Raw genomic sequence first — 41,747 nt, forward strand, 5'->3', positions numbered from 1 at the left:
GTGACTGAAAGGCCGCCCCCACAATGGGCCGGGCAATACCTGCGAATGCCCCCGACAATGCCCCCCTGCATAAAACCATTTGCCCCTGCGCAAACCTGCGTCCGGCAAGCCCTTCTTGTACACTCCTCGCATTAGCCCCCACCTGCACATTTTTTTTGGTGAACGCATGATCGAGGTAACCGAGGTTTCCATTGCCGAGCTGCGCGACGCGCTCGAGTCGGGCCGCACGACGGCGGTCGAGCTGGTCAAGGCCTACCTGGCACGTATCGACGCCTACGATGGCGCCGACACCGCCACTGCCCTTAACGCCGTAGTGGTACGCAACCCGGAGGCGCTGAAAGAAGCCGAGGCCTCCGACGCCCGTCGTGCCAAGGGCCAGGTGCTTAGCCCGCTGGACGGCATCCCCTACACCGCCAAGGACAGCTACCTGGTCAAAGGCTTGACTGCCGCCTCCGGCAGCCCTGCCTTCAAGGACCTGGTCGCCCAGCGCGACGCCTTCACCATCGAGCGCCTGCGCGCCGCCGGTGCCGTGTGCCTGGGCAAGACCAACATGCCGCCCATGGCTAACGGTGGCATGCAGCGCGGCGTCTATGGGCGCGCCGAAAGCCCGTACAACGCCAACTACCTGACCGCGCCCTTCGCCTCGGGCTCGTCCAACGGTGCCGGTACCGCCACCGCCGCCAGCTTCAGCGCCTTTGGCCTGGCCGAAGAAACCTGGTCCAGCGGCCGTGGCCCGGCGTCCAACAACGGCCTGTGCGCCTACACCCCGTCGCGCGGGGTGATTTCGGTGCGTGGCAACTGGCCGCTGACGCCGACCATGGACGTGGTGGTGCCCTATGCCCGCACCATGGCCGACCTGCTTGAAATCCTCGACGTGGTGGTAGCCGATGACGCCGAAAAGCGCGGCGACCTATGGCGCCTGCAGCCGTGGGTGCCGATCCCGGCTGCCTCGACGGTACGCCCGGCGTCCTACCTTGAACTGGCGGTGGATGCCAGCGCGCTCAAGGGCAAGCGCTTTGGCGTACCACGCATGTATATAAATGCCGATCCCGAAGCGGGCACCGCCGAGAAGCCAGGCATCGGCGGGCCGACCGGCCAACGCATCAATACCCGCGCCACGGTGATCGACCTGTGGCAACAAGCACGCCAGGCCCTGGAAGCGGCGGGTGCCGAGGTACTGGAAGTGGACTTCCCGTTGGTGTCCAACTGCGAAGGCGACCGCCCAGGCGCGCCGACCGTGTACAACCGAGGCATCGTCAGCAAGGCATTCCTGCATGACGAACTGTGGGAACTGTCGGGCTGGGCCTTTGACGACTTCCTGCGCGCCAACGATGACCCCAAGCTTAACCGCCTGGCCGACGTCGACGGGCTGAAGATCTTCCCCCACGACCCGGGCACCCTGCCCAACCGTGAAGATGACCTGGCTGCCGGCATGGACGAGTACGTCAACATGGCCAAACGTGGCCTGAAGACCTGGGACCAGATCGAGACCCTGCCCGACGGCCTGCGCGGGCTGGAGCAGACCCGTAAGCTCGACCTGGAAGACTGGATGGACAAGCTGGGCCTGGACGCGGTGCTGTTCCCCACCGTAGCCGACGTTGGCCCGGCCGATGCCGATATCAACCCGGTATCGGCCGACATCGCCTGGAGCAACGGTATCTGGGTAGCCAACGGCAACCTGGCAATCCGTCACCTGGGCGTGCCGACCGTGACCGTGCCGATGGGCGTGATGGCCGATATCGGTATGCCGGTGGGGCTGACCTTTGCCGGGAAGGCCTATAGCGACAACGCGCTGCTGAGTTTTGCTGCCGCGTTCGAGGCCACCGGCTCGCGCCGGATGGTTCCGCCGCGCACGCCGGCGCTCGGCTGAGTCTTACAGGGGCCGCAAAAGCAGATCGCGAATTTCAACCATATGTGTAAAAATGCACAAACAGTTGATTTTGCGGTCTGCCATGCCTATCACCCCCAGCGAAGAACGCCAACTCACCCTCACCGTGCTCAAGGCCGCGATCCAGGCCCTGGGCAGCGTTGCCGCGCGCAACATGGAAATACTCCTGCACGACCTTGACCACCCCGAACACTCGGTGGTGGCGATCGTCAATGGTCATCTTTCCGGCCGCAGCGTGGGCAGCCCGATCCTCGCCGCACCGGAGCATGACCAGGGTTTCAAGGCACTGATGCAGGCCTCGGCCGACCAGCACGGCTGTGAGCCGGTGGTGCTGCCCGATTACCCCACTACGCTCAAAGGCCGCACGCTACGGAGTGCCACGGCAATCTTCCGTGACAGCAGCGGCCACCCGTTCGCCAGCCTGTGCGTCAACACCGACGTCACTGGCCTGGATGCTGCCATGAGCTTTCTCCAGCAGTTACAGCCGCTGGGGGCCATACCGGCGGTCAACGAACCGGCCGACATGGAGCTGCTGATGAGCGAGATCATCCAGGCTGCCCTGCAGCGCAGCGGCCAGGGGCGGATGAACAAACAGGCCAAGGTCGAGGCCGTGCGCGTCATGCAGGAGCGCGGCCTGTTCATCGTCAAGGGCGGCGTCGAGAAGGCTGCCAGCGCCCTCGGCGTGACGCGCTACACCATTTACAACTACCTCGAGCAACTACGCGGAGCCAGCCAATGACCTTGCACATTCATACCCCCCTGATCGAATCGCGCCCGCTGTCGTTGGCGGCCGGTCGTAATATCTGGCTCAAGCTCGACGCCCTGCAACCCTGCGGTTCGTTCAAACTGCGCGGTGTAGGCCACGCCTGCGAGGTACACCACGCGCGTGGCGCCCGGCACTTTGTGTCCTCGTCAGGTGGCAATGCCGGTTTGGCAGTCGCCTACGCCGGACGCAAGCTGGGGGTGCCGGTGACCGTGGTGGTACCCGAAACCACCACCGAACGGGCCAAGCAGTTGCTGCACCTGGAAGACGCCAGGGTGGTGGTGCACGGCAGTTCCTGGCAAGAGGCCAACGCCCTGGCACAGACACTGGTAGGCCCGAACGATGCCTTCATCCACCCATTCGACGACCCACTGCTGTGGGCCGGGCATGCCAGCCTGGTGGATGAAGTGGCCGAAGCCGGCCTGAAGCCGGACGCGGTGGTGTTGTCAGTCGGCGGGGGCGGCTTGCTCAGTGGCGTGGTAGAGGGGCTCAAGCGCAATGGCTGGGGCGATGTGCCGGTGCTGGCAGTAGAAACCGAGGGCGCGGCGTCGCTGTATGCGGCCATGCAGGCTGGGCATTCGGTGGAGCTGGAGCGCATCGCCTCGGTGGCCACGTCGCTGGGGGCCAAGCGTGTGGCTGATCAGGCGCTGACGTGCGTGCAGCAGCATCCGGTGCACAGCCATCTGGTCAGCGATCGCGCAGCGCTGGAGGCCTGTGAGCGATTCTTGCTGGACCACCGTGTGCTGGTCGAGCCCGCGTGCGGGGCGGCGTTGGCAGTGGCCTATGATGCCAAGGCACTGGGCGCCTTGCGCAATGTCCTGGTGGTGGTCTGCGGCGGCGCTACCGCAACACTGGAGCAGATCCAGGCCTGGCTGCAGCAGGCAGACTGAAGCTGCCATCTGTCGGGGGTGATTACGACAGTCACATGCACCTGATCTACTAGGCTCGCCGCAACCGAAAAAGCCCTCGAAATAGCGTCAACCCTGACGAAATGCGTATCCCGCCCTTTCGGTCTGCGGCAAGTGAAGGCACAATGCGTGTCCTTTTTTTGGCCGGCCTGGCCGGGGGCCTTTAAATGATCAAGACGCCGTATTACCTCATCGATAAAACCAAGCTGCTCAGCAACATGGAGAAGATCGCCTACGTGCGCGAACACTCCGGTGCCAAGGCGCTGCTCGCCCTCAAGTGCTTCGCCACCTGGTCGGTGTTCGACCTGATGCAGCAGTACATGGACGGTACCACCTCGTCCTCCCTGTTCGAGCTCAAGCTCGGCCGCCAGAAGTTCGCCGGCGAAACCCATGCCTATAGCGTGGCCTGGGCCGACGACGAGGTCGAGGAGATGCTTGAGAACTGCGACAAGATCATCTTCAACTCGATCGGCCAGCTGCAACGCTTTGCCGAACAGTCCGAAGGCAAGGTGCGTGGTCTGCGCGTCAACCCGCAGGTCAGCAGCTCCGACTACCTGCTGGCCGACCCGGCCCGCCCGTTCAGCCGCCTGGGCGAATGGGACCCGGCCAAGATCGAACAGGTAATCGAACAGATCTCCGGTTTCATGTTCCACAACAACTGCGAGAACGGTGACTTCGGCCTGTTCGACAAGATGCTCACGCACATCGAAGAGCGATTCGGCCACCTGCTGCACAAGGTCGAGTGGGTCAGCCTGGGTGGCGGCATTCACTTCACCGGTGAAGACTATGCAGTAGACGCCTTCTGCGCGCGCCTGAAGGCGTTCTCGGAAAAATACGGCGTGCAGGTTTACCTGGAGCCGGGCGAAGCCGCCATCACCAACAGCGCCTCGCTGGAAGTGACCGTGCTCGATACCCTGTACAACGGCAAGCACCTGGCCGTGGTCGACAGCTCGATCGAAGCGCACCTGCTCGACCTGCTGATCTACCGCCTCAACGCCAAGATGGCCCCCAATGACGGCGAGCATACCTACATGGTCTGCGGCAAGTCATGCCTGGCCGGTGACATCTTCGGCGAGTACCAATTCGACCGTCCGCTGGCCATTGGCGATCGCCTGTCGTTCATCGACACGGCGGGTTACACCATGGTCAAGAAAAACTGGTTCAACGGGCTGAAGATGCCTTCCATCGTGGTCAAGCAGCTCGACGGCAGCGTGGAAGTCGTCCGCGAGTTCGGTTTCGAAGACTACGTTTCCAGCCTGTCGTAAGACCGGCTTTCAAGTAAGGAGCAAAGGGTAAATTGAAGAAGAACGTTCTTATCATTGGTGCAGGAGGTGTCGCCAAGGTGGTGGCCCACAAGTGCGCGCAGCATAACGACGAACTGGGTCGTATCGCCATCGCGTCACGGAACATCTCCAAATGCCAGGCCATCATCGACAGCGTCAAGGCCAAGGGTAGCCTCAAGGTACCCGCCGACATCCAGGCCTTCTCGCTCAATGCCCTCGATGTCGAGGCAACCAAGGCGCTGATCCGCGAAACCGAATCGCAGATCGTGATCAATGTGGGTTCCGCCTTCCTCAACATGTCGGTGCTGCGTGCTTGCATCGATACGGGTGTCGCCTATCTGGACACCGCCATCCACGAAGAGCCGGGCAAGATCTGCGAGACCCCACCGTGGTACGGCAACTACGAGTGGAAACACCTCGAAGAGTGCCAGGCAAAGAACATTACCGCCATTCTCGGCGTCGGTTTCGACCCGGGTGTGGTGAACAGCTACGCCAAGCTGGCGCAGCAGCAGTATTTCGACAGCATTGATTCGATCGATATTCTCGACGTCAATGCCGGTTCGCATGGCAAGTACTTTGCCACCAACTTCGACCCGGAAATCAACTTCCGCGAGTTCACCGGACAAGTGTGGAGCTGGCAGAACAGCCAGTGGACCAGCAACACCATGTTCGAGGTCAAGCGTACCGACGACCTGCCAGTGGTAGGCTCGCAAAACCTGTACCTGACCGGCCACGATGAAGTTCACTCGATTTCGAAGAACCTCAACGTCCCGAACGTGCGCTTCTGGATGAGCTTCGGCGAGCACTACATCAACGTGTTCACGGTTTTGAAAAACCTGGGCCTGCTCAGCGAGCAACCGGTGAAAACCGCCGAAGGCCTGGAAGTGGTACCGCTGAAAGTGGTCAAGGCTGTACTGCCAGACCCGGCCTCGCTGGCCCCTGGCTACACCGGCAAGACCTGCATCGGCGACCTGGTCAAAGGCACCAAGGATGGCCAGCCGCGCGAAGTGTTCATCTACAACGTGGCCGACCACGAAGAAGCCTACGCCGAGACCGACAGCCAGGGCATTTCCTACACCGCCGGCGTACCGCCAGTGGCTGCCGCCCTGCTGGTAGCCCGTGGCGAGTGGGATGCCAAGCGCATGGTCAACGTCGAGGAGCTGCCAGCCGAGCCGTTCCTCAAGGCGCTGGACGTGATGGGCCTGCCGACCCGCGTCAAAGATGAAAAAGGCGATCGTCCTTGGGACGCTGAAGCCTAAGCAACAAACAGAAGGGGTGCCATGCAGCCCCCCTTCTGCTTTCCAGGTCCAGGATCGCCACAGGCCTGAAAACAAGCACGTAACCTGTGGGAGCGGGCAAGCCCGCGAAGAGGCCGGCGCAAGATCACCCTCTACTTGCGGGCCTCCAGAATCAGGTTGAACGGCGTCTGCGTCGCCCGCCGGAACCTGCTGAACCCTGCCTCCTCGAAGACCGCCCGCAATCGCGCCTCCCCGGCCTGCGCACCCAACCCCAGCCCCACTTCCTGCGACAACGAATTGGGCGTGCAGATAAACGTCGACGCCGCATAGAACAAGCGCCCGACCGGTGTCAGGTTACCCTCCAGCGAGTCCTCGGCATAAGGCTCCACCAGCATGACCGTGCCATCCGCTTTCAAAGCATGGTAGGCATGCCTGGCTGCCCCGACCGGGTCACCCATGTCGTGCAGGCAATCGAAGAAGCACACCAGGTCATGGTCATGCCCCGGGTACTCCTTGGCGCTGGCCTGCTGGAAGCTCACCCGCGACTCCAACCCCGCTTCACGCGCACGCGCGTTGGCGGTGACGATCGAAGGCTGATGATAGTCGTACCCCACGAAGGTCGACGCCGGAAACGCCTGCGCCATCACCAGCGTCGAGGCACCATGACCGCAGCCCACATCCGCCACCTTGGCGCCCGCCTGCAGCTTGGCCACCACACCCTCCAGTGCCGGCAGCCAATCCGCTACCAGGAAGGTGCGATACCCCGGCCGGAAAAACCGCTCGGTACCGCTGAACATGCACGGGTGGTGATCGCCCCAGGCCAACCCGCCATCGCCGCGCATGGCGGCTACCAGCTTGTCCTTGTCATGGAACAGCGCCGCCACCACTGACGCGCCGCCGGCCATGTAGGCCGGGGAGTCCTCCAGCGCCAGGGCCATGGCCTGTTCTTCAGGCAGCACAAAACTACCCTTGTCATGGACCATGTAGCCCGATGCCGCCTGGGCATTCAACCATTCGCGCACCAGCCGCGGGTGGCAGCCGGTCTTTTCCGCCAGTTGCTCAGGGGTGACCGCCTGGCTGTCGGCCATGGCCCGGTACAGCCCCAGTTCATCGCCGAGAATGACATTGGCCAGCGTCGCCGCTGCGCCCATGTCGCCCACCAGCTTGCCCATGAAATCGTGAAGCCTTGCCTCGTCCATGACCTGCCCTCCTCTGCAAGAAGGCCATCGCCAACGAGGGACATCCGCTCCGGGAAGGCGGTGGTCGGTTCAAGGGTTTTCGTTCGCGGTACAACGCGCTAACGCGAGCTGTCAGTAAGTTTAGATGCTCTGCCTGGGCGACGTGGAATAACGGCCATATGGTCCACGCGCACATCCTTCAGGTCACAATTCCTAAACAACGATGTGACATTTTTTTTCAGCTTTCCTATCAAGGAGCTGTCAAATGAAGGTCACGGTTTTCGGAACCGGTTATGTCGGCCTGACCCAGGCGGTGTGCCTGGCCCAGGTAGGCCATTCGGTGTTGTGCATGGATGTCGATGCCGATCGGGTGGCCAGCCTGAGTGAAGGCCATTGCCCGATCTTCGAGCCCGGCCTTGCGCCGCTGCTGGAAAAGAACCTCGCCTGCGGTCGGCTGCGCTTCACCACGGATGCCGCAGTGGCTGCCAACCATGCCCGGTTGCAGTTCATTGCCGTCGGTACTCCGCCGCAAGCCGATGGCAGTGCCGACCTGAAGCACGTTTTCGCCGTGGTCGACAGCATCCTCGAGCATGCTGACGGGCCCAAAGTAATCGTCAACAAGTCCACCGTGCCGGTGGGTACCGTACACCGCATCAAGGCACGCATCGCCCAGGCCGTGGCCGATACCAGCCGCTTCCAGGTGATCAGCAACCCGGAGTTTCTCAAGGAAGGGTCTGCGGTGAATGACTGCATGCGCCCCCAGCGCATCATCATCGGCGGCGCAGAAGCGGCCGAAGTGGAGTTGCTACGCGAGCTTTACCTGCCGTTCAACCGCAACCGCGAAAAGTTCATGGTCATGGACGCGCGCAGTGCCGAGCTGACCAAGTACGCAGCCAATTGCATGCTGGCCACCAAGATTTCCTTTATCAACGAAATCGCCAACCTGGCCGAGCACCTGGGGGCCGACATCGAAATGGTGCGCCGTGGCATCGGCTCGGACCCGCGCATCGGTTATGACTTCATCTACGCCGGCTGCGGTTTTGGCGGCTCGTGCTTCCCCAAAGACCTGCAAGCCCTGCGCCACAGTGCCGAGGCAGAGGGCTTCGAGACGCAGTTGCTGCGCGCAGTAGAGTCGGTCAACGAGCAGCAGAAGGGCCGGCTGTTCAGCAAGATCCAGCGCCACTACCCTGGCGGCCTGCGGGGCAAGGTGTTTGCCCTGTGGGGGTTGTCGTTCAAGCCTAATACCAATGATATCCGCGAAGCCTCCAGCCGGGTCCTGCTGGAAGCGTTGTGGTCCGCGGGCGCACGAGTGCAGGCCCACGACCCTCAGGCCATGGAAGAAATCCGGCGCCACTACGGCCCGCGTGCCGACCTGCAACTGGTGCCCTGCAAGGACGATGCGTTGCGGGGCGCCGATGCCCTGGTGATTGTCACCGAATGGCAGGACTACCGTGTGCTCAACCTGGACGAGGTGCCGCAGCAGTTGGCCGACCGGGTGGTGTTCGATGGCCGCAACCTGTACGAACCCGAGCACATGGCCTCGGCAGGGCTGACTTACTACGGCATCGGACGTGGCAAGATTGCGCCAGCTTGACTGCAATGATTACCGGCTGGCCACTCCCTGGCTGTCAGCCGGTCTTATCGACTCAGGGCGCTGTGGACTGACAGGCGGCTCAAGCTGCAGCACCTCGTTGGTATATGCCCACTCCTTCTCTAGCTGATCCGGGTGGTCGTTCAGGCGGATGCCATAGGACGGGATGATCTGTTTGATCTTGGCCTGCCACTCGGGCGACGCCACCTTGTTCTTGAACACCTTGTTCAACACGTCGAGCATGATAGGCGCAGCGGTCGACGCACCGGGTGAGGCCCCCAGCAAGCCGGCGATACTGCCGTCCCTGGACGTCACCACCTCGGTACCGAGCTTGAGCACACCGCCCAACGCTTCGTCTTTCTTGATGATTTGCACCCGCTGGCCCGCCTGCCACAGCCGCCAGTCTTCTTTCTTCGCCTCGGGGAAGTAGGTGCGCAGCGCTTCGAAGCGGTCATCGTCCGATTGCAGCACCTGCCCGATCAGGTACTGCACCAGGTCGAACTCGCGTACCCCTACCCGCACCATCGGCCAGGCATTGTGCACGCTGGTACTGGCGAGCAGGTCGAGCAATGAGCCCTGCTTGAGGAACTTGGTCGAGAAGGTGGCGAACGGCCCAAACAGGATCAGGCGCTTGCCATCAAGTACCCGGGTGTCCAGGTGCGGCACCGACATGGGCGGCGCACCGGTTGCGGCAATGCCATAGGCCTTGGCCATGTGACGCTGGGCGATAGCCGGGTTGTCAGTGACCAGGAACGAGCCACCGACCGGGAAGCCGCCATAGTCCTTGGCCTCGTCGATACCCGACTTCTGCAGCAGCCGCAGTGCCGCCCCGCCAGCGCCGATGAACAGGAACCGGGCATCGGTGGCTGCCTTGCTGCCATTCTTCAGGTTCTTGTACTCGACGTGCCAGGAACCGTCGTCGTTACGGGTGATGTCCTGCACTTCGCTCGACAGCTTGAGATCGAAGTTCGGCCGCGTCTGCAGGTAACCCACATACTGCCGGGTGATCTCGCCAAAGTTGACGTCGGTGCCGATCGGCGTCCAGGTCACGGCCAGCTTCTGATTGGGGTCACGCCCTTCCATCATCAAGGGTACCCACTTGCGGATCTGCTCGTGGTCTTCGGAATACTGCATGGGTTTGAACAGGGGGCTGGCCTGCAGCGCCTCGTAGCGCTTCTTCAGGAAGCGGATATTGTCATCGCCCCAGACAAAGCTCATGTGCGGGGTGGTGTTGATGAACGAATGCGGGTTTTTCAGCACGCCCTGTTTCACTTGCCAGGCAAGGAACTGCCGGGTCACCTGGAAAGATTCGTTGATTTCCACCGCTTTGCTGATGTCGATCTTGCCGTCTTTTTCCGGCGTGTAGTTCAGCTCAGCCAGGGCCGAGTGGCCGGTACCCGCATTGTTCCAGCCGTTGGAGCTTTCTTCGGCCACCTTGTCCAGGCGCTCGACCATTTCCATCGACCAGCCGGGTTCCAGTTCGTTGAGCCACACAGCCAAGGTGGAACTCATGATGCCGCCGCCTACCAGCAGCACATCGACCTTTCGGGTTTCTGCAGCCTGGGCATTGAGCATAGCGATTGCCCACGCCAGACCGGCCAGCGCCAATGTTGGCTTGATGGTGATCGTCATAACCTCTCCCATGCCTCGTTGCCTGCAAGACTCAGCCAAAGCTTAGCTGACGGTTAGGGTCGGGCATGGCTGGCGCAAACTGCTTGCAATCCATCAAATCTCAAAATACTGTATGAATATTCAGTATTGCGAGACAGCGCCATGCAACTCATCGCCAAACTCGGCATCCTGGCCGATGCCGCCAAGTACGACGCATCTTGCGCCAGCAGCGGCGCGCCCAAGCGTAACTCGCGCGGCGCTGACGGCCTGGGCGCTACCAATGGCATGGGTATCTGTCACAGCTACACCCCCGACGGCCGCTGCGTATCACTGCTCAAGGTACTGCTGACCAACTTCTGCCTGTATGACTGCCAGTACTGCGTCAACCGCCGCTCCAGCAACGTGCCACGCGCGCGCTTCAGCCCCGAGGAAGTGGTACGCCTGACCCTGGACTTCTACCGGCGCAACTGCATCAGCGGCCTGTTCCTCAGCTCCGGCATCATCCGCTCGGCGGACTACACCATGGAGCAGCTGATCCGTGTGGCCCGGCTGCTGCGCGAAGAGCACAGCTTCCGCGGCTACATCCACCTAAAGGCCATCCCCGATGCCGACCCGCTGCTGATCGAAGAGGCCGGGCGCCTGGCCGACCGCCTCAGCGTCAACATCGAACTGCCCACCGACGCCAGCCTCAAGCGCCTGGCGCCGGAAAAGCAAGGGCGCACCATTCGCCAGGCCATGGGCGTGATTCATCAGGGCCAGCAGGCCGTGGCCAACGAGCCCAGGGCGCCGCGCTTTACCCCGGCCGGGCAAAGCACCCAAGTCATCGTCGGCGCCGACAGCACCGACGACAGTACGTTGCTGCGCAATGCCGAGTCGCTGTACCAGGGCTACGGCCTCAAGCGCGTGTACTACTCCGCCTTCAGCCCGATCCCCGACAGCCCCGGCAGCGTGCCCCTCGCCGCACCACCGCTGCTGCGCGAACACCGCCTCTATCAAGCCGACTTCCTGCTGCGTGGCTATGGCTACAAGGCTGGCGAGCTTCTGGGCCACAGCGGCAACCTGGCACTGGACATCGACCCCAAGCTGGCCTGGGCGCTGGCCAATCGCGAAGTCTTCCCGCTGGACGTGAACCGCGCGGAACCTGCGCTACTGGCGCGTATCCCCGGCATCGGCCTGCGCAGCGTACAGCGCCTGGTCGCCCTGCGGCGGGAGCGGCGCATCCGTTATGACGACCTGATCCAGCTGCGCTGCGTGCTGGACAAGGCACGGCCGTTCATCGTCACCAGTGACTACCGCCCCGCCCAGGCCGAGCTGCGCAGCGGCTTGCTGCGCGCGCGCTTGAGTGAGCCGCCAGCGCCCGTGCAGATGGGGTTATGGGGGTGATCGCACTCGACTGCGACGACCTGTTCGCCACCTGGCGCGACCAGGCCCGGGTGTTGTTGAGCCATGGCATCGACCCGTCGGAAGTCACCTGGTCGCAAGGCCCGATGGCGGACCTGCTGGCCGTGCCGGCAGCGCCGCCTGAAGGGCCTGGCCCTTTCCGGGCCAAAGTCCCGGCCGCACTGCTGAGCCAGTTGGAGCAGGCCTCTCGCTACCGTGGCGAACAGCGCTGGAACCTGCTGTATGAAGTGCTGTGGCGCGTCGCCCATGGCGACCGCACGGCAATGCTGGCCGGTGACCGGCTGGGCAGTGAGCTGCAACGGCGCATCAAGCAGGTAACCCGCGAGGCGCATCACTTGCACGCGTTTGTACGCTTCGTGCCGTTGCCTGATGAACTGGCTGAGCATTTGCAACTGGAACTGGTGGCCTATCACGAGCCGGCACACGACATTCTGCACAGTGCCAGCGCGCATTTTGCCGACCGCCTGGGGCGTTTGCGCTGGTTGATTGCCACGCCACAGGATGGCATTCGCTTCGACGGCCAGTCGTTCGACTACCAGCGACAGTGCCCCGAGCCCTGGCGCCAGTGGGCCCGCAACGCCGAAGACCCCGGCGCCGAACTCTGGCGCACCTACTACCGCCACACCTTCAACCCGGCCCGCCTCAACCCGGACGCCTTGCGCCTGCACATGCCTGGGCGGTTCTGGCGGCATTTGCCGGAAGGCATGCTGATACCGCAACTTGAAGGCCTGGCGCGCCAAGGCAAACAGCGGGATGGCCAAGCCCTTGAGGTGGCCTCGCAAACCGGCAAGACCATCAGCAAACCTGCGCGCTCGGCGTAGCCGCGCAACCCGTTGCGGCCCCGTCGGGCACAAGGCCGCTGCTACAGCGAAAACATCATGCTCAACTGAAGAGCCTGGCCAGGCAGGCCAGCTTCTTCTTGTACGAGCGCCGCGCCTCCAGCGCCTGCTCCAGGCTCACCGGCAGGAACCGCGCCTGCTGGTTGGGCTGCATCTGCCCGATCAGGTCGAGGTCGGCACTGATCACCGTGCCGATCATGGCGTAGCCGCCCCCCGACACTGCATCGCGATGCAGGATGATCGGTTCCAACCCTGCCGGCACCTGGATCGATCCGATCGGGTAGCAGCTGTCGACGATATTGGACGGGTCCGACCCCGCACCGAACGGCTGCTCGCGCGGTTGGAAACTCAAGGCGCTGCCGCCTTTGTAGCGATAACCGATGCGGTCCGCTTCGGAGCCAACGGTCCAGGCATCGGTGAAGAAACGTTGCGCTGCAGCTTCGGTCAGGCGGTGGAAGTACAGCCCAGGCACCACCCGCAACACCACCTCGCCCCCCAACGCCTGACGCAGGGCCATGGGCAAGCTTGCACCGGCACGGGTCTTGCCGCTGGGCACGCCGACCGGCAGCAGGTCGCCCACCATCAGTTTGCGCCCATGAAAGCCACCCAACGCGCCCAGCGCGTAGGTGGACCGGCTACCCAGTACCTCGGGCACATCGATGCCTCCGGCCACTGCCAGGTAGGCCCGGGCGCCCGCTGTTGGAAAGCCGAAACGCAACACTTGCCCGGCCCGCACGGCAAACGCCGTGTCCGGGCGCTGCTCGCGGCCATCGAGCAACGCTGGCATCTGCGCGCCGCACACAGCGACCAGTGCGTCCTGCTGGAACTCCAGCTCCGGCCCCACCAGCGCGCACTCCAGGCCCGCAGCGCCGGCCGGGTTGCCCACTAGGTGGTTGGCTGCGCTCAAGGCGTACTGGTCGAGTGCGCCGGACGGTGGAATGCCCAGGTGGTAGTAACCTTCGCGGCCCAGGTCCTGTACAGACGTGGCCAAGCCCGGTTTGAGTACCTTGATCATGCCAGTACCTCCTGCAACGATTTGGGGTAGCCGACCGGGTCGGCGAGGAAGGCGTCCAGGGAAAACGCCACCGGGCGAATGCGCAGGTCGAAGCAGCCATCCTCCACCTCCGCCACCGCCTGGTCGTAGGTGCGGCGGTCGATAGGCTTGAACTGCACGATGTCACCCGGGCGGAAGAACACCATGTGCTCTTTCAGGTAATTCAAGGTCTGATGCGGGTCGTAGATCGGTGCCGGGGTGACGCCGAACATCTGGTAGCCCCCGGCCCCGCGCACCGAGTAGATGCAACCAAAGCAGCCGCCATGGCCCAGGGTGAGCTTGGGCGTATCGGTACGGGGGCGCAGGTACTTGGGCACCTGCAGCTGCCGCTGGCGCTCGACCATCTGGAACATGAACGGCAGGCCGGCAACAAAACCGACCATCGACACGAACCATGGCGCGCCACTGTGGGCGGCGATGAAGGCCTCGACATCGGCCAGGCCGTTGATGCGCGCGGCGTACTCCAGGTCAGTGCTGGTGGGGTCCTGGTGGCGATCCCGAAAGCGCATCAGGGTTTCATGGGTCCAGGGGTCGTTGTACAGCACCGGGATCTCGATGATCCGCGTCTGCAACGAACGCTCGGCCACCGCCTGCGCTTCGGCGCCGCGCACGGCTTCGAGCAGTGCCTCGGGGGCGATACGGTCCGGGTCGAAGCGGACCTGGAACGACGCGTTGGCCAGGCACACATCAAGCACGCCATCCAGGGCCATGCGCTCCACCGCACGGGTGACGGCCATACCCTTGAAAAAGGCCTCCAGCGACATGCTTTCGCTGACTTCGGCAAACAGGTGCTCGTCGGCGCCGAAGCTGTAACGGATCGGGGTTGTAGCAAGCGGTTCGGCCATGACAGTTCCTTTTCTTGGAATCTTTATAGAAAGGCAGGCGAAAACAAGATGCACGGGCTCCGGTTTGTCGGTTTGCCGGATGCCTGACGGGTTCAGCGCGGTGCCCGCACCACGATGCCGGCTGCATCCAGTTCCCTGCGCGTGGCCTCGACCAGGTCCAGCGCGCCCGGGGTGTCACTGTGCAGGCAAATGGAATCGAATTCGATCGCCAGGTCCTGGCCTTCGACCGTGCGCACCACGCCTTGGCGACAAGCACGCAGCACCCGCTCGGCGACGGCCTGGGGCTCGTAGCCACGCACATTGCGGGTAAACACGATCGACCCGCTCAGGTCGTACTCGCGGTCGGCATAGAACTCGCGAATCACCGGCTGCCCCAGTTCCTGGGCAATGCGGCAGATCACCGAACCTGGCATGCAGAACAGCAGCAGTTCCGGCTCGATCACCCGCAGGTTTTCCACCAGCAAGCGCGCGGCTTCTTCGTCACGCGCCAGGTGCATGTACAACGCCCCGTGCGGTTTGATGTGCTGCAGACGCACGCCCTGGGCACGAGCGATTTCACGCAGCGCGCCCAATTGATAGAGCATGTCGTCCACCAGTTCCTGCGCCGAGGCATTGATGTGCCGGCGGCCAAAGCCGACCAGGTCGCGGAAACCCGGGTGTGCTCCCACCGCAACCCCAAGGGCCTTGGCGCGCTCGACGGTGCGGCGCATGGTGCCGGGGTCGCCAGCATGGAAACCGGTGGCGATGTTGGCGCTGCTGATGTAGCCCATCAGTTCGTGATCGACGCCGTCGCCAATTGTCCACGGGCCAAAGCCCTCACCCATGTCCGAGTTGAAATCCACTGCTTGCATGACCGCGTCTCCTGGCACTTGTGACTGCATGCAAGCCACGTTAGATTCTCTACTCCCCCTTGGGAAGATCTATAAACAGATGGGGTGTCTTCTGAAAATCAGATACCTCGGGAGCCTACCGTGTCACTCACCTTGCGCCAGGTCCGCTACTTCGTTGCCACCGCTGAAATCGGCCAGATCTCCCAAGCGGCAATCCACCTGAACATCTCCCAGTCGGCAGTGACCACGGCCATCAAGGAGTTGGAAGCGATGCTCGGCGTGCTGTTGTTCCAGCGCTCGGCCCAAGGCATGAGCCTGACCGAAGCCGGCCGGCACTTCTTGAACCGTGCCTACGTCATCCTGCGCAGTGTCGACGATGCGTTGAACAGCCCGCTTCCGGACGTGCGTGCCAGTGGCCTGTTGCGCCTGGCGGCGAGTTACACGGTGATCGGCTACTTCCTGCCGCACCACTTGCAGCGCCTGGAGCACTGGCATCCGGACGTAACCCTGGAGCTGTACGAGCAGGAGCGCAGCGCCATCGAGCAAGGCCTGCTGGAGGGGCGTTTCGACATGGCGGTGGTGCTCACCGCCAACCTCACCCACCCCGACATCGTCTCGGAAACCCTGTTCAACTCCGAGCGCCGGCTGTGGCTGCCCGGGCATCACCCACTGTGCGAGCGCTCGGCCGTGAGCCTGGCCGATGTGGCCTGTGAGCCGTTCATTCTGTTGACCGTGGATGAGGCCGAGCACAGTGCCATGCGCTACTGGGAGCAGGCCGGCCAACGGCCAAGCGTAAGGGTGCGGACCAGCTCGGTGGAGGCCGTGCGCAGCATGGTCGCCAATGGCAGCGGAGTGGCGATCCTGTCGGACCTGGTGCACCGGCCGTGGTCGCTGGAGGGCAAGCGCATCGAGACGGTGACCATCAGCGACCCGGTCACACCGATGAGCGTGGGGTTGGCCTGGCATCGGGAACGGGCATTCAGCCCGGCGATGCAGGCGGTGCGCAATTACTTCCATGATGCGTTTCTGGCACCGCAGCAGTTGTCGGCCCGGCGCTGAGCCTGCCGGGCCTGTCATCAGCGTTTCAGGCAGGTTTCGATGTTCCAGCCATACAACCACTGCACGGCATCGTAGAACTGCTCCTGCGAACGGCCTTCCCACAGCTGGTTGCGCACCAGCCGCTCGATGCCCTTGGCATGGTAAAGCCGCCCCATTTCCCGCGCCGACCACAGCACCCGTGCGGTACGGGGTATGCGGATTGATTCGTACAGGCGCAACGCCGCCTGCAAGTCATGCTCACACGCCTTCACCGCCTCCCCTAGCACCACGGCGTCCTCCAGCGCCATGCACGCGCCTTGGGCCAGGTACTGGGTCATCGGGTGAGCAGCATCGCCCAGCAGGGTCGCCCGCCCTTCTCCCCACTGCTCCACCGGGTCGCGGTCGGCGGTGGCCCAGCGGCGCCAGGAGGTAGGCCGGTCGAGCATCTGCCGGGGCCGCGGGTGAATGCCCTCGAAATACGACAGTACCTCTTCCTTGCTGCCGTCGGTCACGCCCCACTGTTCCTCGTTACGGCTATGGAAAGTCACCACCAGGTTGTACTGCTGGCCGCCGCGCAGCGGGTAGTGCACCAGGTGGCAGCGCGGGCCGGCCCACAGCATCGGCGCGTTGACGCGCAGATCTTCGGGCATGTTCTGCACATCCACCACAGCGCGATACACCACGTGCCCGGTGACCCTTGCCGGGTCGCCAACCATACGCTCGCGGATCACCGACTTCACCCCGTCGCAGCCAATCACCGCGTCGGCCTGGTAGCGGTTGCCCTTGCTGTCGGTCAGGGTCACGCCATGGTCGTCCATCTCCATGCCGGCGATAAGCGTCGAGGTTTGGAAACGGATCAGCGGATTCTGCTGCACGGCTTCAAGGATCGACAGGTGAATGTCGGCACGATGAATCACACCATACGGGTTGCCGAAACGCTGGCGAAAACGCTCGCCGACTTCAACACGCCCCACTTCGTGGGCATCGATGGCGTCCATCATGATCAGGTGGTCGGTAAACACCGAGCGATTGCGCGCAGCATCGCCGACACCCAGCGCATCCAGCGCGGCATAGGCGTTAGGGCCAAGCTGGATACCGGCGCCGATTTCACCGATATGCTCGGCCTGTTCCAGCAGCAGCACCTGGATACCTTGGGCGGTCAGGGCCTGGGCGGCAGCAAGGCCACCGATGCCCCCGCCGACGATGATGATTTTTTGTTGTTGGGCAGTCATGGTTGGGGTCTCCGTACAGGCTGCGGTTTTTATTGGATGAAATCGGCTTGGCGGCCGGGCGCAGCACGCTGGAAGGCGGGTTGCGCCTGGCAGTGGTCGTACACCGCCATCACTCGTGGGTAAGCGTGCAGGTCACAGCCCATGCGTTCGGCGTTCGCCACTTGCGGCACCAGGCAGCAGTCGGCCAGGGTCGGCTGTGCACCAAAGCAGTAGGGGCCTTCGCCATGGCGTTGCAGCAGGGCTTCGAGGGCGGCAAGCCCCTCGGCGACCCAGTGCGCGTACCAACGGTCCTTTTCCTCAGGCCCTACGTTCAGCACACCTTGCAGGTAACCAAGCACGCGCAGGTTGTTGAGCGGGTGGATGTCGGATGCGATCAGTTGCGCCACCTCCAGCACCCGGGCACGCAGCAAGGGGTCGCCGGGCAGCAACGGCGCCTGCGGATAGCGCGCGTCGAGGTAGTCGATGATCGCCAGTGACTGGGTCAGGCTGACAGAATCGTTGTCCACCAGTACCGGCACGCCCCCGATGGGGCTGAGCGCACGGTGCGGCGCCTGGCGTTGTTCACCGGCGCGCAGGTTGACGCCGTGGTACTCCACCTCCAGGCCTTTCAGGGCCAGGGCAATGCGCACACGGTACGAGGTGGAACTGTTGAAAAAGCTGTAGAGCTGCATGGCAGTATTCCTGCGGGTTCAGGGCATGATGTGGGTGGTGGCGGGCAACGCAGTGACAGGTCGCACGCCCTTCAGGAAGATCGCCGCAGCGGCCAGCACCGCAGGCAGCATGAGCACGCTGAACAGCAGCTCGAAGGACAGCCCGGCATCCATCAGCAACGCACCACCAAAGGTGCCGCACACCGAGCCGATTCGCCCTACCCCGTGTGCCCAGCTCACACCCGTGGCGCGGCTGCTGGTGGGGTAGAAGGCTGCAGCCAGGGCATTGGCACCGACCTGCGAACCGCTGATGCAAAAACCCATGCCGGCCACGCTCAGCCCCAGCAGTAGGTAGTCGCCATGGCACTGACCAATGGCGAACAGGCACGCCGCGCCGCCGAGCAAGGCCAGCATCAGCACGTTATGTGGCTCGAAGCGGTCCATGGCCGCCCCCAGGCACAATGCGCCAAGGGTGCCACCGATCTGGAACAGCGCGCTGATCAGCGCCGCCTGGCTCAGGCTCAGGCCGGTGTCACGCACCAGCAACGGCAGCCAGTTGGTCATGCCATAGATGATCAGCAGGCTCATGAAAAACGCCAGCCAAAGCGCCAGGGTGCCGCGGCGTAACGGCGCGGCAAGAATCTGCCGCACCGGCGAATGGCCTTCTACCGCGTCATCGATGCGCAGGCCCTGACAGCCTACGGGCAACACACCAATACGTCGCACAATGGCAAGCGCCTTGCTATCGGCCGGATTGCGGCGCGCCAGAAAACGCACGGACTCGGGCAGCGCAAACCACAATACCGGCAGCAATGCCAGCGGCAGCACCCCTCCCAGGGCCAGCACACTGCGCCAGCCGAAGACTGGCAACAACTGCGCAGCGACCACCCCGCCCAGGGCTGAGCCGAGGGTGAAGCCGCAGAACATGCCGGTTACCATCAAAGAGCGTCGGCGTTGCGGGCAGTATTCGGAGGTCAGGGTAATGGCGTTGGGCATCGCCCCGCCCAGGCCCAGCCCGGTAAGCAGGCGCAACAGTGCAAGGCTGTGCAGGTCCTGGGCGAATGCGGCAGCCAGGCTGAAGACGCCGAAGCAGGCCACCGACAGCAGCAGCACGCGCTTGCGGCCAAAGCGGTCGGCCAAAGGCCCGGCCATGAACGCTCCCAGCATCAGCCCGACCAGTGCTGCACCCAGCACCGGCCCAAGCTCGGCGGCGCCGATTTGCCAGTGCTCGCGCAGCGCCGGGGCAATGAAGCCGATGGCGGCCGTGTCCAGGCCATCGATGGCGGTGACCAGAAAACACAGCAGCAAGACGCGCCACTGAAAGCGCGTCACCGGCTGGCTATCGATGAAGGCTTGTACATCCACGGTGTTGTTTTTATCGGTGGAAGACATGAGCGAAACCTCCGGGCCGGCGCTTGGCGCCGGCCACGTGTTGAACCGGGATGAAAGGCCAGCTGCGCCGGCCCACGGCAATCAGACGACGCGAACGCAGATTTCGCCCAGGCCTTCGACGCCACCCACCATCAGCTCGCCAGCGATCACCGGACCAACGCCTTCGGGCGTACCGGTCATGATCAGGTCACCCGGCTGCAGCTCGAAGAAGCGCGACAGGTAGGCGATGGTTTCCGGCACCGACCAGATCAGCTTGTCGATGTCGCTGCGCTGGCGGTCCTGGCCTTCGACCTGCAGCCAGATGCCGGCCTGCGCCGGATGGCCAACCTGGCTGGCCGGGTAAAGCGGCGCGATGGGTGCTGAGGCGTCGAATGCCTTGCCGATTTCCCAAGGGCGGCCCATTTCGCGCATTTTCATCTGCAGGTCGCGGCGGGTCATGTCCAGGCCCACTGCATAACCGAACACGTGTTCGTTGGCCTGCTCGGGCGCGATGTTGCGCCCGCCTTTACCGATGGCTGCGACCAGTTCGATTTCGTAGTGGTAATTGCTGGTTTGCGCCGGGTATGGCAGCTCCAGGGTCTGGCCGTCGGCCGTCGGTACCACGGCATCGGCCGGCTTGCAGAAGAAGAACGGCGGCTCGCGGTCCGGGTCAAAGCCCATTTCACGAGCGTGGGCAGCGTAGTTGCGGCCCACGCAGTAAACGCGGCGTACAGGGAAGCGCTGGTCGCTGCCGGCGATCGGCAGGCTGGTGGTGGCGGCAGGTTCAAACAGGTAAGTCATGGCAGGGCTCCTTGGATCAATGATGTTCGCGGGCTTCGCGCAGCAGCCCGAGGGCCTCCTGCACCGGCCGATCGGAATAACTGAACAGCACACACTCGTCGTCCGCCTGCAGGCTCAGCCATACCCAGCTGGGCACGACGAAGGTGTCCTTGGGCTCGAAATGGAAGGTCTGCCCACCGATGATGGCGCGCCCCCGTCCCTCGACCACCGAGTACACGGTGGCATCGGTGCAGCGGGCAGTCTTGCCGGCGAATCCGCGTGGCAGCAGCTGCATGCAGGTACCGATGGTGGGCATGGCCCAGCCGCCAGTGGCCGGGTTGACATAACGCAGCTTCACGCCATCCCAGGCATCCACTTCGCCCTGCTGCTCAAGCGTGGCCAGCGCTTCGCGGGTACGCGCATACGGGTAACTGAAAATCGGTGAGGTAGCGCCCTGCACCTCATGGCGTAGCGGCAGCATGTTGGCGCCGTAGCGGGCCAGGCTGTTGCCGTCCGGGCGACTGACTGGCTGCACGGCCTGCGGGTAGTTCTCGGCGAAACCGGCGCCATAGAAGCGCACGGTGGGGATGTCCAGGCCGTCGAGCCAGATCACCGGCTCGCCGCCTTCGGTTTCGCTGGGGTTGCCGTGGTCATGCCAGGTCCAGGACGGAGTGATGATGAAGTCGCCCGGGTGCATGGTGGTGCGCTCGCCGTCCACTGCGGTGTAGGCGCCCTTGCCTTCGACCACGAAACGCAGCGCCGACTGGCTGTGGCGGTGGCTGGGGGCGATCTCGCCCGGCAGGATCAGTTGCAGCCCGGCATACAGGCTGGGGGTGATCGAGGCCTGGCCGCGAATACCCGGGTTTTCCAGCACCAGCACCCGGCGCACCGCCTCTTCGGCGCTGATCAGCTGACCGGCCTCCATCAGGTACGGGCGCACTTCACTGAAGCGCCACAGCGCCGGCACGCAGGTGGTGGTGGGCTGCGGCGGTACCAGGTTGTGCAGCTGTTCCCACAGGGGGAACAGCGCCTGGCTGTCGATGCGTTGATAGAAGTCGGCGCGGGCCATGCCGATGTTGTCGTTGTTATTCATCGCTTCACCTTCGGTGGGCTGGGAAGGGGCGATTGGCAGTGGCAGCGCCCCGTTATGCGACCGATTAAACGCCCGCCAGGCATACAAAAAAAATGATATTTTCATATGCATCCATACTAAAAAGATGATGAGAGGCACGCCATGCACTGGACCCGCCGCCTGCGCCCAAGGCACCTGCAACTGCTGGTGACGCTGGCCGAAACCGGTAACCTCAGCGACACCGCACGGCAGGCCTACACCACCCAGCCTGGGCTGTCGAAGTTCCTCAAGGAGTTGGAGGAAGATGCCGGCGCCCTGCTGTTCGAGCGCCATGCCCGGGGCCTGCGGCCGACCGCCGAAGGTACCCTGCTGGTCAACCATGCGCGGCGCATACTCAGCGAGATGGAACGCGCACAAAGCAACCTGGACGCCCTGCGCGAAGGCAGCACACCCAACGTGGCGATAGGCACCTCACCGGCTTCGGCGCCAAGCCTGGTGCCTGACGCCATCCTGTACTTCCTGGAAAAACACCCGAAAGCGCAGGTATCGCTGCAGGAAAGCACGATGAACGTGCTGCTCGAACGCCTGCAGTTGGGCCAGCTGGATGTGGTGGTCGGGCGGGTCGATAACTACCAGCCCAGCCAGGCCCTGCACAGCGAGATGCTGTTTCGCGAACCCATGCAGGTAGTCGCCCGTCCCGACCACCCGTTAGCCAAGCGCAAGGGCCTGAACTGGGACGACCTGTATCAGTACGATTGGCTGTTGTGGCCGCCTGCCACGCCGATCCGCAACCGCCTGGACACGGCCCTGAGCAACGCCGGGCGCAAGCCGTTGCCGTGCCGCATCGAATCATCGTCGCTGATGGCCAATTTGTGGTTGATGCAGAACAGCGACATGCTGTCGGTGGCGTCCGGGCGGGTGGCCGAGCATTTCCATGGGCGCGGGTTGTTGCGGCAGCTGGATTTCGAGCTGGAGGCCGAAGGCTCGATCGGTATGTGCTGGCGTGATGAACCGCATATCGAAGGGGCAGTACTGGATTTGCTGGAGAGCCTGCGCCAAGCGGCCCGCAGCCCCATTCGCAAGCCGTGACCGGTGCTGGTTTCTGCACGGGCCGAACGTTCAGGCCGCAGCGCCGTCATAACCTGAGCCGGTGCCGACACGCAAAGAGGACGCGAAATGACCCAGCCCGACCCGTCGTACGTCAAATGGCTCGAAGACCGCGCCATGCTCAAGGCCTCCCAGGCGCGCGCCAGCCTGTACTCAGGCCAGTCGCGCCTGTGGCAACAACCGTACGCCGAGGCTCAGCCCCGCCGCGCCACCGAAATCGCCTCGGTGTGGCTGACCGTCTACCCCGACGCCATCATCGCGCCCGAGGGCTGCTCTGTACTCGGTGCCCTTGCTCACGAAGCGTTGTGGAAGCGCCTGTCGGAGATCGGCGTACAGGGCCTGCACACCGGCCCGATCAAACTGTCCGGTGGCATCCGCGGCCGCGAGCTCACCCCCAGCGTGGACGGCAACTTCGACCGCATCAGCTTCGACATCGACCCGCTGTACGGCAGCGAGCAGGAACTGATCCAGATGAGCCGCATGGCCGCTGCACACAATGCCGTGACCATCGACGACCTGATCCCCTCGCACACCGGCAAGGGCGCCGACTTCCGCCTGGCCGAGATCGCCCATGGCCCCTACCCGGGGCTGTACCACATGGTCGAGATCCGCGAAGAAGACTGGACGCTGCTGCCCGAGGTGCCCGCCGGGCGCGATGCGGTCAATTTACTGCCGGCTCAGTGTGACGAGCTGAAGGCGCGCCATTACATCGTTGGCCAGCTGCAGCGGGTAATCTTCTTCGAGCCGGGCGTGAAGGAAACCGACTGGAGCGCCACGCCGCCGATCACAGGCGTGGACGGCAAGACCCGCCGCTGGGTGTACCTGCATTACTTCAAGGAAGGCCAGCCCTCGCTGAACTGGCTGGACCCTACCTTCGCCGCGCAACAAATGATCATTGGTGACGCACTGCACGCGCTGGACTGCCTGGGTGCACGCGGCCTGCGCCTGGACGCCAACGGCTTTCTCGGCGTGGAAACCCGCGCCAGCGGCACCGCCTGGTCGGAAAGCCACCCGCTGTCGCTCGTCGGCAACCAGCTGATCGGTGGCATGATCCGCAAGGCTGGCGGTTTCAGCTTCCAGGAGCTGAACCTGACCCTCGATGACATTGCGCAGATGTCCAGGGGCGGTGCCGACCTGTCCTACGATTTCATTACACGGCCGGCCTACCAGCATGCGCTGCTGACCGGCGACACCGAGTTCCTGCGCCTGATGCTCAAGGAGATGCACGCCTTCGGCATCGATCCGGCCTCGCTGATCCATGCCCTGCAAAACCATGACGAGCTGACCGTGGAGCTGGTGCACTTCTGGACACTGCACGCGCACGACATGTACCTGTACAAGGGCCAGACCCTGCCTGGCAGCATCCTGCGCGAACATATCCGCGAAGAGATCTACGAACGGCTGTCGGGGGAGCATGCGCCGTACAACCTGCGCTTCGTGACCAACGGCATTGCCTGCACCACCGCCAGCCTGATCGCCGCTGCACTGGGTATCCGCGACCTTGAACAGATTGGCGTAGCGGATATCGAGCTGATCAAGAAGGTGCACCTGCTACTGGTCATGTACAACGCCATGCAGCCGGGGGTAGTCGCCCTGTCCGGCTGGGACCTGGTCGGTGCCCTGCCCTTGCCCGCCGAAGCGGTGGCCGAACGCATGCTCGACGGCGATACCCGCTGGATTCACCGAGGCGGCTATGACCTGGCCGGGCTTGACCCACAGGCACAGGCTTCCGTGCGAGGCATGCCGCGTGCCCGAGCGCTGTACGGCAGCCTCGACAGCCAGCTGGACGAGGGTGATTCATTTGCCTGCCAGGTGAAGAAACTGCTGGCTGTGCGCCAGGCTTACGGTATTGCCACCAGTCGTCAGGTGCTGGTACCTGAGGTGAGCAGCCCAGGGCTGCTGGTGATGGTGCACGAGCTACCAGCCGGGCGCGGTATCCAGATCTCTGCGCTGAACTTCGGCCAGGAGGCAATTGCCGAGGAACTGCTGTTGACCGGCTTCACACCTGGGCCGGTGGTCGACATGATCAACGAGACGGTCGAAGGCGATTTGACCGAGGACGGGCGCCTGATGGTGAACCTGGACCCGTACGAAGCGCTGTGCCTAAGGATCGTCAACAGCAGCGGGCATGTTTGAATCTGGCGTGGCCCTGCCGTCGGCAAACCGGTTTCGCCCACAAGCACGCCGTTTGCCCCGCGCAGGCGCCAGACTCGCAAGCCGGCTTGCCAGCCAAGAAGCCGGTCTTGCATTTACGGCGCTACGGGCATAGCGTTCGGAAGTTTTCTTTTCCGTGCCCAGGAGCAACTCCATGTACACCGGCATCGTCCAGGCCGTGCGCCCTCTGCTTGATGTGACCACCTACCCGGGCCACAACCAGTTCACCATCGACCTCACCCCGGAACTGCTCGACGAGCTGAAAATCGGTGCCAGCGTCAGTGTCGAAGGTACCTGCCTGTCCGTGACCGAAATCGACGGCAGCCAGGTCAGGTTCGACGCCATGACCGCTACCCTCGAACGCACCAATCTGAGCAGCTTCAAGCCTGGCCGGAGCGTGAACATCGAACGCTCAGCGAAGATGAACGCCGAAGTCGGCGGCCACCTGATGGCCGGCCACATCGCCACCACCGCCGAGATCGTCGAGCTGTCGATCAAGGAAACCGGCGCCTTCATCAAGTTCCGCATGCCGCCGCAATGGGGCAAGTACGTGTTCCCGCGCGGTTTCATCGGGGTCAATGGCTGCAGCCTGACGGTCGCTGACGTGGAGGATAACGTGATCACCATCAACCTGATCCCGGAAACCCTGCGTCAGACTACCTTCGCCAGCTACCACACAGGTGAACTGCTCAACATCGAGGTCGACCACCAGACCATGGTGCTGGTCGATGTGGTAGAGCGCACCATCAAAGGTACCCTGGCCCGCGAAAACCTGCTGCCCTGAGGCCTGCACATGCTCCCTAACGCCCTCCCCGCGCGCACAGCCAGGCGTTTGCGCCTGCAGGTAATGCGCGGTCGCGTCGGCCTCGGCCTGGTCGCCGCCCTGTCGGTGCTGGCCGGCATGACCGATGCAATCGGCTTGCTGGCACTGGGCGATTTCGTGTCGTTCATGAGTGGCAACACCACACGCTTGGCGGTGGCCATCAGTGAAGCTGACCTAGCCCTTGTGCTACGCCTCAGTGGCGCGGTACTGGGCTTTGTTGCGGGCAATGCGCTGGGTGTGCTCCTGGCTCGCGGATTGCGCCGTCGAGCCTGGCCGGTGCTGTTGGTGGTTGCCGCACTGCTGGCTTTCGCGGCAGCGTGGCCGTTGCCGGCCACCTTCCCTGCGCTGTTGGCGGCCACGCTGGCCATGGGCATGATCAATGCGGTCGTGGAACAGGTGAATGGCCTGCCCATTGGCCTGACTTACGTGACAGGCGCCCTGTCGCGTTTCGGCCGCGGCCTGGGGCGTTGGCTGCTGGGCGAGCGGCGCAATGGCTGGCGGGTCCAGTTGATACCTTGGGCCGGGATGTTGCTGGGCGCCGCGCTCGGCGCCTGGTTGCAACAACACCTGGGCCTGCAGGCGCTGGCCGGCAGTTGTGCGCTGGCCTGCGTGCTGGCACTGGTATCGCGGTTCATACCGCGTTCCTGGCAGCGTGGCTACATGCCGCGCTGATCATTCGATACGTGGGTGCTGCTGTGCCAGCTTTTCGCGCTTGGCTTCCAACTCGGCGATCTGCGCATCGATGTCCTCGATCTTCTGCTCGATGTTGTCGTGGTGCTCCTGCAGCAGTTCACGCGCCTCTTCGATGTCTGACGCCGCAGGTGCAGCGCCGCGCAGGGGCTTGTTGGCGGTTTCCTTCATGGTCAGGCCGGTAACCAGGCCGACAGCAGCGATCACCATCAGGTAATAGGCCGGCATGTACAGGTCGTTGGTGGTCTCCACCAGCCACGCAGCGAGGGTTGGGGTAAGGCCGGCGATCAGCACCGAGATATTGAAGGCGCTGGCCAGGGCGCTGTAACGGATGTGCGTGGGGAACATGGCCGGCAGCGTCGAGGCCATGACGCCGATGAAGAAGTTCAGCAACACGGCAATGATCAGCAGGCCGGCGAAAATAAGCCCAAGCACCCCACTGTTGATCAGCATGAATGCCGGAATGGCCAAGGCCAGCAGGCCGACACTGCCGACGATGATGAACGGCCGTCGGCCAAACTTGTCGCTGAGCAGGCCGATGATCGGCTGCACGAACAGCATGCCGACCATGATCGCGATGATGATCAGCACGCCATGGTCTTCGCTGTAGTGCAGGTTGTGCGACAGGTAGCTGGGCATGTAGGTAAGCAGCATGTAGTAGGTGACGTTGGTGGCGATTACCACGCCGATGCAGGTCACCAGGCTGCGCCAGTGCTGGGTGGCCACCTCCTTGAACGACACCTTGGGCCCGGAGGCCAGGCCTTCACGATCGCCCTGTTCCAGCTTGTCGACGTGCTGCTGGAACGCAGGTGTTTCTTCCAGCGCATGGCGCAGGTAGAGGCCGATGATGCCCAACGGCAGGGCCAGGAAGAACGGCAGGCGCCAGCCCCATTCGAGGAATTTTTCTTCACCCAGCACCGTGGAAATGAGCACCACCACCCCTGCGCCCAGCACAAAGCCGGCAATCGAACCGAAATCCAGCCAGCTGCCGAGAAAGCCGCGCTTGCGGTCAGGCGCGTACTCGGCAACGAAGATCGAGGCACCGGTGTATTCGCCACCCACCGAAAAGCCCTGGGCCATCTTGGCCAGCAGCAACAGGATGGGCGCCCAGATACCAATGCTTGCATAGGACGGTATCAGGCCGATGGCGAAGGTGCTCAGGGACATGATCACGATGGTCGCCGCGAGGATTTTCTGCCGCCCGAACCTGTCGCCCAAGGCGCCGAAGAACAACCCGCCAAGGGGCCGGATCAGGAACGGCACCGAGAAGGTGGCCAAGGCCGCGATCATTTGCACGCTGGGGTCGGCGTTGGGGAAAAACACCTTGCCCAAGGCATAAGCGACGAAGCCATATACCCCAAAGTCGAACCACTCCATGGCGTTGCCCAACGCGGCGGCCGTGATCGCCTTCTTCATCTTGGCGTCGTCGACGATGGTGATGTCCTTCAGGCCGATTGGCTGGACGCTTTTCTTGCGAGGTTTCATACCCGTATCCCTGTCGATGAATGCTCTAAGGGATCAGATACAACGGGACACTAAATAATTCAGCGCTTACTGTTTTTTTGTGTGTTTGCGGCACCACCCAACGGCGCCCAAAGAAAAGCCGCTGCAATGGCAGCGGCTTTCATGCCCAAGGCCTGGCTTCAGATACCTTCGCGCGCGAGGTCCATGGCGAAGTAGGTCAGGATCAGGTCGGCACCGGCACGCTTGATTGCGCCAATGCTTTCGCGCACCACCCGGCCTTCGTCGATGGCACCGGCCAGGCCACCGAACTTGATCATCGCATACTCGCCACTCACCTGGTACGCCGCCAGTGGCAGGCGCGAAGCGGCGCGGATGTCGGCGATCACATCAAGGTAGGCACCGGCCGGCTTGACCATCAGCACGTCCGCGCCTTCCTGCTCGTCGAGCAGCGACTCGCGCACCGCTTCGCGGCGGTTCATCGGGTTCATCTGGTAGCTTTTGCGGTCACCCTTCAGTGCAGTGCCGCCGGCCTCACGGAACGGGCCATACAGCGACGAGGCGAACTTGGTCGAGTAGGCCATGATCGCAGTGTCGTGGAAGCCGGCACCGTCCAGCGCGCTGCGGATAGCCTGCACCTGGCCGTCCATCGCCGCCGAGGGGGCAATGAAGTCGGCACCGGCAGCAGCGGCGATGACGGCCTGCTTGCCGAGGTTGGCCAGGGTGGCGTCGTTGTCCACGCCATGGTCATGCAGCACGCCGCAGTGGCCGTGGCTGGTGTATTCGCAGAAGCAGGTGTCGGACATCACCACCATTTCCGGCACGGTGTCCTTGCAGATACGCGACATGCGCGCAACCAGGCCGTTTTCGTTCCAGGTGTCGCTGCCATCGGCATCCAGGTGGTGCGATACGCCAAAGGTCATCACCGACTTGATACCGGCGCGGGCATAGCGCTCGATTTCCTGGGCCAACAGCTTCTCGGGGATACGATTGACACCGGGCATGCTGGTGATCGGCACGAAATCATCGATGCCCTCTTCGACGAAGATCGGCAGGATCAGGTCTTCAAGGCGGAACTCGGTTTCCTGGAAGATCGTGCGCAGGGACTCGTTCTGGCGCAGGCGGCGGGGACGAACGGACGGGAATTGGTTGGACATGACAGCTCCAGGGAATTTGAACGGCGTATACCTTATGCCTGTCGCGCGCCAGTGAAAAGGCTAAATGACGAGATTGTGTCTTGCGTCAATGGCAACGACCGGGGTTTGCCTGTGTTGGCCTTTTCGCGGGCAAAACCGCGCCCACAAATCCCGTAGGTGCGGGTTTACCCGAGAAGAGGCCGGTACAGGAATAAATTACTGCAGCCAGGGCGGCGTCACTTCCTCTGCCTTGGCCGGCCCATGCTCAGCCTCGGCGCGTGCTGCACGGCGGCGAGCGTCGTCCATCCGGGCGGCGTCGATCTCGCGCATCACCCCGGTTACGTCAGCTTCATGTTCGTCATCCTCGAACACCCCGGTCAACGGGCTGTCGGGCAGCAACTCGCCGGCCTCGTACAACGCCCACATCTCCTGCGCATAGCGGGTGCTTTTCAGCTCCGGGGCAAAGCGCCCGAAATAATGGGCCATGTTGTCCACATCGCGCTGCAGCATGCTGAAGGCGTGATTGTTGGCGGCGGCGTCCACTGCCTGCGGCAGGTCGATGATCACCGGCCCGTCCGGGCCGAGCAGCACGTTGAACTCGGACAGGTCGCCATGCACCATTCCGGCGCACAGCATCAGCACGATCTGGCGAATGACGAAGGCGTGGAACGCGCGGGCATCCTCCGCTTCGAGGTGAACGTCGTTCAGGCGCGGGGCCGCATCACCATCGGCATCGGTGACCAGCTCCATCAGGAGCACGCCGTCCTGGAAGTCGTAAGGCTTGGGCACCCTCACACCTGCGGCGGCCAAACGGAACAGCGCTGCCACTTCGGCGTTCTGCCAGGCATCTTCGGCTTCTTTGCGGCCGTACTTGCTGCCCTTGGCCATGGCCCGGGCCTGACGGCTGTTGCGTACCTTGCGGCCCTCCTGGTATTCGGCGGCCTGGCGGAAACTGCGCTTGTTGGCTTCTTTATAGACCTTGGCGCAACGTACCTCGCTGCCACAGCGCACCACGTACACAGCGGCTTCCTTGCCACTCATCAACGGCCGTAGTACTTCGTCGACAAGGCCGTCTTCGATCAACGGTTCGATTCTTTTAGGTGTCTTCATCAGGCTGCGTTCAGGGTCCTGGCTTTGTTGGCGGACATCCTCTCACAGCCTGATGCGACTTGCTCGTCTGTCTTCAGACCGGACGAATCAGGCGCCCTGCCCTACGCCAGCCACCGCCCCGCCGCGTGCCCGGCGCCGGGTCACCAGCACCCCCGAGCACACCACCAACACCGCCAGCACCATCGTCGAGACCACTTCCAGGCGATGATCCGGGCGGAACAGCATCAGTACCAGTACGCCGCTGATAAACAGGATCACGCCCCAGGTCAGCCACGGGAACAGCCACATGCGGTAACCCAGTGTCTTGCCCTGTGCCGTCAGGCGCTGGCGCAGGCGCAGCTGGGAAATGGCGATGACCAGATACACCAGCAAGGCAATGGCACCGGAGCTGGCCATGAGGAAGCCAAACACCTGAGCCGGCACCAGGTAGTTGGCGATCACCGCCAGGAAGGCAGCCCCCGTCGACAACAAGACTGCCACCACGGGTGTACCACTGCGGCTGGTTATCTGGGCACAGGCCGGGGCATCACCACGGCGGCTAAGCGAATAGACCATGCGCGAGGCGGTGTACAGCGACGAGTTGAGGCAGCTGGTCACCGACGTCAGCACCACGAAGTCGATGATGGCCTTGGCATTTGGCACGCCGAGGGTGTCCAGCACCGTGACATAAGAGCCTTCGGTCGCCAGGCGTGGGTCGGTCCACGGTACCAATGCGATGACGATGAAGATCGACAGGATGTAGAACAGCGTTATCCGCCAGATCACTGAATTGGTGGCCTTGGAAATATGCTTGCCCGCCTCGTCGGATTCAGCCGCAGCAATGGTCACCACCTCGGCCCCGAGGAACGAGAACATGGTGATCAGCATTGCGCTCAGCACCGCACCAAAGCCGTTGGGCATGAAGCCCCCCGTATCCCACAGGCGCGAGACGCCGCTGACGCCGGACCCCGGCAACAGGCCGAAAATGGCGCAAACACCCAGGGCGATGAAGCTGACGATGGCCACCACCTTGACCAGTGCCAACCAGAACTCGAACTCACCGTAATTCTTCACGCTGAACAGGTTGGTGGCCGTCAGCAGCAACGTGATCACCAACGACAACACCCAGATCTCCATCTGCGGGACCCAGGAGTTGATGATGGTAGCGGCGATATTGGCCTCGATCGGAATGATCAGCACCCAGAACCACCAGTACAGCCAACCGATGGTGTAACCGGCCCATTTGCCGATGGCGAGGTCAGCGTAGGTTGAGAACGAGCCGGTGTCCGGGGAGGCAACCGCCATTTCGGCCAGCATGCGCATCACCAGCACCACCAGGCCGCCCGCCAGGATATAGGCCAGGATGGTGGCAGGCCCCGCTTCGGCGATGGCGCGGCCAGAGCCGACAAACAGCCCGGCGCCGATCACGCCGGCAATGGACAGCATGGTGACATGCCGTGATTTCAATCCATGACTCAAATTGTTCTTGTGGGTTTGCATGGCGCTACCTTGTTGTTTTTGTCATGCCCACGCGGGGGCCGCCGGCTGCACGTCACCGACGCAGGCGCGAAAAAGCCCGCCCTGCCCTGAATGGTGAGCAGGGCAGTACGGGTTGAGTAAAACGAAACCGCAGGAGGTGTTACCAGGGTGTCAGCTGGCAGCCCTCTGGTTGGCCGACAGGTCAGCCTTGGGGAAGCTGCCGCCCTGCAGGCCGACCTGCTCGCACACCTTCTCGACGATGTAGGCGCCGATCGGGATGGCCGAGGTGGCGGCTGGTGACGGTGCGTTGCACACGTTGACACTGCGTGCGGTGTTGACGAACAGGAAATCGTCGATCAGCTTGCCGTCGCGCGACACCGCCTGGGCACGCACGCCGGCCGGGTAAGGCGTGAGGTCGGCTTTGGTAATGCTCGGGCAGTACTTCTGCACCTGCTTGAGGTACCCGCCCTTGAACAGCGAGTTCTTCATTTCGATCAGGCCCGGGCGGAAGTTCTTCGCCAGCACCTTGAGGATGCCGGGCGTGGTCAGGGTCTGGAACAGGTCGCTGGGGCTGACATCGGTCTTACGGTAGCCCTCGCGCTTCATCGCCAGCACGGCGTTGGGGCCTACGGTGACGGTGCCGTCGATCATGCGGGTCAGGTGCACCCCCAGGAAGGGCATCGACGGGTCGGGAATCGGGTAGATCAGGTGGTTGACGATCTGATTGTGCTGCTTGGGCAGCAGGTAGTATTCGCCACGGAACGGGCAGATCACGAATTCGGTACGCAGACCGAGCATGCCCACCACGCGGTCAGCCATCAGCCCCGAGCAGGTCACCAGGAAACGGCTGTGCAGTTCATCACGCTGGGTGCGCACGATCACTTCATTTGCCTGTTCCTGCAGGCCGACCACTTCTGCGCCATAGCGGATTTCGCCGCCGGCACGCTGGAACTCTGCGCCCATCGCAGCGGTGACCTGGGCGTAGTTGACGATGCCGCTGGACGGCACGAAGATGCCCCCCATACCGACGATGTTGGGCTCACGCTCGCGCAACTCGTCAGCCGACAGCCAGTAGCGTTCCAGGCCATTGGCCGCCGTGCGCTCCCACAGCGCCTTCATGCGCTGCATTTCCAGATCGTTGGTGGCGACCAGCAGCTTGCCGCACTCATCGAAACGGATGCCGTGCCGGGTGCAGAAGGCTTTGGTCGCCTTGTTGCCTTCCAGGCAGAAACGCGCCTTGAGGCTGCCGGGGGTGTAATACACGCCGGCGTGGATCACGCCACTGTTATGGCCGGTCTGATGGCGAGCCGGGCCGGACTCTTTCTCCAGCAGGAGAATCTTCGCGTCCGGGTAGACCTTGATCAGGTGCATGGCCGTGGACATGCCCACAATCCCGCCGCCAATAATGATGAAATCGTACACAGCCTTACCTCACACGCAGGCATTGCCTGGCAGGCTCACCAAGGCCCGCACGGGGCCTGGTGGCATTGTTTTGTGCAAAAACGCGTGGGCGAGCGCCCGCCCCGCGCCCTGTCATTACTGCCCGCGCTGGTACAGCGGCTTGGGGAAGGCGACGTAACCACGCTGGCGCATCAGTTCGCGGCGCAGGCCCTCGTGCGGGGTGAAGCGATCGCGGCCATGCAGCCAGAACAGGTTGTTGATCAGCAGGAAACTGCCTACGCCTACCGGTACCGAGACCTTCTTGCCGCTGCCTTCCAGCGACTCGGACAAGGCGTTCAGCCAGATACCTTCCTCGTAGTTCTCCGGCTGCACGAACTGGTCAATGTAGCGCATGGTCGGCCGGCCTTCGGTGTCGGTGTCAAATACCGAATGGAACACATCTTCGGCAACCTTTTTGCTCGGCGGTGCGGTCCAGCGCATTTCGCGACGTGCCATCGGGTGACGGAAGAACGCCTCGCACTGCTCCCAGTCGTCCAGGTGCAGCAGCAGCGAGTTGCCGCCTTCCATGTTCTTTTCGTCGATCTTCAGCATCAGCACATAGTCGGTGATCTGGTTCACGAACGTACCGTCGTTGTGCAGCTCCATCACACGGTGCGGCTGGCGCAGGTAGCTGTCGGAGTTGTCGCTGTTGACCACCACGAAGCGCGCATAGAACTGGCCACTCATGGCGTCATAGTTGGAACGGCCGATCAGGTGTGCACAGGCGGTGGTGAACTTGACCATGTCTTCGGCCTGGCTCACGTCGTCCAGGCCGATCGGGGTAATCAGCATGCCACCTGTGGCGCGGTCGAGGATGGTGTTGAGCAGCACCGGGCGCAGCGTGCCCTGGCACAGCTCGTCAAGTATTTCGCCTACGCGAAAACGCAGGAACGACTTGTACTCCAATGCCTGCACCGGCCACTGGGCAACGGCCTGCACGAACGCTTCGACGGTTTCCCGGGCAAAGGTCAGTTCAAGCAGGCGCGGCGACTGCTTCGAGGGGGCGATGGTGTAGCCCTGCGGTTCGAGCGGCAGTGGCATGACAAGTTCGTCGATCTGCGTAAAGGCGTTCATGGCAGTGTCCTGGCTAAAAAAGTAGGTGGCGCCGTCCGGTCATGACCTGGATCAGTGCGGGCGAGGTAAAAATATCGCCACTAAGTAAAAATGTCTACATTTTTATGTTTCAACGACACTAACCGAGTTTGTCCATTGTTTTTCGTCGGCAGAGGGTTTCGGTATGATCGGCAAAACGTTTTGAGGAACAGGATCTTGGAAGCGCTCGCCCCCCGACAAAACTCAGCATTCAGCGGGTATGAGAGGCTCAAGAAGGACATCATCCGCGGGGTGTTCAAGCCCGGTGAAAAGCTATTGATGAGCGCCCTCAAGGAACGCTACGACCTCGGTGTGGGCCCGCTGCGCGAAGCACTGTCGCAACTGGTGGCCGAGCACCTGGTCAACGCGATCAGTCAGAAAGGCTACCGGGTAGCGCCCATGTCGCTGGATGAGATGAACGACATCTACGACGCCCGCGCCAACCTGGAAGCGATGATCATTGCCCTGGCCATCGAGCGCGGTGACGATGCCTGGGAGGCGTCGGTGCTGGCCCACTCGCATACCTTGGCCAAGGTGGTGGAAGTGAAAACCCGCGAGCAGCGGCTGGATGTGTGGGACGAGCGGCACAAGGCGTTCCATACTGCCATTGCCTCGGGCTGCGGCTCCAAGCACCTGCTGCAGGCACGCACCTACCTGTTCGACCAGGCCGAGCGCTACCGCCACCTGTGGCTGACGCAGACGGTGTTTTCCGAACAGGCGCTGGCGCTCAAGCGCCAGGAGCATGCGGCACTGGTCGAGGTGATCCTCGCCCGGGATGCCAAAACCGCCAGTGCCATGATGCGCTCGCACCTGATGACACCGGTACCGATCATTGCGCAGATCATGCACGCCGAAGGCATCGGTGCCCGCTAGATGAATTTTTCTTAAATCGCCGGTTGTCTATTCTTTGGCACAATCAGATCTCCATTAGATGCCCAGGAACCAGCATGCCTCGCGTACTGACCATCGAAGACGACGCCGTCACCGGCCAGGAAATCGTCGCCGAACTGACCAGCCACGGTCTGGAAGTGGATTGGGCCGACAATGGCCGCGAAGGCCTGGCCAAAGCCATTGCGGGCGGCTACGACCTGATCACCCTGGACCGCATGCTGCCCGAGGTGGACGGCCTGACCATCGTCACCACCCTGCGCAACCTCAAGATCGCTACGCCGATCCTGATGATCAGCGCCCTCTCCGACGTCGATGAGCGGGTGCGCGGCCTGCGTGCAGGCGGGGACGACTACCTGACCAAACCGTTCGCCTCCGACGAAATGGCCGCACGAGTCGAGGTATTGCTGCGCCGTAACAGCGTACCCACGACCCAGACCCGCTTGCAGGTTGCCGATCTGCAGCTGGACCTGATCAGCCACGAGGCGCGCCGCGGTGACAACACCCTCAACCTGCTGCCCACCGAGTACAAGCTGCTGGAGTACCTGATGCGCCACAGCGGCCAGGTGATCACGCGGATGATGATTTTCGAGGAGGTCTGGGGCTATCACTTCGACCCGGGCACCAACCTGATCGACGTGCACATCGGCCGCCTGCGCAAGAAGATCGACTCACCCGGCCAGTCGCCGCTGATCCGTACGGTACGGGGCTCCGGCTATGCCATTGCTGAACCCGTCTAAAGGCTGGAGCTCTTCTACCAGCCGCCTGCTGGCGCTGTACAGCTTTCTGTTCGTGGCCTGGAGCAGCATCCTCATGGGGGTGCTGTACTTCGAGGTCTCCAGCTACCTGAACAAACTCACCCGTCACTCCATGCTGCAACGCCAGCACCTGTTCGCCCACATGAGCGGCAAGCAACTGGACGACGCCCTGATTGCCAGCCAGGCCTTCGAGGAGCGCAGCTTTGACGCCTACGGCCTGTTCGATAGCCAGCTCAACCCGATTGGCGGCACCGTGCGGGCCTTGCCCCCAGAGCTCAGACTGGACGGCAAGATCCATGAATTGGAACGCTGCCTGGATGCCGACGACCCACGCATGCCCCGCGACAGCTGCGACGCGGTGGCAATCAAGGTACAGGATGGCCGGTGGCTGGTGCTGGTGCGTGACAATGGCTCGCTGTTCGTGGTTACCCGGATCATCCTGCACGCCCTGCTCTGGGGCATCTCGCTGACCCTGATCCCGGGTTTTGCCGGTTGGTACCTGCTACGGCGCAGGCCGCTCAAGCGTATACGGGCGATCCAGGCCCAGGCCGAACTGATCGTCGCCGGCGACCTGACCCACCGCCTGCCACTGTCGGCCCGCCGCGACGAGCTGGACATGCTTGCGGCGATCGTCAATGCCATGCTCGACCGTATCGAACGGCTGATGCATGAGGTCAAGGGTGTATGCGACAACATTGCCCATGACCTGCGTACACCGCTGACCCGCCTGCGCGCCCAGCTGTACCGTATTCGCCAGCAAAGCGACGTGGATTCTGCGCAAGCCGAAGCGCTGGACCAGGCCATCGGCGAAACAGACACCTTGATGGCGCGCTTTCGCGGGTTGTTACGCATCAGCGAGCTGGAAGACCGCCAGCGCCGCGCCGGCTTCGTCCAGCTTGACCCGCATGAACTGCTGGTAGAACTGCACGATTTTTACCTGCCATTGGCCGAGGATGGCGGCATTCAACTGCAATTGCACCAACCTGCGCAGCTCCCGGCACTGCACGGCGATCGCGAACTGCTGTTCGAGGCGTTGGCGAATCTGGTGGGCAACGCGATCAAGTTTACGCCCGAGGGTGGTCGGGTGCGCATAAGCGCCACGCTGGATGACAACGGCGTGCACATGGCGATTGAGGATAGCGGGCCAGGTATTCCCGAAGAAGAGCGGACGGCCGTACTGAAACGGTTCTATCGCAGCGATGAAGGCCACCGCCATGCCGGCTTCGGGCTGGGGTTGTCGATCGTGGCGGCAATCGTCGACCTGCATGGGTTCGGGCTGGAGATTGGCGAAAGCGAATTGGGTGGGGCCAGGCTGGTATTGCACTGCCCGCTTGCGGGTCTAGCGAAGTAAAAGCGGGGGCCGCCTTGCGGCCCTTCGCGGGCACGCCCGCTCCCACAGAGATAGCGCACACCTGAAATGTCGCGCCAACCTGTGGGAGCGGGCGTGCCCGCGAAGGGCTGCAGCGCAGCCCCAGTTGCTTTAGTCAGCCAGGCGCCAGGTCGTCGTGCCCTTGCTGTCTTCCAGCACTACACCCATGGCGGTCAGCTGATCGCGAATGCGGTCGGACTCAGCCCAGTTCTTGTCCGCACGCGCCTGCAGGCGCGCCTGGATCAAGCCCTCGACTTCAGCCGCATCGACCTTGCCTTCGGCACCGGCACGCAGGAAGTCATCGGCCTCCAGCTGCAGCACACCCAGCACATCCCCCAGCTCGCGCAGTCGACCGGCCAGACCGGCAGCCGCTTCCGGGTCGCTGTCGCGCAGGCGGTTGATCTCGCGCACCAGGTCGAACAGAACGGCACAGGCTTCCGGGGTGCCGAAGTCGTCGTTCATCGCCACGCTGAAGCGCTCGACAAACGCTTCGCCACCCTTGGCCGCCACCCGTGGCAGGCCGCGCAGCGCGTGGTAGAAGCGCTCCAGTGCGCCCTTGGCGTCACGCAGGCTGTCTTCCGAGTAGTTGATCGCGCTGCGGTAGTGGCTGGCCACCAGCAGGTAGCGCACCACCTCCGGGTGGTACTTCTCGAGCACGTCGCGGATGGTGAAGAAGTTGTTCAACGACTTGGACATCTTCTCGCCGTTGATACGGATCATGCCGCAATGCATCCAGGCGTTGGCGTACTGCTTGCCAGTGGCCGCCTCGCTCTGGGCAATCTCGTTCTCGTGGTGCGGGAACTCCAGGTCGCTGCCGCCGCCGTGAATGTCGAAGCTCTCGCCCAGGCAGCAGGTGGACATGACCGAGCACTCGATGTGCCAGCCCGGGCGACCCGGGCCCCATGGCGATTCCCAGCTTGGCTCGCCCGGCTTGACGCCCTTCCACAGGACGAAGTCGAGCGGGTCCTGCTTGGCTTCGTCGACCTCGATGCGTGCACCGATACGCAGGTCTTCGATCTTCTTGCGCGACAGCTTGCCGTAGCCGACGAACTTGCCGACCCGGTAGTACACGTCGCCATTGCCTGGCGCGTAGGCGTACCCTTTGTCGATCAGGGTCTGGATCATCGCGTGCATGCCAGCGATATGGTCGGTGGCACGCGGCTCCTGGTCCGGCGGCAGAATGTTCAGGCGGCGCTCATCTTCGTGCATCGCGTCGATCATGCGGGCGGTCAGGGCGTCGAAACTTTCGCCGTTCTCGTTCGCCCGGTTGATGATCTTGTCATCGATGTCGGTGATGTTGCGCACATAGGTCAACTCGTAGCCGCTCTTGCGCAGCCAGCGGGTGACCAGGTCGAACGCCACCATGCTGCGGCCATGGCCCAGGTGGCAGTAGTCGTACACGGTCATGCCGCACACGTACATGCGCACCTTGTTGCCATCCAGCGGCTTGAAGACTTCCTTGGTTTTGCTCAGGGTGTTGTAGATGGTAAGCACGGCGGTTCCTCAGCTGCCCCAGGAGTCACGCAGGGTGACAGTGCGGTTGAACACCGGGCGGCCCGGCTGGCTGTCTTTCAGGTCGGCGCAGAAGTAGCCTTCACGCTCGAACTGGAAGCGGTCCTCGGGCTGCGCCTGGGCCAGCGACGGCTCGGCACGGCACCCGCTGAGTACTTGCAGCGAAGCCGGGTTGATGTTGTCCAGGAAGCTGCCGCCCTCCTCGGTCTTTTCCGGGTTGGGCGAGCGGAACAGGCGGTCGTACAGGCGCACTTCGCATTCGACGCTGCCTTCAGCCGGAACCCAGTGGATCACACCTTTGACCTTGCGGCCTTCCGGGTTCTTGCCGAGGGTGTCCGGGTCGTACGAGCAGCGCAGTTCGACGATATTGCCGTCGGCGTCCTTGATGGCTTCGTCAGCACGAATCACGTAGCTGCCGCGCAGACGCACTTCACCGGCCGGTTCCAGGCGCTTGTAGCCCTTCGGCGGTTCTTCCATGAAGTCGTCGCGGTCGATGTACAGCTCGCGGGAGAACGGCAGCACACGCACGCCCATGTCTTCCTTCGGGTGACGTGGCAGCTCAAGCTGCTCGACCTGGCCTTCCGGGTAGTTGGTGATGACCACTTTCAGCGGGCGCAGCACGCACATCGCGCGTGGCGCGGTGCGGTCCAGGTCGTCACGGATGCTGAACTCGAGCATCGACATGTCGACCACACCGTCGGAACGGTTGGTGCCGATCATTTCGCAGAAGTTGCGGATCGAAGCCGGCGTGTAGCCACGGCGACGGAAGCCGGACAAGGTCGACATGCGTGGGTCGTCCCAGGCATCGACGTGCTTCTCGTCCACAAGCTGCTTGAGCTTGCGCTTGGAGGTAATGGTGTAGTTCAGGTTCAGGCGGCTGAACTCGTACTGGCGCGGGTGTGCCGGCACCGGCAGGTTGTCGAGGAACCAGTCGTACAGCGGACGATGCCCTTCGAACTCCAGGGTGCAGATCGAGTGGGTAATGCCCTCGATGGCGTCCGACTGGCCGTGGGTGAAGTCGTAGTTGGGGTAGATGCACCACTTGTCGCCGGTCTGGTGGTGGTGGGCATGGCGAATGCGGTACAGGATAGGGTCGCGCAGGTTCATGTTTGGCGAGGCCATGTCGATCTTGGCCCGCAGCACACGCTCGCCGTCCTGGAATTCGCCAGCCTTCATGCGAGCGAACAGGTCGAGGTTTTCTTCCACGCTGCGCTCGCGGAACGGGCTGTTCTTGCCCGGCTCCTTGAGGTTGCCGCGGTATTCCTTGGCTTGCTCAGGGGTGAGGTCGCAGACGTAGGCCTTGCCGCGCTTGATCAGCTCGACCGCCCAGTCGTGCAACTGGTCGAAATAGTCGGAGGCATAGCGCACCTCGCCGGCCCAGTCGAAGCCCAGCCACTTCACATCGCTCTGGATGGCGTCGATGTACTCCTGGTCTTCCTTGGCCGGGTTGGTATCGTCGAAGCGCAGGTGGCAGACGCCGCCGAATTCCTTGGCCAGGCCGAAGTTGACGCAGATCGACTTGGCGTGACCGATGTGCAGGTAACCATTGGGCTCCGGCGGGAAACGGGTGACGATACTGCTGTGCTTGCCCGAGTCCAGGTCGGCCTGGATGATCGGCCGCAGGAAGTTCGCAGGGACAGCGGGGGCGCCTTTGGCAGCGGCGTTGGGCGCGTTGTCGGCAGTGGGCTTGCTCATAGGATCCTTGAATGCGTGTGTCCAGCCTGGGTAGGCCGATTGAATCAAAGGGCCTATCATAGCCGAAGCAGTCAAGCTGCTGACAGCCGCGCCCGGACAAACTGATGTGATTTATCACGGCTTTTTGCCGCAGCCTGGCAAAATGGCCAGTGCGCGCCATGTGTCGCGATCGCCTGATCCTGCGTCTGGTGATAACCCGCGCCCTGCGCACCCCAATTTCTGATTGCCTTGAAAGAGCGAGTTTCAGCATGTCCAAAGTCAAACTGAGCACCAACCACGGCGACATCGTCCTGCAACTGGACGCCGAGAAAGCGCCACTGACTACCGAAAACTTCGTTCAGTACGTCAAGGACGGCCACTACAATGGCACCGTGTTCCACCGTGTGATCAAAGGCTTCATGATCCAGGGCGGCGGCTTCGAGGCCGGCATGAGCCAGAAGAAAACCCGCGCCAGCATCCAGAACGAAGCCGACAACGGCCTGAAGAACAAGAAGTACAGCATTGCCATGGCCCGTACCATGGAGCCGCACTCCGCCTCGGCGCAGTTCTTCATCAACGCCTCCGACAACGACTTCCTCAACCACAGCGGCAAGAACGTGCAAGGCTGGGGTTATGCCGTATTCGGTGAAGTGATCGAAGGCCGTGAAGTGGTCGACGCCATCGAAAAAGTGGCCACCGGTTCCAAAGCTGGCCACCAGGACGTACCGAAGGACGACGTGATCATCGAGAAAGCCGAGATCATTGAGTGATTCTGCTGATCTCTGATCTGCACCTGCAAGAAGAACGCCCGGATATATCCCGGGCGTTTCTTGATCTGCTCGATGGCCGCGCCCGCCACGCCAAGGCCCTGTACATCCTTGGTGACTTCTTCGAAGCGTGGATTGGCGACGATGCCATGACGCCCTTCCAGCAGTCGATCTGCCAGGCCATGCGCCGGCTGAGCGACAGTGGCACGGCCATCTACCTGATGCATGGCAACCGTGACTTCCTGATTGGCCAGGCCTTTTGCAAAGCTGCGGGCTGCACGCTGTTGAACGACCCCAGCGTGATCGAGCTGGGTGGTGAACAGGTGCTGCTGATGCATGGCGACACCCTATGCACTCGCGACCTGGGCTACATGAAGATGCGCCGCCTGCTACGCAATCCGCTGAGCTTGTGGATCCTGCGCCACCTGCCGCTGTCGGCCCGCTACAAGCTGGCACGCAAGCTGCGCAGCGAAAGCCGCACGCAAGTGCGGATGAAGTCCACCGAAATCGTCGACGTCACGCCAGAGGAAGTCCCCAAGGTGATGGCGGCGCATGGCGTGCGCACCTTGGTGCACGGCCATACCCATCGGCCAGCGATTCACAAGCTGGTGGTCGATGGCCAGCCGGCACGGCGTATCGTGCTGGGCGACTGGGACCGCCGCGGTTGGGCCTTGCAGGTTGACGAGCAGGGCTTTCAGTTGGCGCCGTTCGAGTTTTCCTGACCCGGCGGGTCGCC

Annotated in this window: 36 protein-coding genes; 18 read left to right on the forward strand and 18 right to left on the reverse strand. The window is 63.1% G+C overall.

The window, feature by feature from the left end; all coding sequences use genetic code 11:
* Window positions 1–166 precede the first annotated feature (166 nt).
* The 5 genes from ACF8Q6_RS20735 (at window position 167) to ACF8Q6_RS20755 (ending at window position 6,101) form a co-directional block, all read left to right on the forward strand.
* Complete coding sequence (locus ACF8Q6_RS20735; protein ID WP_392490106.1) at window positions 167–1,870, forward strand: amidase; 1,704 nt, start codon at window positions 167–169, stop codon at window positions 1,868–1,870.
* A gap of 82 nt (window positions 1,871–1,952) precedes the next feature.
* Window positions 1,953–2,627 (forward strand): transcriptional regulator, encoded by a 675-nt coding sequence (locus ACF8Q6_RS20740; RefSeq protein WP_392490105.1) that lies wholly within the window; start codon window positions 1,953–1,955, stop codon window positions 2,625–2,627.
* Window positions 2,624–3,541, forward strand: coding sequence for a pyridoxal-phosphate dependent enzyme (locus ACF8Q6_RS20745; RefSeq protein WP_392490104.1), 918 nt, complete (start codon window positions 2,624–2,626; stop codon window positions 3,539–3,541). Before ACF8Q6_RS20740 ends, ACF8Q6_RS20745 begins: the two co-directional genes overlap by 4 nt.
* A gap of 185 nt (window positions 3,542–3,726) precedes the next feature.
* Window positions 3,727–4,824, forward strand: coding sequence for a carboxynorspermidine decarboxylase (gene nspC / locus ACF8Q6_RS20750; protein ID WP_003248125.1), 1,098 nt, complete (start codon window positions 3,727–3,729; stop codon window positions 4,822–4,824).
* 32 nt (window positions 4,825–4,856) lie between these two features.
* A complete protein-coding gene (locus ACF8Q6_RS20755; protein WP_003248123.1) occupies window positions 4,857–6,101 on the forward strand; it encodes a saccharopine dehydrogenase family protein in 1,245 nt (414 codons plus the stop codon).
* A gap of 131 nt (window positions 6,102–6,232) precedes the next feature.
* Here the strand turns inward: ACF8Q6_RS20755 and ACF8Q6_RS20760 are convergent, their stop codons facing one another.
* The gene (locus ACF8Q6_RS20760) at window positions 6,233–7,279 is read right to left on the reverse strand and encodes a class I SAM-dependent methyltransferase (protein WP_392493130.1); all 1,047 of its coding nucleotides are present in this window, start codon (window positions 7,277–7,279) and stop codon (window positions 6,233–6,235) included.
* A 244-nt stretch (window positions 7,280–7,523) separates the two neighbouring features.
* On the opposite strand from ACF8Q6_RS20760, the gene ACF8Q6_RS20765 reads away from it, so the two are divergent.
* Window positions 7,524–8,852 (forward strand): UDP-glucose dehydrogenase family protein, encoded by a 1,329-nt coding sequence (locus ACF8Q6_RS20765; protein WP_392493128.1) that lies wholly within the window; start codon window positions 7,524–7,526, stop codon window positions 8,850–8,852.
* Window positions 8,853–8,861: 9 nt separating this feature from the next.
* Here the strand turns inward: ACF8Q6_RS20765 and mqo are convergent, their stop codons facing one another.
* A complete protein-coding gene (gene mqo / locus ACF8Q6_RS20770; RefSeq protein ID WP_392493127.1) occupies window positions 8,862–10,481 on the reverse strand; it encodes a malate dehydrogenase (quinone) in 1,620 nt (539 codons plus the stop codon).
* Window positions 10,482–10,622: 141 nt separating this feature from the next.
* Between mqo and ACF8Q6_RS20775 the strand changes: the two genes are divergently transcribed.
* Both ACF8Q6_RS20775 and ACF8Q6_RS20780 read left to right on the forward strand, forming a co-directional pair.
* Window positions 10,623–11,843 (forward strand): putative DNA modification/repair radical SAM protein, encoded by a 1,221-nt coding sequence (locus ACF8Q6_RS20775; RefSeq protein ID WP_003248106.1) that lies wholly within the window; start codon window positions 10,623–10,625, stop codon window positions 11,841–11,843.
* Entirely contained in the window at window positions 11,834–12,682 is an 849-nt protein-coding gene (locus ACF8Q6_RS20780; RefSeq protein ID WP_014861078.1) for a TIGR03915 family putative DNA repair protein, read from the forward strand. Before ACF8Q6_RS20775 ends, ACF8Q6_RS20780 begins: the two co-directional genes overlap by 10 nt.
* 61 nt (window positions 12,683–12,743) lie before the next feature.
* Here ACF8Q6_RS20780 and ACF8Q6_RS20785 read toward each other — a convergent pair whose 3' ends face one another.
* The 3 genes from ACF8Q6_RS20785 to ACF8Q6_RS20795 all read right to left on the reverse strand — a co-directional run bounded on the left by ACF8Q6_RS20785 (window position 12,744) and on the right by ACF8Q6_RS20795 (window position 15,450).
* The gene (locus ACF8Q6_RS20785) at window positions 12,744–13,715 is read right to left on the reverse strand and encodes a biotin-dependent carboxyltransferase family protein (protein WP_392491416.1); all 972 of its coding nucleotides are present in this window, start codon (window positions 13,713–13,715) and stop codon (window positions 12,744–12,746) included.
* Complete coding sequence (locus ACF8Q6_RS20790; protein ID WP_392491417.1) at window positions 13,712–14,599, reverse strand: allophanate hydrolase subunit 1; 888 nt, start codon at window positions 14,597–14,599, stop codon at window positions 13,712–13,714. Before ACF8Q6_RS20790 ends, ACF8Q6_RS20785 begins: the two co-directional genes overlap by 4 nt.
* Window positions 14,600–14,691: 92 nt before the next feature.
* Complete coding sequence (locus ACF8Q6_RS20795; protein ID WP_392491418.1) at window positions 14,692–15,450, reverse strand: 5-oxoprolinase subunit PxpA; 759 nt, start codon at window positions 15,448–15,450, stop codon at window positions 14,692–14,694.
* Window positions 15,451–15,570: 120 nt separating this feature from the next.
* On the opposite strand from ACF8Q6_RS20795, the gene ACF8Q6_RS20800 reads away from it, so the two are divergent.
* Complete coding sequence (locus ACF8Q6_RS20800; RefSeq protein WP_004576704.1) at window positions 15,571–16,488, forward strand: LysR family transcriptional regulator; 918 nt, start codon at window positions 15,571–15,573, stop codon at window positions 16,486–16,488.
* Between the two features lie 17 nt (window positions 16,489–16,505).
* On the opposite strand, the gene ACF8Q6_RS20805 is transcribed toward ACF8Q6_RS20800, so the two are convergent.
* The 5 genes from ACF8Q6_RS20805 to gtdA form a co-directional block, all read right to left on the reverse strand.
* Window positions 16,506–17,699, reverse strand: a complete 1,194-nt coding sequence (locus ACF8Q6_RS20805; RefSeq protein ID WP_392491420.1) for a 3-hydroxybenzoate 6-monooxygenase — start codon at window positions 17,697–17,699, stop codon at window positions 16,506–16,508.
* 29 nt (window positions 17,700–17,728) lie between these two features.
* Window positions 17,729–18,370 carry a maleylacetoacetate isomerase gene (gene maiA / locus ACF8Q6_RS20810; RefSeq protein ID WP_265978903.1) on the reverse strand — a complete coding sequence of 214 codons (642 nt, stop codon included), beginning with the start codon at window positions 18,368–18,370 and terminating at the stop codon, window positions 17,729–17,731.
* 18 nt (window positions 18,371–18,388) lie between these two features.
* A complete protein-coding gene (locus ACF8Q6_RS20815) occupies window positions 18,389–19,741 on the reverse strand; it encodes an MFS transporter (protein ID WP_392491422.1) in 1,353 nt (450 codons plus the stop codon).
* An 81-nt stretch (window positions 19,742–19,822) separates the two neighbouring features.
* Window positions 19,823–20,521 (reverse strand): fumarylacetoacetate hydrolase family protein, encoded by a 699-nt coding sequence (locus tag ACF8Q6_RS20820; protein ID WP_180689885.1) that lies wholly within the window; start codon window positions 20,519–20,521, stop codon window positions 19,823–19,825.
* 16 nt (window positions 20,522–20,537) lie between these two features.
* On the reverse strand, window positions 20,538–21,593 hold the full coding sequence (gene gtdA, locus ACF8Q6_RS20825; protein WP_392491423.1) for a gentisate 1,2-dioxygenase: 1,056 nt from the start codon (window positions 21,591–21,593) through the stop codon (window positions 20,538–20,540).
* 141 nt (window positions 21,594–21,734) lie between these two features.
* On the opposite strand from gtdA, the gene ACF8Q6_RS20830 reads away from it, so the two are divergent.
* The 4 genes from ACF8Q6_RS20830 (at window position 21,735) to ACF8Q6_RS20845 (ending at window position 26,328) form a co-directional block, all read left to right on the forward strand.
* On the forward strand, window positions 21,735–22,661 hold the full coding sequence (locus ACF8Q6_RS20830) for a LysR substrate-binding domain-containing protein (protein ID WP_180689883.1): 927 nt from the start codon (window positions 21,735–21,737) through the stop codon (window positions 22,659–22,661).
* An 87-nt stretch (window positions 22,662–22,748) separates the two neighbouring features.
* Window positions 22,749–24,815, forward strand: coding sequence for a maltose alpha-D-glucosyltransferase (gene treS / locus ACF8Q6_RS20835; RefSeq protein WP_392491424.1), 2,067 nt, complete (start codon window positions 22,749–22,751; stop codon window positions 24,813–24,815).
* Between the two features lie 172 nt (window positions 24,816–24,987).
* A complete protein-coding gene (locus ACF8Q6_RS20840) occupies window positions 24,988–25,617 on the forward strand; it encodes a riboflavin synthase subunit alpha (RefSeq protein ID WP_161774890.1) in 630 nt (209 codons plus the stop codon).
* A gap of 9 nt (window positions 25,618–25,626) precedes the next feature.
* Window positions 25,627–26,328, forward strand: coding sequence for a YoaK family protein (locus ACF8Q6_RS20845; RefSeq protein ID WP_003248091.1), 702 nt, complete (start codon window positions 25,627–25,629; stop codon window positions 26,326–26,328).
* Here the strand turns inward: ACF8Q6_RS20845 and proP are convergent, their stop codons facing one another.
* The 6 genes from proP to glaH all read right to left on the reverse strand — a co-directional run bounded on the left by proP (window position 26,329) and on the right by glaH (window position 34,025).
* Window positions 26,329–27,831 carry a glycine betaine/L-proline transporter ProP gene (gene proP, locus ACF8Q6_RS20850; RefSeq protein ID WP_003248089.1) on the reverse strand — a complete coding sequence of 501 codons (1,503 nt, stop codon included), beginning with the start codon at window positions 27,829–27,831 and terminating at the stop codon, window positions 26,329–26,331.
* A 158-nt stretch (window positions 27,832–27,989) separates the two neighbouring features.
* Window positions 27,990–28,964, reverse strand: coding sequence for a porphobilinogen synthase (gene hemB, locus ACF8Q6_RS20855; protein WP_010953815.1), 975 nt, complete (start codon window positions 28,962–28,964; stop codon window positions 27,990–27,992).
* Between the two features lie 195 nt (window positions 28,965–29,159).
* Window positions 29,160–30,053, reverse strand: coding sequence for a PA4780 family RIO1-like protein kinase (locus tag ACF8Q6_RS20860; RefSeq protein ID WP_003248085.1), 894 nt, complete (start codon window positions 30,051–30,053; stop codon window positions 29,160–29,162).
* A gap of 87 nt (window positions 30,054–30,140) precedes the next feature.
* Window positions 30,141–31,532, reverse strand: a complete 1,392-nt coding sequence (gene gabP / locus ACF8Q6_RS20865) for a GABA permease (RefSeq protein ID WP_012052530.1) — start codon at window positions 31,530–31,532, stop codon at window positions 30,141–30,143.
* A 150-nt stretch (window positions 31,533–31,682) separates the two neighbouring features.
* The gene (gene lhgO, locus ACF8Q6_RS20870) at window positions 31,683–32,933 is read right to left on the reverse strand and encodes an L-2-hydroxyglutarate oxidase (RefSeq protein ID WP_392491425.1); all 1,251 of its coding nucleotides are present in this window, start codon (window positions 32,931–32,933) and stop codon (window positions 31,683–31,685) included.
* A 114-nt stretch (window positions 32,934–33,047) separates the two neighbouring features.
* On the reverse strand, window positions 33,048–34,025 hold the full coding sequence (gene glaH / locus ACF8Q6_RS20875; protein WP_003248080.1) for a glutarate dioxygenase GlaH: 978 nt from the start codon (window positions 34,023–34,025) through the stop codon (window positions 33,048–33,050).
* A 195-nt stretch (window positions 34,026–34,220) separates the two neighbouring features.
* Here glaH and csiR point away from each other — a divergent pair, with 195 nt between their 5' ends.
* From csiR to ACF8Q6_RS20890, 3 genes are all read left to right on the forward strand, one after another.
* On the forward strand, window positions 34,221–34,916 hold the full coding sequence (gene csiR, locus ACF8Q6_RS20880; protein WP_003248079.1) for a DNA-binding transcriptional regulator CsiR: 696 nt from the start codon (window positions 34,221–34,223) through the stop codon (window positions 34,914–34,916).
* Between the two features lie 74 nt (window positions 34,917–34,990).
* Complete coding sequence (locus tag ACF8Q6_RS20885) at window positions 34,991–35,671, forward strand: response regulator transcription factor (RefSeq protein ID WP_010953809.1); 681 nt, start codon at window positions 34,991–34,993, stop codon at window positions 35,669–35,671.
* Window positions 35,649–37,040 carry a sensor histidine kinase gene (locus ACF8Q6_RS20890; protein ID WP_392491426.1) on the forward strand — a complete coding sequence of 464 codons (1,392 nt, stop codon included), beginning with the start codon at window positions 35,649–35,651 and terminating at the stop codon, window positions 37,038–37,040. The genes ACF8Q6_RS20885 and ACF8Q6_RS20890 overlap by 23 nt, the downstream gene beginning before the upstream one ends.
* A gap of 129 nt (window positions 37,041–37,169) precedes the next feature.
* On the opposite strand, the gene cysS is transcribed toward ACF8Q6_RS20890, so the two are convergent.
* Together cysS and ACF8Q6_RS20900 are read right to left on the reverse strand one after the other, a co-directional pair.
* The gene (cysS, locus tag ACF8Q6_RS20895) at window positions 37,170–38,552 is read right to left on the reverse strand and encodes a cysteine--tRNA ligase (protein ID WP_021782392.1); all 1,383 of its coding nucleotides are present in this window, start codon (window positions 38,550–38,552) and stop codon (window positions 37,170–37,172) included.
* A 9-nt stretch (window positions 38,553–38,561) separates the two neighbouring features.
* Complete coding sequence (locus tag ACF8Q6_RS20900) at window positions 38,562–40,265, reverse strand: glutamine--tRNA ligase/YqeY domain fusion protein (protein WP_392491427.1); 1,704 nt, start codon at window positions 40,263–40,265, stop codon at window positions 38,562–38,564.
* 248 nt (window positions 40,266–40,513) lie between these two features.
* On the opposite strand from ACF8Q6_RS20900, the gene ACF8Q6_RS20905 reads away from it, so the two are divergent.
* Window positions 40,514–41,014 carry a peptidylprolyl isomerase gene (locus tag ACF8Q6_RS20905; protein WP_010953805.1) on the forward strand — a complete coding sequence of 167 codons (501 nt, stop codon included), beginning with the start codon at window positions 40,514–40,516 and terminating at the stop codon, window positions 41,012–41,014.
* Complete coding sequence (locus ACF8Q6_RS20910; protein ID WP_350297777.1) at window positions 41,011–41,733, forward strand: UDP-2,3-diacylglucosamine diphosphatase; 723 nt, start codon at window positions 41,011–41,013, stop codon at window positions 41,731–41,733. The genes ACF8Q6_RS20905 and ACF8Q6_RS20910 overlap by 4 nt, the downstream gene beginning before the upstream one ends.
* The last annotated feature ends 14 nt before the right edge of the window (window positions 41,734–41,747 follow it).

This window comes from Pseudomonas sp. GLN_2 (genome assembly GCF_043106005.1).
Lineage (GTDB): Bacteria > Pseudomonadota > Gammaproteobacteria > Pseudomonadales > Pseudomonadaceae > Aquipseudomonas > Aquipseudomonas alloputida.

Coding starts and splice junctions, on each gene's coding strand:
- ACF8Q6_RS20885 (WP_010953809.1), top strand. CDS start 34,991: ATGCCTCGCGTACTGACCATCGAAGACGACGCCGTCACCGGCCAGGAA.
- ACF8Q6_RS20775 (WP_003248106.1), top strand. CDS start 10,623: ATGCAACTCATCGCCAAACTCGGCATCCTGGCCGATGCCGCCAAGTAC.
- ACF8Q6_RS20845 (WP_003248091.1), top strand. CDS start 25,627: ATGCTCCCTAACGCCCTCCCCGCGCGCACAGCCAGGCGTTTGCGCCTG.
- nspC (WP_003248125.1), top strand. CDS start 3,727: ATGATCAAGACGCCGTATTACCTCATCGATAAAACCAAGCTGCTCAGC.
- hemB (WP_010953815.1), bottom strand. CDS start 28,964: ATGTCCAACCAATTCCCGTCCGTTCGTCCCCGCCGCCTGCGCCAGAAC.
- ACF8Q6_RS20905 (WP_010953805.1), top strand. CDS start 40,514: ATGTCCAAAGTCAAACTGAGCACCAACCACGGCGACATCGTCCTGCAA.
- ACF8Q6_RS20765 (WP_392493128.1), top strand. CDS start 7,524: ATGAAGGTCACGGTTTTCGGAACCGGTTATGTCGGCCTGACCCAGGCG.
- ACF8Q6_RS20900 (WP_392491427.1), bottom strand. CDS start 40,265: ATGAGCAAGCCCACTGCCGACAACGCGCCCAACGCCGCTGCCAAAGGC.
- ACF8Q6_RS20790 (WP_392491417.1), bottom strand. CDS start 14,599: ATGGCCGAACCGCTTGCTACAACCCCGATCCGTTACAGCTTCGGCGCC.
- gtdA (WP_392491423.1), bottom strand. CDS start 21,593: ATGAATAACAACGACAACATCGGCATGGCCCGCGCCGACTTCTATCAA.
- maiA (WP_265978903.1), bottom strand. CDS start 18,370: ATGCAGCTCTACAGCTTTTTCAACAGTTCCACCTCGTACCGTGTGCGC.
- ACF8Q6_RS20745 (WP_392490104.1), top strand. CDS start 2,624: ATGACCTTGCACATTCATACCCCCCTGATCGAATCGCGCCCGCTGTCG.
- glaH (WP_003248080.1), bottom strand. CDS start 34,025: ATGAACGCCTTTACGCAGATCGACGAACTTGTCATGCCACTGCCGCTC.
- mqo (WP_392493127.1), bottom strand. CDS start 10,481: ATGACGATCACCATCAAGCCAACATTGGCGCTGGCCGGTCTGGCGTGG.
- ACF8Q6_RS20890 (WP_392491426.1), top strand. CDS start 35,649: ATGCCATTGCTGAACCCGTCTAAAGGCTGGAGCTCTTCTACCAGCCGC.
- treS (WP_392491424.1), top strand. CDS start 22,749: ATGACCCAGCCCGACCCGTCGTACGTCAAATGGCTCGAAGACCGCGCC.
- ACF8Q6_RS20780 (WP_014861078.1), top strand. CDS start 11,834: ATGGGGGTGATCGCACTCGACTGCGACGACCTGTTCGCCACCTGGCGC.
- ACF8Q6_RS20805 (WP_392491420.1), bottom strand. CDS start 17,699: ATGACTGCCCAACAACAAAAAATCATCATCGTCGGCGGGGGCATCGGT.
- ACF8Q6_RS20815 (WP_392491422.1), bottom strand. CDS start 19,741: ATGTCTTCCACCGATAAAAACAACACCGTGGATGTACAAGCCTTCATC.
- ACF8Q6_RS20820 (WP_180689885.1), bottom strand. CDS start 20,521: ATGACTTACCTGTTTGAACCTGCCGCCACCACCAGCCTGCCGATCGCC.
- ACF8Q6_RS20740 (WP_392490105.1), top strand. CDS start 1,953: ATGCCTATCACCCCCAGCGAAGAACGCCAACTCACCCTCACCGTGCTC.
- proP (WP_003248089.1), bottom strand. CDS start 27,831: ATGAAACCTCGCAAGAAAAGCGTCCAGCCAATCGGCCTGAAGGACATC.
- gabP (WP_012052530.1), bottom strand. CDS start 31,532: ATGCAAACCCACAAGAACAATTTGAGTCATGGATTGAAATCACGGCAT.
- ACF8Q6_RS20830 (WP_180689883.1), top strand. CDS start 21,735: ATGCACTGGACCCGCCGCCTGCGCCCAAGGCACCTGCAACTGCTGGTG.
- ACF8Q6_RS20860 (WP_003248085.1), bottom strand. CDS start 30,053: ATGAAGACACCTAAAAGAATCGAACCGTTGATCGAAGACGGCCTTGTC.
- ACF8Q6_RS20735 (WP_392490106.1), top strand. CDS start 167: ATGATCGAGGTAACCGAGGTTTCCATTGCCGAGCTGCGCGACGCGCTC.
- ACF8Q6_RS20795 (WP_392491418.1), bottom strand. CDS start 15,450: ATGCAAGCAGTGGATTTCAACTCGGACATGGGTGAGGGCTTTGGCCCG.
- ACF8Q6_RS20840 (WP_161774890.1), top strand. CDS start 24,988: ATGTACACCGGCATCGTCCAGGCCGTGCGCCCTCTGCTTGATGTGACC.
- ACF8Q6_RS20785 (WP_392491416.1), bottom strand. CDS start 13,715: ATGATCAAGGTACTCAAACCGGGCTTGGCCACGTCTGTACAGGACCTG.
- ACF8Q6_RS20760 (WP_392493130.1), bottom strand. CDS start 7,279: ATGGACGAGGCAAGGCTTCACGATTTCATGGGCAAGCTGGTGGGCGAC.